Raw genomic sequence first — 50,979 nt, 5'->3', positions numbered from 1 at the left:
GCCGCCAGCGTTCGTCCTGAGCCAGGATCAAACTCTCCATAAAAGAATTTGATTGCTCAAATTTCATTGACTTGGGTCTATCTTTCGCTCTTCAGTTTTCAAGGAACAATTTCTCTTTATCCCCGCCATCCGGCGGTTTGTCTTGTCCACTCTTTCGTGGCGACAAGATCTATAATACCATGCTGTGATATTCTCGTCAACAGGTTTTTTCGTTTTTTGTTGTTTCCTCTTTCCCACATCGCCATTCTCTTGTGGGAACAAGAAATATACTAGCATGACCCAGTTTTTTTGTCAACGTCTTATGTAATTATGTAAAACCGTGAGCAATCGATTTCCTTTACACTTGTTACGGACACCGCATATTCAGCTTCCTCTTGCCGTTATATCCACGTATACAAGGCGTTAGCCCATAAAAAGCACCTTCACCACTACCAGATAGATAAGGCCAGGCAATCCTAAGACCCCGGTTACAAAGGAGGTGACTGGATTAATAGGGATTTGAAACTGAATCCACTTACCAGCCAAGTTCAACAGGAACAAGACGACAGCTCCCACGACAGAATACAATAGCCCCCACCACATCCATTTTAGTGGTTGCATGACAGAACGGCTAATCAACATAAAAAGAATGACACTCCCTATTCCCACAACAATCCACCAACTAATTTGCATCGGACATTGCCCCTTCCTCCACTATTGGTACAAGCATATGCACGCCTTATTAAAATAGACCATCGGAAAACGAAACCCGTCATTCTATACAAAAAAGAAGCCACGTTTCTTCAACTGGGAAGACGCAGCTTCTTAGCTTGACAACGGTCGAACAGCTACCGATTAAGATAATCGTCCTTCTTACTTTACGTTAAATCTCTTCTTCCTTCCATCGCTTTAGACAGCGTTACTTCATCCGCATACTCTAGATCGCCTCCTACCGGCAAACCATGAGCAATCCGCGTGACACGGATACCAAAGGGACGAACCAATTTGGAAAGGTAAATCGCTGTAGCTTCCCCCTCGATATTAGGGTTGGTCGCTAGAATGAGTTCTTTCACCGTATCATCTTCTAATCTTCGTAATAAATGAGGAATATCTAGCTCATCAGGTCCAATCCCCTCCATTGGCGATATAACTCCATGTAAGACATGATAGAGGCCGTTGTACTCCTTCATTCGTTCCATCGCAATGACATCCCGGGGGTCTTGAACCACACAGATCACCGATCGATCTCTATTTCTGTTGCTACAAACCGAGCATACTTTGTGATCCGTTATATTTTTGCAGATCTCACAAGGGGTTAGATCTCGCTTTGCATGTACGAGGGCTTTGGCCAGATCAATGACATCCTCTTCTTTCATTCCTAATACAAAAAAAGCCAGGCGTTGAGCCGTTTTCGGTCCAATGCCCGGTAGCCGCATGAACCCCTCCATCAAGCGTGTAATCGGTTCCGGCGTATACACTCGTTCGACACTCCCATTTTTTCTTTTTTACTAAAACATGCCCGGGAGATTCATACCACCCGTAAACTTACCCATATCTTTTTGTACAAGCTCATCCACATTTTTTAAGGCTTCATTAAATGCAGCTGTAATCATATCTTGTAGCATTTCCACATCATCAGGGTCTACCGCTTCCGGTGCAATGACAAGATCAATCAGTTCTTTCTGCCCATTCATGACTACCTTCACCACGCCACCACCAGCAGTGCCTTCAATTTGCTTTTCTGCTAGTTCTTCCTGCGCTTTAGCCATCTGTGCCTGCATCTTTTTTACTTGCTTCATCATCTGATTCATATTTTTCATTTTGTTTTTCCTCCCTTATTTAGCGAAACAACATTAGTCTGTCACTTCTACCATATCCTCACCAAACACTTTTACAGCATGTTGAATAGGATCATGTGATTCCTCATCCTCTACTGTAGTCGAAGAGAAACTCTCTTCATCTGCAGAGGAAGAGGGACTTTCAATCGTGTCCCAGTCACTTTTCATCACGGTGATCAGTCGCGGAATCCCCACCAACTCTTGCAGGAAACGCTCAATAAGTGATTTGTTTCCCTCTTTTTCCGTAGTATCCCGGTGTATTTGATTTTTGAAGGCAACCACGACCGCATCTTTCGTCGCCACCACGGGTTCTCCATTCATCAACCATGCATGAACGGTTATCTTTTCTCTCTTAATTTGATTAAGCAATTCAGGCCAGCTCTGATTCACCCTATTTATTAAATCTGGTTGAGCTTCTTTTTGTAAGGAAAGCAGGTGCCTATCACTGGGCTTTTTCTTCGCCGGATTGGATGCCACTCTCTTACTTTCGTTTGCTGACGATCGATTCCATTCTTCAGGTGCCTGAGCCTTCACCGGATCTCTCTCTGCGAGATTTCTCACATTCTCTTCAAGATCGTGTACCCGTTTCTCTAACTTTTCTACGTATCCTGCAGGTTTTGCTGCAGGTTCACACAAACGCATAAGTGCTAGTTCCAGTACCATGCGATCGTGATGAAACCGTTTAATACTCTCTTGGAACAGAATCATCTGCTCCATTTTATCCATCCACTCAGCCGCGGATAATGTGGATCCACTTTCAATCAATGGTTCTCTATCAGAAGAAACGCCATCACGCTTCCCCGATAGTGCGAAAAGCAAGTCCCGGCAAGCATAGATAAGATCTTGCAACAGCTTCTCTGCTTCCACACCTTCCATGAGGAGTGAATCCATATGATCTAGCGCTTGCTTCGCGTCTTGTTTAGCGATCGCTTTTAGAAGGTGATTGATCGCATTCTGAGAAACCGCTCCCGTCACCATACGAACCGACTCTTCATTAATTTGATCTCCGCTAAATGACCGTACTTGATCCAGTAAACTGAGAGCATCGCGCATGCCTCCATCGGAAGTACGGGCCACCTCGAGCAAAGCTGGTTCATCGCATTCTATTCCCTGGTCTTCACAAATAGCACGTAAATGTACCAACATATGCTCTAACGCAATTCGACGAAAAACAAAATGCTGACATCGCGAGAGAATGGTCGCCGGTAGCTTGTGTGGTTCAGTGGTAGCTAGAATAAAAATCACATGAGAAGGCGGTTCTTCCAAGGTTTTTAATAGGGCGTTAAATGCCTCTGTGGTCAACATATGCACTTCATCCACAATAAACACTTTATAGCGGACTTCCGACGGTGCATAGCGTACGTTCTCCCTTAAATCGCGGATTTCATCCACCCCACGATTGGAGGCAGCATCGATTTCCACCACATCCATAAGAGATCCTTCTGTAATCCGCCGGCAGGCATCACATTCGTTACACGGTTCCGGGCGTGGGCCATATTCACAGTTTACAGCCTTGGCCATAATTTTAGCCGCGCTTGTCTTGCCCGTTCCACGTGGACCACTAAACAAATAGGCATGAGAAAATTGCCTAGAAGCTAGCGCATTTTGCAAAGTTCGTGTCACTTGCTCTTGTCCGATAAGATCAGCAAACGTCTGCGATCGATAAACGCGATATAAAGCCCGATAAGCCACAACAATTACCAACTTTCTCTCCTGCTTACCTAACTTGTCCGTAAAAATATCATACTATAGAACACTCCGTTTTTCCAAAGAAAACGTTCTTCGTTTTACCACTATACGCACAGCGACTTACCCTGATTCTACGACGGGCAATAATACGCGAAAAACAGTCCCTCGCTCCGTCGTCCTCGCTTCAATACTTCCATCCACATCGTCAATGATGCGCTTGCACACAGCCAGTCCTAGACCTGTGCCATTTTCCTTGGTCGTGAAAAAAGGCTCAAAGATTTGATCCATCACCGTCTCCGGAATACCAGCTCCGGTATCATACACTTCAATTTCAACGCGCTTGCTCTGCCCCTCCCCCGAACAATGGACCTCGATGGATAAAGTACCTCCATCATCCATAGCATCGATACTATTTTTACAGAGGTTTAGAAGCACCTGCTTTAATCCCTTCTCATCTGCTAAAACTTTCGGTAAACACCTTCCAGGTTCTTGGTAACGAAGATAAATATGATGAAGGTTGGCCTCACTTCGAATGACGGGAATCATACTTTGAATCATACTTTCCACGCATACAAGCTTCTTTGTAGTCGATTCCGGACGACTAAGGTGCAAAAATTCTCCCACCAGATGATTAATGCGGTCAATCTCACGTAGCATAATCTCAGTGTAACTATACTCTTTAATATGTAAATTCTCATTAAATGTATGTTTCAACACTTGCAGGAATCCTCGGATCGAAGTAAGTGGATTTCTTATTTCGTGAGCCGTACCAGCCGCTATTTCACCAATCAAGGTAAGGCGGTTTTGTCCTTCCAGCTCACTTTCCATTGCACGTAATTGGGTCATGTCCAGGAGAGTGACACAATAACCATCTACCTGTGACTCTTCATCATATAGTGGACACACATCAAGTAGAACGACTACTTCATGCTGATTTATGGGCCAAGTAACCTCGATCGGCTTTACACTTTCTCCTGCTAGAGAGCGCTCTACTAGGGACAACCCCTCTTCCGATAAGGAAGTGAATAGCTCTTCACAAGGTTGGTCAAGTAGTTGGTCACCATCTCTTCCCGTCAATGCACTCGCCTTTTGATTGATGGTAACAACCCTTCCCTCTTTGTTAAGAAAGACAGCTCCTATATCCAGATCATGAACCCATTGATGTGCATACCGATTAACTACTTGCGATGATTTCATATCAAAAGGGGTACAGAAGAGAAGGTGGAAATATTGTTCTTCCATTTGCCCACTCACCATATGAGCCGTCATTGGAAGTAGCTCTCCTGATAGCAAAAGAAATGACCCTTCAACCCAACGGGAGCTCTGTTGATGTTGATGAGGACGGTAAATTTCATGCTGGACCTCATTGGACAACGAGAGGAAATGAGCAAAATCCTCTCCTTCAACCTGTTGCCATTTCAACTGCAACATAGTCAGAAAGGGTTCATTCGCGGAGGTTATGCGCCCATTCCCATCCATCATAATGGCTGCATACTCTGCCTGCTGAACCCAATCCAAAAGCTGTCCAAACTTTACATTAAAGGCGATCGTCATGTTGTCACCCCCCTCTTCCCCTTCCATTTTTGTTTCGCTTTTGAAACTATATCCTCCTGCTTATGTATGGAAATTCCTTTGATCATAAAGTTATGAAGGAAAAGCAAAAAAGAGGCGCTTCACTAGTTAGACAGCAAAGCGACCTCTTGGTTTTTATCCATAGAAATACCGCGCACCTGCCCTCGAACAATATCGCTATAAGTGGCACCTGTATACTCAGCTCAGATCAGGCATCCCTGCGGCACATAGGGGAGCTCCCTTAGTGCTGCTTCCGTCAGGACCTGACACAGTTCGAAAGTCCCTATTGCGCAGGACCCGATCCTCAACACCTCGTATACAGACCTAGCCTTACAGAGACAAGCCTCGGGTAGGAATTCAGCCCCGGTAAGGCGGATTCCGGGTTACAGGGCACCGCCAGCTCCCCACCTAGCACGGTCTATTTATTATAGCATATTCGTATGTTACTGACAAATAACGATAAAAGCCGCCTTTATGACACACAATGTTCATAGAGAGGCGATGCACTAAACATTTTTAGAAGAGCTTTTCATAGAAAACCACATGGTCGATTTTTTCAATTAGTAAAAAAACCTTAAGCAAGTGGAGACTTTCATAGAAACAAGTTCACTCGCCCATCAACCACTTAGGCGAGTGAACCCAATGCCTTCAAGCTACTGTACACTCACTCAGAGTGTGCTATCCGTTCCATTACTTCATCCCTGCTTCTGCTCCTACACTTAATGCGTTGGCGACTCGACCAAACTCTGAAGCATGCGGACGATCATCATCATCAGCGTATCCATAATCAACCATTCGATTCCTATTCAAGCACAACTTTGTAAAAGAAGGTCTGAGTAAATCGAACAATTGATACCGTTCCTGTCTCTCTGGAAAGCGTGATTGATAGGCGAGGATACCCGCTCGCACTTGCGCCCAGAAAGTTTCTTCCGCTAAACCATGATGTACCTCTAAAAGATCAGACAGGTAGCGGAAGTGGCAAATGAAGAGACCCGTAAAGATGAATTGGCACAATCCTTCTGGGGGTTCACTCCGCAAGACCTCTTTCAATTCTTGCGACAATCCGGCTAACTCCGGTAGTGGCTCTTGACTCACATTCACATCGTCAACAAAATCTTTTACTGCTAACCGGTGCGGAACACCATCTTTCAGCACGAGAATGGTATTTTGTCCATGCGGAGAGAAAACGACACCGTATTTGTACAGATAGTGGAGAAGCGGAGGCAGGATCACGCCAACCAATTGATCCACCCATTCCTCTACACTTAATCCCGACTGCTCGATGAGTCGTGAAACAAAGGGTACTCCTTCTCCATCCACATATAAGAGAGAAGCTAGAGTAATCGGATGCTCTCCCTCATCCAAGTAATTATAGATACTCTCACGCCAAATACAGCCGAGCATTTCCAAGTACTGATAAGGCGCGCCTTCCAACTTGCTATAGTAAGGATGATCATAGTTAAGACTGGCAATCTCTCCTGGGAGAATGGTACGGCACTCCTTTTTTAAGAAGTCGTCTTGTTCCCAAATACCCTTGATATACTCGGTAATCTGAGGTGCGATTACCGTGCGCTCCCCCGGAAGCCCGCGATACACCAGCGTATTTAATATACTCATCGGTAGCTTCACATGATGACGTTCTTTTTTACTACGGTTGACGAAAGTACGAATGGATTGTTGAGGTAGATAACGATCGACTCCATCTCCTAGCGGAATAATACGGAGGTTAGCAAGCTCCTCTGGAAAGAAAGGAATAATGTAATTGTCCCATTGCCACTCGTGTACAGGGATAAAGAAATAGTCCTCAGCATTGACGCCTCGTTCTACCAGCTGGGAGATAAAAGATTCGTATCGCTCATCGCCAATTTCACTACGGATAAGCGCTTCATGTTCCACTTTCTCCACCGCATGAAAGGTAGCCATTTTCCGATGAACGGCTAGCCAAGAAAGAACCACTTCTTTTTGTTGCTCTGGTGCGTAATCTAAGTAGTCTTGGTAGCCAAAACCGATTCGACCTTTGTTATACGTAATCCAAGGGTGCCCCTCCATTTCCCCTTCCAAATCCGCATAATCGAGTGCCGTCAGATCCTTATTCGACTTTTTCTTTTTCTCATGGATATGAGCATCAGCAATCAGGGTTTGATTGTATTCACGAATCAAATGACCTGCTGTCAGCGAAGTCATACCCACCGTTGTTTGAATATCTAAAAGGAACTGAATCGGATTCGTCGCTTGCGTAGACTCCCCATCAGCATGCCGTTCGATCGATTCCGCATCGATACGGTAGCTATCGAATACCCGTTTTTTAGCAGAGAAGGTATAGAGGACTCCACTTTTCAACTCTAGCCGATAGGAACCCTTTCCTTCATTCTCTTCCAGCAAAGTCGGTTGCAACATATCTTCGTATAAGAGTTCGGCAAACATCTTCGTCAAAAGTTGTTTTGATACATGTTGCCACGTCTCTGGATTTAAATTTTTTTTTACGGTTTCCATCGCTTCCATGTCGGTTCACTCCCCGTTCTATTTTGTGGTGGTGGTTGTACTGGTATTTACACCAAACTGCTGGAATACGTTTCGCTCATTGAGCGGATACACTTCCCGCCCGGTCAAAGCGCGGATAATAACAGAGTTACGATGAGCACCCAGTCCCAAATCAGGAGCACCTATGCCATGTGTATGCATCTCACCGTTTTGTACATAGACGTGATTATCTTCTCTCGTAAGTGCAACCTGATAATCTTCGTTGATGATAAAGCGGCCATGATCATCCCAACGAACCTCATCTTTGATGCCCTCAATACAAGCTGGTAAGCGATGCTGGTAACCAGTAGCCAAAATGACAATATCACTAGCGTGTGTAAAGCGCTCTTCTTGTTCGCGTTGCATACAATGAAGCGTATAGTTGGCGGAATCCGCCTTCGCATTGGCTGTGATCTCTTGTAGTTCTGTCATTGCCAGCATGCGTACAGGAGGAGTGGCTCCTCCCACCGTCCGTTCATAAAGGAGGTCATAGATTTCGGCAATCGTACTCGCACTAATGCCTTTATATAGCAGATCCTGCCCCGCCAAGCGCTCATCTCGTTTTGTTTGTGGGAGCGAGTGGAAATAGCGTGTATAATCGGGAGAGAAATGCTCCAATCCAAGCTTGGAATACTCCATCGGGAAGAAACCATCCGAGCGTGTGAACCAATCCAATTGGTATCCATGCTCATCTTGTTCCTGAAGCAGCGTTTGAAACACCTCAGCCGCACTTTGCCCTGAACCCACCACTGTAACGGAACGCGCACTGCGGCAACGGTCCAATCGTTTTAAAAACTGTGCGGAGTGAAATACATCCTCTTCTGAGAGCTCTTTAAAGCGTCCCGGTATACCCGGAACACTGCCTACTCCGAGAACCAGATCTTTCGTCAAATAGTGGTGGGTACGTCCTGTCTCTACCTCCAATACTTCTACACGATAGTAAGAACGACCCTCCTGTTTCACCTTCTCTACTTGGGTCACGCGTTGCCCAAAACGACAGCTTTCCAACTCCTGCGAAACCCACTGGCAATAGTGATTATACTCCCGTCGCGGAATAAGAAAACGTTCGTAAAAGTAAAAATGATACAGCCTTTTCTGTTCCTTAAGGTAATTTAAGTAGGAGTAAGGGCTCGTCGGATCAGCCATGGTAACCAAATCAGCAAAGAAAGGAACTTGCAAGGTCGTCCCTTCGATCAAGAGACCTGGATGCCAATCAAATTGTGGCTTTTGCTCTAAAAAGAGCGCATTCACTTCCGACAGCGGGGATAATAGCGCCGCCAATCCTAAATTAAAGGGCCCTATTCCTATCCCGATGACATCATAGATCGGAGCTGTACCCATTTGTTTGTCAATCATCCCTTCACTCTCCTCTCAAATTCCTCTCGTGTACAGAAAAGGAGGGCAGCCCGCTTATCCGGTAAATCGATTTCCTTTTGCAAGAGATAACCACACTTATTAAAGATATGGATCATCTTTTCATTACGAATATCGGGCTCGGCCACCACTTTCTCTGTGCCAGGGTGTTCAAACATCTTTGCGGTAATCGCCCGCAGTAAGGCGAAAGCATATCCTTGGCCGAGGTAGGAAGGAGGACCGAGCAGGAGATGAACACCTTGATCCTCTGGGTGTGCATCATAGCGCGTTCCTACCACATCATCTTCGGCCCAATAGGTCTCCCAGTAGCTCATGGGCTCCCCATCCAGCATGCCAATATGCAAGGTTTGGTGAGGATCTGCCAAAAATGTAGTCAAATGCTCCCGATAAGCCTCACGGGAAATATCCAACTGCCAAAAAGGAATCACATGTGGCTGATGTTGCCATTGATGGAGTCGCTCAAAATCAGCTTCCATCTGGACCGGCCGAAAGGAAATTTCTTTATTGAGCGACTCATCTTTTATGCGATAAGGAACCCCATCATGGTAAAAAGAGGGACGATCTTGCTTCATACGTTCGTCTTCACTCCTTTTCGTAGCGGGTTCGCTACTTTGACATAGACGGATTGACTCTCCATCGGCCCCACCAATTCATCCATATCATAGAGACGTGTCAACAGATTGGCTTTACAAGGAATCTCCTCTCGTTCCAAAAGGCTCTCCAGTAGCGAAGAAGGTTGGCGATTCTTCGGAAGCCATCCTCGCAACACATCAGCCAACATTTCTAGTAATCCTTGCTCTCCTACTAAGTGTGCCACACCAAATGCATTGATCAGCCCCATCAAATGGTTTAGAAAAAGGTAGTAGCGCAACCGCTCATCCGCTACCTCATCTTTACACATCGTCTGACTCTTCTCGTTAATACCAGGGAGTGCAGCTTTCAGTTGATCGAAGGTAGATTCACAATAGTAGTAGCCTTGGTTGTCCCGATAGTAAAACTGACTGGGATACCCACCTTCCAAGCGAACCACACTATTTTGTTGGTGTGCTTCCAAGGCAACACCATACGTCATATACAGCCACAACATCGGTTCGAGAGAGATCTCTAAGTATTTTTTGAACCAGTCCAAGCTGACTTCCTCCGTCGTACGCCCTTCACTTGTTGCCAGTTCACTTACGATCGTTTGTAGGCGAGAACCTTCTCCAGTCAACGAATCTTGACACAAACCGGCAATAAGGGAAACAGACTGGTCATGGCTACCCACAAAAGGATTTTCTCGCAGCACCATCTCAAAGCCTGACTCTTCTCTACCAGGAATATCAATGGTTATGTAAGCAGGGTCTTGAATGATGTGGAACGCCGGATGATGCTTCTTCAGTTGCTGTCCGATCTCACTTTGCATCATGCGTGTTACTTCCACCCCGCGTTCCAACTCTTTCATCTTGTTGAGACGGATCGAGTTGGTAATCTTGATTGGCACGGAACCCTTCATCATAAAACGTGCTTGTGGATGGTACACCGTACGCAAGGAAGAAGTAGGAGCGTAGGCTCGCCCTCGTTGTCCTAAGTCCTCTAGTAGCCCTTCTTTGAGCAAACCTTTTACATCGGGATCTTGTAAAAGATGCTTTGCTTGCAATGGATGAACCGGCAGAAGAGAATAACCATCTTGTGTCAGATATTTCTCTTTCCACTCCTCTGATAAAGTAGGATCAAAACGCAGTTCCTCTTTAATCGCTTCCGTCGCTGTTTGCTCAAAAGTAGAGTCTTCTTTTACGATGGAATGATGGGCACGGAAATAGTGCATGGGATGCTCCCCTTTGAGTTCAGGAGCATAATCACGCTGCTCCACTTCCGAAATCCCTTGTCGGCTTTTCGGGGTCGGATGTAACAAATGACCAAAGATAAGGGACTGTTCCGCATCCAAATAGGTGAAAGAAGACTGCATTAATTTTTTTGCGTCACCCTTCCGTGCTTCAACAAAATCGGCAATATGTTGGGCACTTTGTAAACTGCGATAGACCAATTCATCCGCACTGGTTTCGCGGCCACGCGCCAATTCCAATTCCTTCGTTACCATCGTAATCATGGTCACATAATCAAGGGAATACGCCTGTTTTCTCTCTCCAGCAAAATAATAGAGTGGAAAGGCGAATACGTGGCGATCCGTCAAGGACCAGTATTTAACCGGTGCAACAATCTCCATCCCATGATGGGGTAGGTCACACCGCACAAAGCGGGTACACTCTATCTGAGAGCCGATCTCTTCATAAACCGGATCGCGGAGGAGTTCCTCACGACTGAGTAATTCGTAACCTCCTACTTCCCTCAAATAACAATTAAAGAAGCTTTGCATGCTTGCTTGTTCTGCTATGGACGTAGACATGCTTTCATCCTCTCCCCCCATTTTATTTCCATTTCGCGTCCTACTCTCTTCACACTCGTCAATATTTCTTTCATGTCAGCGGTGGTCGTGCGTGGATTGAGCAGAGTCAATTTGAGATGAACCCTACCTGCCACCCGCGTCTGTGCCAATACGACGTCTCCTTGTTCAAGTAACGTTTGCTTAATGAGGAGATTGATCTCATCGGATCCCTCCGCAAGCTCAGCATCCGGTCGGTAACGGAAAACCACTGCATTAATCTGCGGCTTCTCCCCTACTCCTTCTAGTTGTGGATCATCTGCAATCAGCTGGGCTGCTCCATTTGCTTGCTCCATCGTACGTTCAATGAGATGGGCAAATCCGGCTTGCCCGAGCATTTGCATGCTGATCCACAACTTTAGAGCATCGAAGCGACGTGACGTCTGCACCGATTTCCCCACTAGGTTGGGAATCCCCGCTTCTTCCTGTTCCACAGGGTTGAGATAGTCAGCATGACGCGACAACCAACGGAAGTTGGAACCATCACGCAAAAGAAAAGCCCCACAGCTAATCGGTTGATAGAAAAGCTTATGAAAATCAACCGTCAGGGAATCCGCTCGTTCGATTCCAGCTAACTTGTGACAATGCTGTTCGCTCATCATTAACGCACCACCATAAGCAGCATCCACGTGGAGCCACATACCCCAATCTTGGCAACGGTCGGCCAAGGTCGTTAGTGGGTCAATGCTACCGAAATCAGTGGTACCGGCAGTGGCCACCACCGCCATTGGTTTTGCTCCTTCTTGTTGTAATCGATTCCATTTGCGCTCCAAGTCCTGTACACTCATCCGTTGTTGTTCATCCGTCGCGATGGTCACAACCGCTTGCTCACCCAGACCCAGTAGCGCCGCGGATTGTTTGACCGTAAAGTGTGCAGCTTCCGAACAAAGGATGCGTAATTGATGCGCCTCCGGTGGTAATCCCTTCGCCTGGACATTCCACTGCCACTCCTCTTGGATAAAGCGATCTCGCGCTAAGAGAAGTCCCTGGAAATTGGATTGAGTGCCTCCACTAGTAAAAATCCCGTCCGCACGCACATCTTGGTAATAGAGTTGACACAACCACTGCACGACTTTTTCTTCTACGAGCGTCGCTGCGGGGCTCTGATCCCACGAGTCCATCGATTGATTGGTCGCACTGATCAAACTCTCCGCTGCCAAAGAGGCTATAAGCGGGGGACAATGCAGATGGGCTGCACAGCGCGGATGATGTACCGCTACCGAATGGGCCAGTACCTCTTCTCCCACCTCTGCCAATACTTCACTCAAATTACGCCCCTCAGGCGGTAAGTGCGATTGACTTTCCCAGGTTTGACGCAAAGCATCTACTCCCTTGCCACTGTAGGGTCCATCAAGGGTAGCATAATGGTCAAACAGGAGTTTCTCTACCTGTGCCATCACCTTCTGGTAAGCGTTCTTAGCGGAGGAAGTCTCATTTAGGAACAAAGAATCTATATCAACCTTTTGCTGTTTCCTTCTTAACTCATTCATGTCGTTTATCCTTTCACACCAATGCACGCTCTGCTTCCAATACGGCTTCAGCAAAAATATCGGCAATCGCATCGATTTGCTCTTCTGTTACAATCAATGGGGGTAAGAAACGCACCACACTTCCATGACGTCCTCCCAATTCCAAGATCAAGCCACGACGGAAACATTCCTGTTGAATCCGTTTTGCCAATGCAGGATGCGCTGGATGACTGCCGATCACATCCGCCGCTTGATCTTTATCCACGATCTCAGCACCAATCATGAGTCCACGGCCACGCACATCCCCGATTGCATTCGCCATTTGTTTGACGGCTTCGAGATGGTTCATCAAACGCTCTCCCATGCGGGCTGCATGTTCTTCCAGTTTGTTTTCCCGCACATAGCGAATGGTCGCCATTCCGGTTGCCATCGCCATCTGGTTGCCACGGAATGTTCCGGAATGGGCTCCTGGTTGCCACTCGTCCAGTGATTCATCATATACAACCACCGATAATGGCAGGGAACCACCAATCGCCTTAGAGAGGATAACAACATCGGGAGTAATGCCAGCATGTTCAAAGGCAAACAACTTCCCTGTCCGTCCCAATCCCGTCTGCACTTCATCCACAATCATCGGGATTCCATGCTTACGTGTCGCTTCCCGTACACGCCTCGTCCATTCATCCGGTGCTGGAATCGCCCCACCTTCTCCCTGTACGATTTCCATAATCAACCCTGCTGGTAGTGGGATACCATTTTCCGGATCAGCCATCGTCCGCTCCACATAGTTGGCTGCGATCTCCGTACCAATCGCACCACCTTGTCCAAAGGGACAACGATAATCATAAGGATAAGGCAAAAAGTGAACATCGGGCATTAGGCTGTTCACCGCATTTTTCGGTCCAATATTACCGGATAAACTTAGCGCTCCGTGCGTCATACCATGAAATCCCCCATGAAAGGAGTACATGCCCCGACGTCCAGTTGCTGTTTTGATCATTTTCATCGCCGCTTCCACCGCATCCGCTCCAGACGGTCCGCAAAATTGAATTTTTGCCCGGTTACTAAAGGATGCTGGCAGACTGGAGAATAACTCTTCTACAAACGCATCTTTCACTGGTGTTGTAATATCTAATGTATGTAATGGTAGATTGGAAGAGAGCACTTCCTGAATGGCTTCATGTTGAACCGGGTGATTGTGTCCCAAAGCGAGTGTACCTGCACCGGCCAAACAATCCAGATAAACTTTGCCCTCCACATCCGTAACATGAATGCCTTTTGCTTCTTTCATCGCAATGGGGATGCGTCGAGGATAGGAACGGGCGTTGGATTCCCTCTTCTCCTGCCGTTGTAAAAAGTGCTCGTTCCCTAATACTTGTGTCTCATTCATACGGATCACTCCTTCAATAATTTTGTAGCTAAGCTATATATCGATAATGAGAATCATTTTCAACAGTCTCTTTTCGTCCCAATATATCACGCTATTTAAGGGATGTAAATGTATATATATTACTGGCTTATAATACTAGTTTAATATCCTGCAAAAAATAAATTGCTAATGAGAATCATTTTCATTATAATAGGGGATGTAAAGATTGGGAAGGGGGAAATCGCAAGATGGAGAAAAAAATGATGGAGTCGATGACGACACTCTTCACCTATAAAGATCCTGAGTTGGGACAGACATTTTCCGTCCGACCGGTATCCTTTACGGAGGATTTACATCTTTTGCATCAATGGATGCATCAACGTCACATCGCTCCTTTTTGGAAATTGGATGTTCCTCTAGAGGAGTTTAAAGAGTACTTTACGAAGTCGTTTCACAACCCTCACCGCCAACATTATATGGTTCTACTCGATGAAGAGCCATTATCGTATATTATGATCTACGAAGTGAAACACGATCACATCAAAGATTACTATGATTACACTGAGACAGACCTAGGGACACATACGGTTATTGGTATGCGCAAACATGTTCATGAAAAATACTTGGTCTCCATTCAAGACATCATGTTGACTTACCTTTTTCATACTCACCCAACTAACCGTATCGTAGGAGAACCCGATGTCGGCAATCGCATCATCGTCCCTGCAGCTAAAAAAAGTGGATTCCGTATCCACAGTCAAATCGAGATGCCCCATAAGAATGCATTCCTAATGATCTGTGAGCGGGACACCTTCTCTAATTGGAAAGAATTAAAAGGTTTGGAGCTATCCAAATGAACTTCTTTCATTCATGATTAACGCACTTTCTGTTCTTCTAAAAAAGAAGAGGCAAATTCCCTTTTCCTACATGAAATAGAGAAAGCCTCTTTCTTTCTGCTTTTTAAGTCCGGTCCGGCAAGGCGGATCAAACACCATTATTCCTTTTATTCGTCTCTTATCCTTCTTGATCAATCGAGTTGGAGAGAAAACAGAAAGGACAGTATTGAAGGAAGGGGATTGAAAAAGATGGAGACAGCATTCCGTCTACTTGAGCAGGAATTTCATGTATACTCGTCCGCTCCAGCCAACCTCGGATACGCCATCGACGCGGACGATTTCGTATCGGGCCAGGCGTTGGATTCCATACTTACCCTACTTGTCAAACAACTCAACCTAACTACACCATCCGTGGTAAATGCCTCTCTGCTAAGTAAGTATTATGCCCGCACCATCTGTGCAGGCTTCTTTTTGATGAGCTATTGCAATCAAGGGATTTCGTTTGCTGCTTCCAATCTCCAAATAGGGGCAACCACAGATGGCAACTTAGCCATAGTGATCAAGAATGCCACTCCTACACCCGCCCCAACAGAAGATCGGCCTGTTTGGCGCTCTCACTGGACAAAGGAGATTTTCGCCAATAACCTCTCTATTTTGTTTCAAGAGATGAAAGAGCGTTACCGTGTCCCCTTATCCACACTATGGGAGAATACATTTGTTTACATAGACTATGGCTATCGCAAGTGGATAGAAGAAGCATCTACGAGCGAAGAAAAAGAAAAACTCGCCTCCGACTTCCGCTTCCTCCTACAAGAAGCAAGTCCTGAACACTTCGGCTATAGCGACAAAAATCCACTTAATCTACATGGGGACTGTCCGCCTGAGCGAACCGAAGAAGGGCTCCCTATGCGGAAAACTTGCTGCCTCTATTACAAAATAACAGAGGATCAATGTTGTCGTAATTGCCCACGTACGATCAGTACGGAGGATGCCTGCTCCACAATGTTTAGCTGAGCAGATAACAACTTGCAAGACACTCTCAGACGAGACAGCCGACTCTTAATTATCTTGACCCGCTGTCAATTCACGTGCCCGTTCGTTGGTTGCCTCAATTGCTTCACGCATAATGTTCCGTAACCCACTTCTCTCTAATACTTCCATCCCAGCAGCTGTCGAACCACCCGGTGAGGTAACTTGATCTCGTAAGTACGCTGGGTCTCCTCCTTCAGTCAGCATCTTTCCCGCACCATAGATCATTTGGGCAACCATCTGATGCGCTACTTCTGCTGACACCCCTACATCCCGCGCCGACTCTTCCAACAACTCTGCCATTCGGTAGATAAAAGCAGAAGCACTTCCCGTAATTGCAGTAAGATCGTGTACTTCTTGTTCACTACAGGACACGCCTTTTCCGATCCCTTCCACGATCATTTCCACCATTTCTTTTTGTTCGGCCGATACGTCCTTATTCCATGTATAAAGCGAGATCGATTCACCCAGATGGGCTGCGGTATTGGGCATCAGCCATGCTACGGCGGCATTGGTCGGTAGATGTTTTTCTAACCGCTGTAGACCGATCCCACCAGCGACGGTGGCAATCAACTGATCCTTAATATGAGGAGCCAAAGCAGTTAAAACCTCAGGATGATGATGAGGGGGCATCGCTAATAGAACCACATCGGCATCAGAAACATGCTCCTGCCAATCGTCCGCTACCACTACCCCATAACGGTCTTCCATCTCTTGAAGACGCTCTTGATTGGAACGATTGGTTACGACAATCTGGCCAACTTTCTCCCTTTGTCGGTTCATCAGTCCGGCGATAATCGCTTCTGCCATGCGGCCCGCACCGATGAAAAGAATGTTTACGCTTTTCATTTTCCATTCCTCCTCTTTTTTCATTCATCTCGATAAACTATCAACCGTATTTAATTACACGCTAAGCATACCGAAGGAGCGAGCGAGAAAGCAACTTGACTACTCCATCCTCCTCCGATCGCTGACTCTACTCGTTTATTTCCTCCTGTTACAATATAATAGAAAGTAAAAGGTATAAGCCATGACGCTTTGTCATGAAGATAAGATGGAGGAGATCCGCATGCAGCCATCAGAAATCCGCAACATCTACTGCGTGGGTCGAAACTACGATGCCCACACAAAAGAGCTAAATAACGAAAGACCTTCTGAACCCCTCTTGTTCACGAAACCTACTCATGCATTAACCTATACAGACGGAGGAACCATCCCCTTTCCCCATGCACAAGGGAGTGTTCATTATGAAGCGGAAGTCGTCGTACATATCGCTCGTCCCTATGAAAAAGGCATGAGAGTAGATGATTGTGTTGATTATCTTTCTCTCGGATTAGATATGACACTTCGTGATCTCCAAACCCAATTGAAAAAGAAAGGGTATCCCTGGCTACCTGCCAAAGGATTTCGCCATTCGGCCATTTTGACTCCCTTCATTCCTTTCCCAGGAGAAAAGAAAAGCCAACAAACTCCTTTCACTTTACATAAAAATAAGCAACTTGTACAAACCGGAAAAATGAGCGAAATGACCTTCTCACTTTCCACTCTGTTAGAGTATAGTGCCACCACCTTTGGTCTGGATCGTGGCGACATTCTTTTTACTGGTACCCCTGCGGGAGTGGGAGAGGTTCACGATGGAGATCAATTTCAATTGTATTGGGGAGAAAAGCTCATGGGAGAGTGCACCATGCGGGGTTCTTCCACTTAACTAGTATCTAAATTGCCAAACGACTATCCAACATGGCGAGGGGATAATAAATGATCATTCGAAGAGCCCTCACTACCGAAGCAAAGCGATTAAGCCACTTAGCACTGGAGTCCAAGTCTTACTGGAACTATAGCGAAACATTTATTCAAGAATGCAAAGAAAATCTTACTATTACTCCAACATATATCGAAAACTATCCTGTCTATGTACTCCAAAACCAAGAGGGAATCATTGGCTTCTTTTCATTCCTCACTAGTTATACGGAAGAAGCAATGCTCGACTTCCTCTACATTCAACCACGATACATTGGCAAAGGATATGGGAAAACTTTGTGGGAAGCACTCATTCAAAAGGCAGGAGAGAAACAAATCCCTTCCTTTACCATAGCAAGTGACCCACATGCCCAAAGATTCTACGAGCGAATGGGTGCGATCAACATTGGAGAAGTCCCTTCAGAAGTATTTCCGGACCGCTCCCTTCCTCTATTGCGAATGATTGTTAGTGAATGAGCCCAAGCCATTCACTAACAACCACCCTCTCTCTACTTTTTTCATGTCTACAAACATCCCTTTCTTATCTTGAAGAAGCATGCTTTAACCCCGGTTTCTCCTCCTCCGCAAAGAACATACTAAGCCCAATCCAGACCACTGCTACGATCAATAATAGAATGGCGATTGTAAAAAAGATAAACTCGTGTCTTACCAACCCAACGGAATATCCTACTATTGCCAGTGATGCGGGTAATCCCGCCTGTTCGATAACACCAAATACACCGAAAACCCTGCCGCGGTACTCATCTCTCACATTTGTTTGCACGTAGGTCATGTTGCTAATGCTAACAAGTGATGAGCCTACACCAAATAGTCCTGCACATATATAGAGAACGAAAGCATGTTGTCCAATTGCAGTCCCAACAATCGTAACGGACATCAGGAGAAGTCCCACTGCTGTATAAAATGATGTATTGAGATTCTTTCCAAACTTGGCTACATACGCGCTAATTATTAGTGATCCCACTGTAATTGCCGAAAAGAAGATCCCGTATTCTTTAGGACCCGCCCCAATCTCCTCCATTCGAAGTGGCATCAGAACTTCCAAGGGGCTGTAGCTAATCATCATCAAACCAAAGATGAAGGGTATGATGAACAACATCTTGGATGAGATTAAATAGCGAAATCCAGCTTTCATCTGCTCTAGTATCCCATCGCTTGTCCTCTCCTCTTTGGACTTTTTCTCAGGAAAGACCATAGCAACAAAACAAAGCGACATCATATAAAAAGATACCCCATTCAGAAAAATAGCGGTGAGCGATCCCATTTCCGCAACCACCCAACCTCCTACAGCAAAGCCCAATAGCGTTGTGATTTGCGCATTCATACTATTGAATGCATTGGCTCGTCCCACTTCCGCTGACGGAACAAGGCGAGGAAGAAGTGAACCAAAGGCAGGGCGATAGAAAACGCCGATTACCCCCATAAGAAAGGCAACAACCAGAATAACATTTACAGAAAGTTGATCCATCCAACCAAAAAAGCAGAGGATGATCATCCCCGTACCACGCAAGATATCTCCCACAACGAGAAGCCTTTTCATCTTCTCGATTCGGTCGATGATCACACCTGCTATAGGGCTAAACAAGTATGGAATCGCAGCCACAGCCATAGTGATAGCTGTATACTTTGCTGTTCCTGTTAATTCCAGTACCAAGTAGGATAAAGCGACAATGTATAACGCTGTTCCCATAAAGGATTGAGCACTACCGACCCAAAACAAAAAGAAATTTCTATTCCATAATTTTTCAACTTCCAATACGAACTCCTCCGGTTGCTTGTAATGACTATTAAAACCATATCAATATGTAATTTAGACCATATTTTATATCTTAACATCTTTTATAACAATACTTTCTATATTCTTTTCTCATATAAAAACGCACAAATCGCCCGATAGGCCATAAGTGCGTCTACATTTCCAACAAAGGTAGGCGTTATCGTTATTGAAGTGTGCTTACTTCCACTTAATATTGCAACCCATACTCGGTTTTTGCTTTTCCGTTACCTCTTTACCGGTCATCACTTGATCAAGCGCAGAACGAAGGGACTCTCCAGTCACGGGTATGCCATTGGAAGGGCGAGAATCATCTAATTGGCCTCGATAAGCACACTTCATGTTCTTGTCAAAGAGATAAAAATCAGGGGTGCATGCTGCTTGATATGCTTTCGCCACTTCCTGTGTCTCATCGAAGAGATAAGAAAAGGGGTAAGCCAACTCCTCAGCTACCTCTTTCATCTTTTCCGGGGAATCATCCGGATACTTATCCACATCATTGGCGTTAATTGCGATAAAAGTAACCCCTTTTGCCTGGTACTCGTTCGCCAAAAGAACCAATTGCTCCTGAACATGCACGACGAATGGACAGTGATTACAGATAAACATGATGACGGTTGCCTTCTCTGATTTAAGCTCAGCGAGGTGCTCGGTTTTCCCTGTTATGGGATTGTACAAGGAAAAAGAGGGAGCCTCTTTCCCCAATGGAAACATATTGGACTCAACTCGCGCCATTACTTTCCTCTCCTTTCTTAAACCGAAAGCTAATTCTTCGGTCCAATCACTCATATAGATTCCCAGATTAAATACAGCTCAATCCTAACACATACCACCTTTAAAAGGTACCGAAAAAAAGCGCCCTTACCGCTTTCCCAGCGATAAGAGCGCTTTTCCTTCATTGGCGGAGAGGGTGGGATTTGAACCCACGGTACGAGGAATACCCGCACAACGGTTTTCGAGACCGCCTCCTTAAGCCACTCGGACACCTCTCCACAAAAGATTATTTAGCCTGACAATACAATATACTACAGGATTACTGACCAAATGTCAAGGATGCGATCCACTTACCTCTTACTTTCCCCGTAACCGTCGAAAAAAGGAAGTGAGTAATTCTGCACACTCCGCTTGCATCACATCAGGAATCACTTCCGTCCGGTGATTAAAACGCGGCTCATCTAACAAGTTCATCAAGGTTCCTGCACATCCCGCCTTGGGATCGGTCGTCCCATAAATCACACGTTCCACCCGTGACTGTACGATCGCCCCCGCGCACATCGGACACGGCTCCAACGTGACATACAAATCACATCCCATTAGTCGCCATCCCCCTAAGCGACTCGCAGCATCACGTATGGCCACCATCTCCGCATGCGCCGTAGGATCGTTCGTCGTTTCACGCAAATTATGACCACGTCCTACGATTTCCCCAGCTCGCACAATCACCGCTCCAATAGGCACCTCTCTGATTGCCTCTGCTCTGCGCGCTTCTACGATCGCTTCTTCCATAAAGACGCGATCATCCACCCTCTCTTGCGCCAAACTCGTCTGATTCTCTTTCTGTAATTCCTTCTTCTTTTCTTCCAACTTCTTGTCGCTCCTCATCTAGGCTTCACATTGATAACAGATTCCGTATATCTCAAACTTGTGACCCGTTATAGCAAATCCTTCCGGCTCTCCTAGCAAGGCATCCATCGGGCACGCATGAATGCGACGGGTCCGTCCACATTCCGTACAGATCAAATGATGGTGATGCCGCTTCTCTCCACAGTTTAAACGATAACGACGTTCACCAATCCACTCCGTTACCTCTAGGATTCCTAGCTTTTCAAATAGGCTCAAGTTGCGATAAACCGTATCCAAGCTAATGCGATCATACTCCTCCTGCATGAGCTCCAGCAATTCCTTAGCCGATACATAACGATCCTGTTCGGCAAAAATTCGCACCATCGATTCTCGTTTTCCTGTATACTTGTACCCTTTTTCTTTTAAAAGGAGAAGTGCCTGTTCCATTCTCATCGTATCGACCCTCTCTTGTTCAAACCCAGCCCCTTTTTTAGCCCGATCACTAGCAGTAATAGGAGAACACCCGTCAACACAATCGTCCCCCCAGATGCCCACTCCAAATAATAAGCTGCCGTCAGTCCACATAGCACCGCCACTTGCGCAAACACCACCGACCACCCTAACAACTGCCGAAAGCTTTGTGCCACCTGGAGCCCTGTTGCAACCGGTAAGGTCATCAGGCCAGACACCAATAAGATACCGACAACACGAATGGAAGCCGTAATGACCAGCGCCACTGCCACCATAAACAATCCATTGATCCATGACTGTGGAATCCCGGACAAGCGCGCATTCTCTTCATCGAAAGAGAGCGCGAATAACTCTTTATAGAAGAGTATCACGACAGCAAGCACAATTCCAGTAGCGACAAGGATTCCCTTCATCTCGCTCGCATCGATCATGAGTATACTTCCGAAGAGGTAGCCAGCCACATCCACATTAAAGCCATCAGCCGCACTGATAAGAACAACGCCTAAGCCAATCCCTGCAGATAATACAATGGGAATCGCTAACTCTTGATAATAATGAAACCAACGGCGTAAGCGCTCCACAAAAAAAGAAGCTGCTACCGAAAAGCCAAGCCCCATATAGAGAGGGCTAAAAACCCAGCCAGGAAAAGACGCTTGCAGATAAAGACCTGCCGCTACTCCCGACAACGTCACATGAGCCAATGCATCAGCAATTAACGAGAGGCGACGTACCATCAAGAAAACCCCGATCAAAGGAGCAATGAGTCCAATCAATATCCCCGCGATGATGGCATGTTGCATAAATTGAAATTCAAATATAGCGTTGATCATTGCATTCTAACCCGCTTTCGTCGTTACTTCCTCACGAATATAGCGGAATCCCATACGCTTTCGCCATGATGGACTCCTTCTTCTCTATAAAATCTTCTACCCTTCCATCATACAGAACCTGCTTGTTTAGGCATACCACACGTTCAGCATAATGAGCGACATCCATCATATCATGCGTAACCAATAAAATCGTCAGCCCCTCACTGTCATGAAGATACTGTAGGCGTTCGTACAATTGCCAGACGGATTCCTGATCCATCCCCACCGTCGGTTCATCCAAGACCAGCCATTCCGGTCCGCTTACCAATGACCGCGCAATCAACACACGCTGTTGTTGTCCACCAGAGAGTTGACCCATGTTCCGTTTCTGATACTCCTGCATGCCTACCTGTTCTAATGCTCGCTCCACTTCCCTCCAATCGCGCTTCTGCAAGCGCCTGAATAGCCCTTTCTTTCCATATAGCCCGGAGGCCACCACTTCGCTGACGGTCGCAGGAAATCCTGCATTAAAACGATTCGCCTTCTGCGAAACATAACCGATACGTGCTCGATCGGTAAATGTTGCGATCGGTTCGCCAAAAACCTTTACCTGGCCCTGACTTGCCTTCATCGCACCGACAGCCAATTGAATCAGGGTAGATTTACCAGATCCATTAGGACCCACAAGGGCAACAAACTCTCCTTGCTCCAAACGCCAATCCACTTGTTCAAGCACGGCTCTTTGCTGATAAGCATGCGAGACACCATTTAACTGACAGATTGTGGTCATCATGACGAAGCCCCCAATGCTTTTCTTAACTGCATAGCATTCTCTTTCATAATCGAGAAATAATCCTCACCTTGCGCTTCTTCTTCTTTCGTCAGTCCTTCTAAGGAATGAAGAGCGCGCGTCTCTACTCCGGTCTCTTGTTGCACAACCGACATCGCTTGTGGATCAGTTAAGGTTTCCACTAATAAAACCTTCACATCATGCTGCCTGATCGCTTTGATTATCTCTTGCAGATCCTGTGCAGATGGTTCGTCCGCAGGCGACAAGCCATGAACGGCAATCTGAGTCCAACCATACCGCTCTGCTAAATGGCCAAACGCCTCATGCGAGGTGACAAACACCTTTTTTTCCGCTCGTTCTGCTATCGTTTGTAGTTCTTGATCCAGCTGATCCAATTGCTTCGCTAATTTTTGATAATTGGCTTCATACTCTTCTTGGTGGTCTGGATCCGCTTGAATAAATGCTTCACAAATCGCCTGCGCCTGTTTCTTTGCCAACAGGGGATCCAACCACACATGGGGATCTTGTGCTCCATGATCATGACCTGCTTCCTCCTGACCTATCGCTGACTCTTCTGAGTGCGCAGAGGAGGACGGCTCATCTTCTCCATGTTCCATTTCTTCTGTTTCATGACCTTCTGTAAACAGAGCGTCAGATGTATTGACGATGACCGTCTCTTTTTCATCAAACAAGGAAGTTGCTTGCTTGGACCAGGATTCAAACCCTCTCCCATTATAGAGAAAAACATCCGCCTGACTCAGACCAGCCATCTCTTTTGCACTCGGTTCATAGTCATGAGGATCTACCCCAGCTGGTACGAGGTTGATCACTTCAACATGCTCTCCTCCCAACTTCGAAGCGAAATCGGCTAATGGATAAAAGCTTGCATACACACGAACCTTACCCTGATCGGCTACCTTATCTTCAGCACATCCACTTAACCCCATAAGCCCGATGATACTAATGCTAAGATAAATAGCGATCAGGGGAACTCGTCTCTTCAATTTTCATTTCCTCCTCAAGCAGATCCGTTCTGTTTTCTATACCATATTACTTATTATAAGTGGGTTGCCCACAAAAGTAAATCGTAATGATTACGTTTTAATCTTTTATTTTTTAGAAAACCCGCTGGTCTATCTCCACACGCCTCGGATGAAAGCTTCCCGTATGGGAGCTTCAGGTTTTCTCGATGCTTGGTTGATGGGCGAGCTTTCACCCTCATCTCATAAAAAAATGCTGCCTGCTAGATCACTCTAGCAAACAGCACTTTCTGTCCACTACTTAAATAAACCAAGGAGTGTCTGACGAATACCCAGGTTACCCGTACCCGGTGCTTTCGCAATGCGTCCTAACGACATCAAGAACATCGCTCCGATGAGGTAGCCCGTAAGAACCCATGCGCTTTTCATCACCATATCCACATCTCCGATAGAAATTGCTGCCCTCAATCCTTCTATTGAGTACGTCATCGGTACGAGTGGATGCACCCACTGAAGGAGGGTTGGCAATAGTTCCGTAGGGTAGGTCCCTCCGCTAGCAGTTAGCTGCAACATCAAAATGAAGATGGCAATAAATCGGCCAAAATCATTAAAGAACAAGACCAATGTCTGATTGATGGCGATAAAGGTGAAGGCCATCAAGATCGTCAGTCCATACAGTGAGAATAACAGCTCTGGCTCAATCCCCAAGCCAAACACGAGCGCGGTGGTCACAATTAACGCTTGACCCAATCCGATTAGAGCACCTACGCCCCATGACAGAGGATGGAAGTTGTCAATGGACGGTCGATGAATGTCTATCACAGTAAATAGCAACATCGCTCCAACCCAAAGTGATAGGGATAAGAAATATGGAGTAAATCCAGTCGCGTAGTTGGGAACAGGATGGATCGAATCCTCTTCCACATCGAGCGGATTAGACATCATATTGGCTTTGTTATCAGATCCCTCTAGGTTTTCGTTTGCTTTTTCTACCCCGCTCTTTAACCCGCTCTCCAACTCACCGCTTCCGTCCTCCAGTTTTTTCGCACCATCCACCAGTTGCTCAGAACCATGGAGCAATTGATTCAATCCTTGTTCCATCTCACCCAATTTGCTCGTTAAGAGCGTCGCGCCATCTTCTAATTCGCTCAAACCGCTCTCCAATTCTTTCACTTGATCCACTTCACCCAGTAATTTATCTACTTTATTTAGCACTTTCTTCATTTCATCCAGCTGCGTTAGAAATCCTTCAAACTCCGTTACAGCGTCTTCTATGAAGTTTCTCTTTTCATGCCAATCTGAGCGCAACTGTTCAAGACTCTTGGTTTCATCCCCTATGCCTACCTCCAACTCCTTGAGATAAGGATCCTCCGCTAATTCGGGATGTTTGTCTAAAAAAGCATCCAGATTTTCTTGCTGTTCCTTGTTTATGTCAATCACTCGTTCCAAATCATCAATGCCTTCATTTATCTCTTTCGAGTTCTTTTCTAGAAGAGTGATGACCTCTCTCGTTTCCGCCATTTTCTTTTCTATTTCAGGGATTTTCGGTTTCAGTTCTTCCTCGATTTCCTTCTCAACATCGGCTACTCCTTGATGGGCCTGCGACAATCCATCTTGAAGTAGGACTGCTCCACTTTGTAATTGGGAAGCGCCATCATCAGCTTCCTTCAGTCCTTCATGCAAATCGATCATCCCGCCATACAATTTTGAAGAGCCCGTATGCAATTGATCGGCACCATCAGCTGCTTCCCCTAGGTCCTCAGCTGCTTTCTCCATCTCCTCAAAAAGGCCCTCTGCATACATTTTGGCTATCTCATGTTCGAGGCTGCTTTCCAACTCACTCACGACTCGTGAACCAATCTGGGTAGAAATATAGTTATACCCTTCGTTCGCATAGTACTGAATCATCGCCGCTTCTGGCTGCACTTCCGTCACACTGGCTGCATGTTGCGAAAAATTTTCGGGTATCAGAATACCTAGGTAGTAGCGATTCTGCTCAAACCCTTCTTCCATTTGTTCACGAGTAACGAATTCCCAATAAGCATCATCATTATCCTTCAGTTGTTCAACGAGTTCGTCTCCTGCGTTAAAGGTTTCCCCGTTCATGCTACTTCCAATATCCTCATTAACCACCGCAATCGGTAGGTTTTTTATATGGTCATATGGATCAAAAAAGGCCCATAAATAAATGTAGCTATACATAAGCGGGATCATCATAATCCCTAACAATCCCAAGCGTAACTTTTGACTTTGAAGCATATTTGGCAAATGCAATGCCGGGAAGTATTTTTGTTTTGTCTTTTTCAAGGAAACCCTCCTTTGCAGATAGTATTTACGAGTACAGTCTAACCATGATAAAACTGACTGGTCAGTACAGTTTATTATAGTACATATCCAAATATCTTCGCAATCACCCATTCGTCATTTTAAAGCGAAAAAAAGAAAGTATTTATCTCCTTTCCTCTTGAAGAACACCCTTTAATATGAACCGTTCTAAAGAGTCGATCAGTCGTGGAGCAGCTTCTATCCTGAGCTGTTTTTCATCTTGTTCTGGTTTTTTTAAAAGTTCCTGCAAAACTGCCACACTAACAGCACCGAAAATAGAGTAAGCCGTTTCCGTCGTCTTCACTTCAGTGAACGAGCCCGACTTCACTCCTTGTTGGAGCACCTCCTCAATTAAAGTAACATATTCACGGATATGTGTACGAAAATCATCCTGGCGCTTGGCTGAACCCCATACTTCACTTAACAACAGTCGGGCAAATTTGTTGTGTTCGACAAAATAGTGCACTTGCGATGTGATCAATTTCTTCACTTTTTCTTGTGGGTTTGTCACCGACTCCACTTGTCTACGTATCCCATCCACCAGAGATTCCATACCTTCGTCCATCATTGCCACAAATAACTCTTCTTTGCTGGTAAAGTGATAGTAAAGAGTCCCTTTAGCTACACCTGCACGCTTAGCGATATCATCCATTTTCGTTTTATCAAATCCGCTATTAGCAAAAACATCTACAGCAGCAACAAATATTTGCTCGATGGTTTCGTGTCTCATATTTCATCTCCTTCCACTGCCCCTGCACAGATAAAAAAAGGCCTCGATTCCAAGGGATCGAAGCGGTTAAAATGATGGCGCACCCGAGAGGATTCGAACCTCCGACACGCGGTTTAGGAAACCACTGCTCTATCCCCTGAGCTACGGGCGCACGTGATTCTTATTATATCATGTTCCCATCACCCATACAATGAAGGGACGGTTGTGCCTAACTTCCTCTTCACCATAATCAGTTGAGCTTTTACACAAAGCAAAGAATAGAAGAAAGGAGATAGAAGCAAGAAAGCAAAGAATTTTTTCCTCTATATTTTCAAAGCTTCTGCTCATCTCCTATCTGATCCACCACCCTTTGACGTTCGTTTTCCTCCATACTCTCTTCTTGTAGGCTCCTCCCCTCGCCAAAGGTAGATAACACATCAATCGTATGAAAAGAGAAATTCCCGTCCTTCATTTTCATACACTATAGAACTTCACTACTCTCTATGTCTTCTTTGCTTGCGCCAAGTGATTTTCTTACGCCTTCTTCGCTGGTATCGCTCCGGTAGATCCAGAAGCAACCGGAACAACGAAAGGAGAGCCACGACCAGTTGAATCCACCGTTCCATCTTCATCCCCACCTTTTGATGAACGTGCTTAGCTCTATTATAGAACGTTAGTTCTATTTAACCAAGCCATTCGACAAAATAGTAGGATTTTTTTAAGGTTATTTAATCCTTATTCCTTGGTTCCTTATCCAGCGATCCATCTGAATCAAGTAAGCAAAAAACTGTGGAACATTCATCAGCTGTCCGAACCATGGCATATGAGCCTTGGATAAATTAGAGGCGGCAAAACGGCGAATCTCTTCACTGTTTACCAAGGGTAATAGAGGCGAGTCCGTATCTTTTAAGAGTTGAACCGCTTGTTCTCGCACGGTATTTAAATATGCAGGATGATGTGTCTTCGGGAAAGGACTTTTTTTCCGTGTACGTACATCTTCAGGTAAAAGCCCCTTCACCGCACGACGCAACAATCCTTTCGCTTGCCCATCCAGTGTCTTCATTGACCAAGGTACATTCCAAACATACTCGACCAGGCGGTGATCACAAAAAGGAACCCGTACTTCCAACCCAACCGCCATACTCATTCGATCCTTGCGATCCAATAATGTGGGCATCCAACGAGTCAAGTTGAGATAAAAAAGTTGCCGCATACGTTGCTCTTGTGGGGATTCTGTCTCCATCAGAGGCACCTCATCCAATGCTTCTTGATAACGTGCCTTCACATACTCCACTGGGTGAATTCTCTTCTTTACCTCTGGAGAGAGAAAACGCAAACGCTCATCCAATAATCTCGCCCAAGGGAAGGTTGTGGCATGAACCATTTCTTCACGATGAAACCACGGATAGCCCCCAAATACTTCATCCGCACATTCTCCAGAAAGCACAACGGTTGCTTTTTTCTTGATTTCACGGCAAAAAAGCAGTAATGACCCATCAATATCTGCCATTCCAGGTAAATCACGCGCATCTGTCGCCCAGATAAGCGAGTCGGCAAGTTGCTTAGTATCCAGTAAAATTGGATGGTGATGGCTACCGAGAGCATCTACCATTCGCTTCACCCAGGGGGCATCTGAATTGGGCTGGAACTCATTCTCAGAAAAATAACGGTCATTGTCCTGATAATCAACGGAGAAGGTATGAAGCGCTCCTTTTCCTTCTTCGCTGAAGACATGTGCAGTACAGGCAGAAATCGTGCTAGAATCCAATCCTCCGGATAACATGGTGCCCACCGGAACATCCGATACCAGCTGCCGCTCAATGGCATCCTTAACGAGAAAGCGTACGCGCTCGATCGTCGTATCTAAGTCGTCTGTATGCTCCTTACTCTCCAATTTCCAATAAGCTTGCTTCTTGATCCCTTCTTGACTGACACGCATCCAATGCCCTGGGCGTAGTTCTTCCATACCACGAAAAATACCATGACTAGGTGTACGCGCAGGTCCGAGTGCCAAGATCTCCGCCAGTCCTTCTTCCTCAACAATCGGCTCAACTGTCGGGTGATCAAGTAGTGCCTTCAACTCGGACGCAAACAAGAAACGCCCTCCACTAGCGGTGAAGAAAAGGGGTTTGACACCGATACGATCTCGCGCCAAAAAGAGTTGCCGTTCCCGTTCATCCCATATAGCAAAAGCAAATATTCCATTTAAGTACTGAGGACAATCCAATCCCCACTCAGCATAAGCGGCTAAAATTAATTCGGTATCGGAACGGCTAGATAAAGGATATCGGCTTTTTAGTTGTCGTTCCAACTCCGTCATATTATAAAGTTCCCCATTATACGTAATAACCAGATTTCGCCCACCAAATGTGCGTACCATCGGCTGGGTTCCGCCTTCCGGGTCGATGACGGTGAGGCGTCGATGAGCCAAAGCAACGTGGGTTGATAACCACATGCCTTCCGCGTCCGGTCCACGATGGGCTTGTGTTCGATTCATACTCTCGATAACTGAACGTTGTTGACTGACATCATCCTGCCAGTCTAACCATCCACAAATTCCACACATCTATAAAAACCTCCCCGCCCACGGGATTTTCGCCCATGTCGATCGCTGTTCCCTTTCATATTATGAAGACAGGAACCCAGGGGTTCTTAATAATGTTTGAAAAGGCACGATATAACTCGTTCGCCCTCACTTCCATTGGATCTAATGTCATAAGATAATGCAATAAAAGAAACTAATTTCTCCCTACTTTCGTATGATGAATAGGACGATAAGTAGCGGACAAGGAGACACTAATCTTGCCTATCACAAAGAAAGAAAAAGTCCTGATCATTGGAGATCCTGGAATTGATGATGCGCTCTCTTTTATGTATGCATTTCTAAACCCTCGTATTGAGATTGTTGGGATTGTCGCAAGCTATGGAAATATCCCACTTGCAGAAGCGATCCGCAATTATAAATTTCTTCTACGGTTAACCAAGTTAAACGTTCCTTTAATCATTGGCCCGAAAAAACCCTTAAGTGGTATAGAACCCACTTTTGCTACTGATTTTCATGGACCTGCTGGCTTTGGTCCTTTCGTGATCCCTGATCTTCCCTATCCGCTATTGCCTTTCGAATTTATCTTTACCCTCATTAATAAATTTGGTAGTGAATTAAACATTGTAGCAACCGGACCACAAACCCCACTTGCACTAGCCGATATCTTAAACGGAACTAGCCTACGTAAAGTGAAGAGTATAACGATTATGGGTGGAGCTTACCTTGTACCAGGAAATATAACGGATATTGCTGAATTTAATTTCTTTATCGATCCACCTGCAGCAGATATTGTCTTGCAACAATTACCCCGCGTCACTGATATTCCGTTAAATGTAACAATGGAGCAAGCACTCATTCCTGAAAGCATCATTGAGATTCTATCTACAAAAAGGGTTAATCCTTTCTCTCCTTTTATTGGACCCCTCTTAACGTTCTTCTTGCGTGCCAATGAAAACGCTTGCCCCGGTATTGCAGGAACACCCGTGCACGATCTCGTCGCTATGGCATCCTTGGTTCGTCCCGATCTCTTTACTTTTGTGAAAAGAGAAGCGCGTGTCGTGCGAGATGAAGGTATAGCCAAAGGGGAGAGTATTGCTGATTTTCGTCTAAGTGCCAGGGTTGCCCCCATGAACCCCACCAAAACCGATCGAATCGCCATCGCCATCGATGTAAAAGGATTTCTAATAGATTTCGTACGAATTTTAACGTTACCGTTTCCCACAATAAACAAAAGAGCCCATGTTGTACCGAAGAAAAGGAATCCAAAAGCGAAAATAGCCACGTGATGCGCTTATAGCACGAGATAAGTAGGTAATGAGAAACGTGGAAACGTATTTGAAACGACGGCTTTGATATTCTTTTGGTTAGGTGTATAAGAAATAATGGGATAACCATAACAAGAGGGTGAACAATTCACTTCTATCCTGCTAGGCAAGGAAAGTACAGTATTATCGGGATTGAAAAATCAATAGAAACGAGATTAAATCAGGTAAACTTCTATTGATCACTGTACATCTGCTCTCTATATCAAAAACGCCCCTATCGCATTTCCGCGATAAGAGCGTTTTCGTCTTTCCCTATCAGTTGGCGGAGAGGGTGGGATTCGAACCCACGGAGGGCGTGAACCCTCGGCGGTTTTCAAGACCGCTGCCTTAAACCTCTCGACCACCTCTCCAGAACCTATAACCTAATTAGATATTATAAAGATAAGGAAAAGAAAAGTCAAGGAAGTTCTACATCGATAGATTGCTATATCCACTAACCTCATATACTTCCTATAGTCGCAAGAGGCATGGTAAAATAGCTCGTTTAAGCAGTATCTCTTTCTCATTATGTATAAAAGTATGCTTTCTATTTTAACTATCTTACTATACAAAAATAAGTGTAGCAGTCAATTCCAACCTATGGTATCATTTCTTCAACGTCTAAGAAGGAGTGATCCGATTATGTCGATTGCTGTTCTCTACGGGGGAACACGAAAAAATGGTAATACCGAAACTTTAACCGAATGGGCCATTTCCGAATTGGATACGGAAAAAATATATCTTACCGATTACAATATCCAACCGATTAAAGATCAGCGACATGAGCCAGCTGGTTTTACTCCGGTTGATGATGACTATGATTCGATTATTGATCGGGTGCTTCCCCATCATATTTTAATCTTCTCTACCCCTATCTATTGGTATGGGATGACTGGGATTATGAAGAACTTCGTTGATCGTTGGTCACAAACCATGCGTGATGACCGCTATCCCAATTTTCGCCAGCGTATGGGTGAAAAGAAAGCGTATGTGATTACCACCGGAGGCCCCGATTCCACCATTGTCGGACTACCCATGATCCAACAATTTCAATATATCTTTGATTTTATGGGCATCTCCTTCGAAGAATATGTCATCGGTCATGGAGGGCGACCAGGGGACATCCTCGAAGATAAGCAAGCGCAGTTTGCCGCCAAGCAGTTGCAAGCCAAACTGTCAGAGCAACTCACTCATTTTTAAAGCGAAGCCCCGTAAACCTTCACCTTCGCACTCCTTCATCTTGCCTCGCAAAAGGAGAGCTTAAATAACCCTAAACACGAAAAAAGTGACTTGATCCCATTGACGAGGATCAAGTCACTTTTTATCAACCTACCTAGCTGCTTCTTGTCTCTATCTATATCCATACTCCTTTCGGAAACACCAGCTTGCTTCCTCAATATGGATAACTAAACTATATCTCAACACCCAATTTCTTCATTATAGTCAAACCGGAGCCCTATTCCTATCATCAACAGACTGCATCATACTACCAACGAGCAGCCCACGCTTCCACTTCTACCTTCAATGACTCATCCGCTAAGGCAGATACGTATGCCATCGTTGTCGACGGTGGGTTTCCCCCGTGAAATTGACTCCACATCTGGCGAAACTTATCCCTGTCGATCGATTCCGTTAACCAGATATTCACCTTCACAATATCCTCTGCGGAGACTCCTTCTTCCTGCAATATATGAAGGATATTTTGTAGTGCATGGCTCATCTGCTCTTCCACACTGGTGGGGATATTTCCTGCTGGATCATTTCCCACCTGACCGGAGAGAACCAATAAATCGGCTCCTTTTGGAATAACAGTGAGGTGGCTATATGCTCCTACTGGTGGTGCCACAGACTGAGGGTTCTTTCTTGTTATGTTCATGCTCATTCCCCCACTTCTCTTCCTAAAAAACTTCCTATTGAAGACTCCAACAACCCTATATGCCCTCTATTTTGACTGGATACGCTCCAATCCGCCCATATACGGCCTTAACACTTCCGGGATAAGGATGCTTCCGTCTTCTTGCTGATGATTCTCCAACAGTGCAGCCATCGTACGACCAATGGCTAAGCCGGAACCATTGAGGGTATGCACAAATTCAGGGCGCGCATTGGGCTCTCGCCGGAAACGAATGCTTGCCCTCCGCGCTTGAAAGTCCTCAAAGTTACTACACGATGAAATCTCACGATAGGTCTCCGAGCTGGGAATCCAGACTTCTAGATCATACTTCATCGCCGCAGTAAAACCGAGATCAGCTGTGCACATCTTCACCACTCGATAAGGCAACTCTAGTAGTTGCAACACTTTCTCCGCATGGCCTACCAATTCTTCCAACACGGTATACGATTCTTCTGGACGAACAAAATGCACGAGTTCTACCTTGTTAAATTGGTGCTGACGAATAAGACCGCGTGTGTCCCGACCCGCTGCTCCCGCCTCTGAGCGGAAGTTGGCACTATACGCTGCATAGCGGAGAGGAAGCTCTTCGCTCGTCAATATCTCCTCGCGGTGGTAGTTGGTTACAGGTACTTCTGCTGTTGGAATCAAGTAGTAACCATTATTATCAATTTCGAAGGCATCCTCGGCAAACTTCGGCAGTTGTCCGGTTCCTAGCATGCTATCTGGATTCACCAGGTAGGGAGGAATCATCTCCGTATAACCATGTTGGCTCGTATGTAGATCCAACATAAAGGAGATCAACGCCCGTTCCAATTTTGCTCCTGCACCTTTATAGAAGACAAAACGTGATCCCGTCACTTTACTCGCTCGCTCAAAGTCGAGCATTTCTAACGCGGTGCCTGTTTCCCAGTGTGGTTTTGGTGTAAACGAAAAAGTAGGGAGGTCACCCCAATGACGAACGGGGACATTCTCTTCCTCACTTTCACCAATAGGAACACTTTCATGAGGCAAATTGGGAAGTTGCAGTAAAATGGTTTCCAACTTTTCTTCCACTGAGCGCAACTCTTCGTCGAGTTCCTTGATGGTTTCTCCCACTTGCCTCATTTCCGTAATTTTATCTTGAGCATCCTCTTTTGCTTTCTTTAGTTCGGCTATTTCCCGGGAAACAACATTGCGCTTATTCTTTAGCTGTTCGTTTTCTTGCAGAATTTGGCGGCGTCGCTGATCCAGTAACTGAAATTGATCCAATCCCTCAATCTCTTCCCCACGATTTTTCAGCTTCTCTTTCACTTCTGCAAACTGATTACGCAACAATTTGCTATCTAGCATGTTAAGCGCCTCCTTTTTTTGTCATTCGAAAGAAAAATAAGCACCACAAGCATTCCATCCAAAGGGACGGAAGGCCCGTGGTGCCACCCTTTTTAGCTCGCTTACCCTATCAGTAAACGAAACTCACTTTCTTAACAGAGATAACGGTCTGCTACCGGTATCGTTTAAACAAGAGATCCCTTGTTGTACACGTACAGCTCCGAGGGGGATTCACCAACGTGCGGGACGGTTCGCACCCTCCACCGCCTCTCTGTTTCTCCGCTCCAGTCGGTTACTCTTCCTCTTTGACGCTTTTCGCTATTCCTTCTTTTACGCTTGCACCCTGCTCATCAGCTGGCTCGTGAGGCAAGAGACTCTTTCACCATCTCGAGGAAATAGGCATGGACGCGCTTATCATCCGTCAGTTCTGGATGAAAGGAGGCTCCCAAAACATTCCCTTCTTGAACGGCGACAACCTGATCATCCACCTGTACCAATGGGGTAACATTTCCTCGGATGGCGGTAATGATGGGCGCGCGAATAAAGACGGCTGGGAAATTATCGGCCACTCCCTCAATATTTAAGAGCGTCTCAAAGCTCTCCCGCTGGCGACCAAAAGCATTTCGTTCTACTGTAATATCGAGTATCCCTAAGTGGGCTTGCTCACTTCCCTCTAAGCGTTTAGCAAGCAAGATGAGACCGGCACAAGTGCCAAATAGGGGCTTCTTTTGACGGTGCATTTGTAAGATCGGCTCGTAAAGATCGTATTTGTGTATCAGTTTACTAATGGTGGTGGATTCACCGCCAGGTATGACGAGACCATCCAGCTCTTCTAACTGATGCGGACGCTTCACCAAAAAGGCATTGGCCCCCGCTTCTTCTAGAAGACGAACATGCTCCCTGACGGCTCCCTGTAATGCGAGCACGCCGATTTTCATTTTGCTTCCGTCCTCCTACCAACCACGTTCTTGCATACGTTCATTTTCTTTCAGAGAGGAGATCTCGATCCCCTTCATTGCCGTTCCTAGTTCTTTCGATACCTTGGCAATGAGTGCATAGTCTTCGTAGTGAGTCGTCGCTTCCACAATCGCACGCGCAAATTTCTGCGGATTGTCCGATTTAAAGATTCCCGAACCAACGAATACACCATCGGAACCCAACTGCATCATCAACGCCGCGTCGGCTGGTGTGGCTACTCCACCTGCGGCAAAGTTCACAACAGGAAGCTTCCCATGTTCGTGTACATACTGCATCAGTTCAAAAGGAGCACCCAACTCCTTCGCCTCTGTCATCAATTCATCTTGTGACATCGAGCCGACTTTACGAATCTGGCTCATCATCTCACGCATATGACGAACCGCCTCTACGATATTGCCGGTGCCTGGTTCCCCTTTTGTCCGTAGCATGGAAGCCCCTTCACCAATGCGACGAAGAGCCTCTCCTAAATTGCGCGCACCACATACAAAAGGAACCGTATAAGATTTCTTATCGATGTGATACACTTCATCAGCAGGAGTAAGTACTTCACTCTCATCAATGTAATCTACGCCAAGCGCTTCTAAAACGCGCGCTTCCACGATATGCCCAATACGTGCTTTCGCCATGACTGGAATGCTTACCGCACTCATCACTTCTTCTACGATTCGTGGATCTGCCATCCGTGCAACGCCACCGGCGGCACGAATATCGGATGGTACCCGCTCCAGTGCCATAACAGCCACTGCGCCTGCTTCTTCTGCAACCTTCGCTTGTTCAGCATTGACGACGTCCATAATGACGCCGCCTTTTTGCATTTCTGCCATGCCACGCTTGACACGTTCTGTACCTGTCTGTTGTTGCAAATCTCCCATGTGTGTGCCTCCCACTCTATCCTTGAAACCTTGATCCAAGGTGGTCATCCTCAATTTATGCTTATTGTAAACGATACGGCATGAGGTTGGCAACAAGAATGGATTTTCATCCCTTGTTCGCCGGAGTTATCTTGTTATTGACTGGCTAGCGCTTATTAAGATTTGACGAAGTTCCTCTTCTGCCAAGACAAAACGTGGCTTCGGCCATCGAGGTAACCTGGAACTTTGGAGAAGTTGCCTAATGCGCTGAAAGGAAGCTATAATTTGTGGTAGTGCCCATAGCGGTAAATTTCCAGATACCATAAATGGATTCCTTCCTAATTGGATAAGGCGTGCATCAATCACAGCAGAGGTTACCAAGGGATCTCGTACAAAGCGGTAAGCTTCGGCTGTAAGGCCGAGTATCTCAATAGGCAGAATCACGTTCTGCGAAGCACCCAATCCCTCTAAGGTAGAATTGACTGTTAATATATTTCTGATCAGCGCTTTTGTATTCGATATGTTCTCAGCGATATTAGTTGGAATGGGACCTTGCACTAGTATATCTTGTGAAACTCTCATTTCGTTACCCCTTTCCTTTCACCGAGCGAATGATTTTTTTCAATGCTCTAATGTATGATACGCACTAAATATCTTATGGTTCTTTTAATTTATAAAATTGGCTTTCTATCTCTTTCGAATGTCCTATTGATTAACTCTAAAAAAAAGCATGTGGCTTAAGCCACATGCTCATCTATATCTATGGGTAGAGTCTTATAAATCTTGACCGGTTATTCTCAAAGGTTTTTCTCTTAAAAGAGATAGGAGATAGCACATCTGCCATGCAATTTTCTACGATTACATATGGTAATTGGGAGCTTCTTTCGTAATTTGAATGTCATGAGGATGACTTTCCTTTAGAGATGCATTGGTAATCTGAACAAACTGCGCATCGTTTTTCAAGGTTAACAAGTCAGGTGTCCCGCAGTAACCCATCCCCGCACGAATGCCTCCCACCAATTGATGCACCGTATCCGCCAGCGGACCTTTATAAGCGACACGTCCTTCAATGCCCTCTGGAACTAATTTTTGCTGATTCTCTTGAAAGTAGCGATCTTTACTGCCGGCCTGCATCGCTCCCATGGAACCCATCCCACGATACACTTTAAAGCGTCTGCCTTGATAAATCTCCGATTCACCAGGTGACTCCTCTGTCCCAGCAAACAAACTGCCTAGCATGACCGCATCCGCACCCGCAGCCAATGCTTTCACCACATCTCCAGAGAAACGAATGCCTCCATCAGCAATAATGGGAATGCCATATTTCTTTGCTACTTGAGCACAATCATGAATCGCTGTTACCTGAGGAACGCCAATCCCCGCTACAACACGTGTCGTACAGATGGAGCCAGGACCAATTCCCACTTTAACCACACTTGCTCCCGCTTCGATCAAATCCTTTGTTCCTGCTCCAGTGGCGACGTTTCCTGCTACAATCGTCAGATCAGGATATTGACTACGCAAATGCGAAACGGTATCCAGAACTCCTTGAGAGTGCCCATGAGCCGTATCGACGACGATCATATCTACCTCTGCTTCTACTAAGGCAGCTACTCGCTCAAAAGTATCTTTGCTCACACCGACGGCAGCCCCTACTAGTAGTCGGCCACGCTCATCTTTGGCAGATTGCGGGAATAGGGTCGCCTTCTCAATATCTTTAATTGTAATAAGCCCTTTTAACATCCCACTCTCATCCACCAATGGCAGCTTTTCAATCTTCTTTTCTTGCAAGATCTCCTTTGCTTCTTCTAGCGTCGTTCCAACTGATGCGGTTACTAAGTTTTCTCTTGTCATCACACCCGCAATGGGGGTTTGGAAGTCACGAATAAAACGCAAATCACGGTTTGTAATAATCCCAACCAACTTTTGTGATCCATCCACAATCGGTACGCCCGAAATTCGATATTTAGCCATTAATGCTTCTGCTTCCACCACTTCTTGCTCGGGATGAAGGAAGAATGGATTGGTAATCACGCCACTTTCCGAACGCTTTACACGATCCACTTCCTCTGCTTGTGCACCAATGCTCATGTTCTTATGAATGATGCCGATCCCACCCTGGCGCGCAATCGAGATCGCCATAGGTGCTTCCGTCACCGTATCCATCCCGGCACTAAGCAATGGTGTCTTCAGAAGCACCTTGTCTGAAAGACGGGTCGATACATCGACATCTTTTGGTAACACTTCGGATTTTGCCGGTACTAAGAGCACATCATCAAACGTCAGACCTTGTTTTGAAAACTTATCCTCCCGCATAATTGGTTTACCCCTTCTCTGGTTTTAGTTTTACTTTAAGCAAAGGTTTGTTCATCATAACGCATTGTCGGTTTGTACAAAATAAAGGTTGTACTTTCATTGTAACAAACCATGCAGAAAATGTTTTATGAAAAACAGTCTTGGAATAATAATCTCCCAATCTTTTTGGGATCTGTTACAAGGAGGTTGCCTACGGTATGTCCACCAATCGATCACAGAAACCCATTCGCAAAATACCCGGCGAACCCTCTCTGAAAACAATATGGGAACAATACCTACTCCTCGAGTGTGAACCGCACGTGATTCGGTTATTACAATCCAAGTATGCCCCCTATGGAGAAGGAGAAGCAAAGAAACTAGCTTATCAGACTGCCGAGGCGTTTATTTTTTATATCAAGCAAGCACGCGAAACCTATCATGCCAGTGCTGTAGCCGATGTGATGGTCAAACCACTACTCAGTTACTATGGAATGAGTTATTTATGTAAAGCATTTATCCTTCTTCATGATCCTTTTTATCCACAAAACACCGTGATGCTTCAGCATGGACTAACCGCACGAAAGCGAAAAAAGAAAAATTATCGCTTTCATCACGATGACGTTCGTGGACAGAAAGATGGCCTCTTTTCCTTACTACTTCAAGCCAATGGTTGTCCATCAATGGCGGGAGAGAGCATCTCCATACAAGATTGCTTCGGTCTCATTCCAGAAATGCAGACGAGTTATCAACAGGTCTTTGGGGATAAAACATTGTTCCCACTCATTCTACACACAAAATCCTCTGCTGAGGAAATACAGACGGAGAGTGGTGTCTACTTCTCTGTAGAGGAAGGTATCTTGGATACCCTTCATTTAACGAAAAAGGCCTTTATCCACAAGTTAAATCGACTGAGTCTAAAGAACCACCCCATTCAGATCTCTCTTGAAAATGTGGTTACTCCCCAAGAAGAACGACTGCATTTCGTCTGGAAGCACCCCTCCATCCGACATGTGGATCAATGGCCGTTTGGATTTCATCATCCTTGGTTTCGTGAAGATAGACAAGGCGGCTACTACCTCTATGCAGGTAATAGCCGCCTTCTACCCTCACTCCCGGAGGAATTGATTCACTTTATATTGCTCTATGGCCTCAGTATGCTCTGTCGCTATGAAGCGCCACGTTGGGTGGAGATGATCCACACATTTTCACAAGTGGATCGTCTTTTAGCCCATGAGTTTCTCCACTTGACAGAGCATAAGATTCCTCAATTACTTTGGAAAAAAATGATGGAGGAGAAAATCGTGTTTGGTTAATTTCTATTCCTCATCTTCTTCCACGTTCTCCGCAGCAATCACGGTTTCCCCTTCTATCTCTTCTTCCTCAGAAAATTGAACGCGTGCCACGGTGGCCACTTCTCCTTCGCCTTTGAGAGAGATCAGCTTGACGCCTTGGGCGTAGCGACCGTAACTAGAGATCCCGGAAATGTTCATACGGATGACAACACCTTCAGTAGAGACAATCATCAAGTCCTCTTCCGGTGTGACCACCTTCAGACCCACGATGGGTCCATTTTTCTCTGTCACGCTTAAGGTTTTGATGCCTTTGCCTCCACGGGATTGAACGCGGTATTCGGTCAATGGCGTACGCTTCCCGTATCCCTTGGTGGTGACGATCATGACCGCTTTTTCGGGATCTGCAATATCCATTCCGATCACTTGATCTCCCTCAGCCAAGGTCATCCCTTTGACACCCGTGGCTGTCCGGCCCATCTTGCGTACATCCTCTTCCGAAAAACGAATCGACATGCCGTAGCTGGTACCCAGGATAATTTCCTCATTGCCGTTGGTTTTATAGACACCGACAAGCTCATCCCCGTCACGCAATTTAATCGCAAAAAGCCCGTTGCGGCGAATGTTTTCGTAATCTTCCAGGCCTGTCCGCTTCACAATACCGTGTTTGGTGGCAAAGAAGAGGTAACAATCAGGCGTAAATTCTTTTACGGGGATAATCGCTTGAATATACTCACCAGGCTCAATTTGAATGATGTTGATCACAGGCGTTCCTCGCGCACTCCGCCCAAGCTCCGGTACATCGTATGCCTTTAGTCGATAGACACGACCGGTATTGGTGAAGAACAAGAGGTAGTGATGGGAGTTGGTGACAAACAGATGCTGGACAAAGTCATCTTCACGCGTTCCCATGCCCGCTACACCACGGCCACCTCGCTTCTGCGCACGATAAGTGGAAAGGGGCATCCGTTTGATGTAACCACGATGGGTCATCAAGATAACCACTTCATCTTCTGGGATCAAGTCTTCATCTTGAATGCCATCTTCCCCTAATTTGATACGCGTCCGCCGTTCATCTGCATATTGCTGACGTACTACCGTTAATTCATCACGCACAACGCCACGGATTCTTCCTTCATCAGCCAAAATGGCGCGAAGTTCTGCAATCAGCTTCTGTAATTCCTCGTACTCATTCTCGATTTTTTCCCGCTCAAGACCGGTCAAGCGTTGCAAGCGCATGTCGAGAATGGCTTGAGCTTGTTTCTCGGAGAGTTCAAACTTCTCCATCAAGCCAGACTGAGCCTCTTGCGTCGTTTTGGAACCACGAATAAGTGCAATCACTTCATCGATATGATCCAAGGCAATGCGAAGACCTTCCAAGATATGAGCGCGCTCTTCCGCTTTGTTCAAGTCAAATTGTGTGCGGCGACGAACCACTTCGATCTGATGGTTGATGTAATGGTAGAGTACTTCTTTTAGGTTAAGTACTTTGGGTTGTCCATCCACCAGTGCCAGCATATTTACGCCAAAGCTCGTTTGAAGAGCCGTCTGCTTATAGAGATTATTGAGGGTAACTTTGGGATTAACATCCCGTCGCAATTCAATGACGACACGCATTCCATTACGGTCAGATTCATCTCGTAAATCCGTGATACCGTCAATCTTCTTATCACGAACCAAGTCAGCAATCTTCTCTACCAGGCGTGCTTTATTGACCTGATAAGGAAGTTCATCAACGATAATCCGCATCTTCCCACTGCCTGCTTCTTCAATGCGGGTTTTCGCCCGCATCGGGATGGAGCCACGGCCGGTACGATACGCTTTCTTGATTCCTTCTCGTCCTAAAATGCTTGCCCCCGTTGGAAAGTCAGGCCCTTTGATAATTTGCATTAGATCATCAATGGAGACCTCTGGATCCTCCAACATCTTAAGCAACCCGTCAATCACTTCACCCAGGTTATGTGGAGGAATATTGGTTGCCATTCCGACGGCAATCCCAGCTGCACCATTGACGAGCAGATTGGGAAAACGTGCTGGCATGACAACAGGTTCTAGTTGTTGTCCATCATAGTTAGGAACAAAGTCAATGGTCTCTTTGTGAATATCTCTTAGCAACTCAGCTGTTATCGCAGACATACGTGCTTCAGTATAACGCATCGCTGCCGGGGAATCCCCGTCCACCGAGCCAAAGTTCCCGTGACCGTCCACCAACATATTGCGATAGGAGAAATCCTGTGCCATCCTCACCATCGCTTCGTAAACAGCAACATCACTATGTGGATGATATTGTGCTGTCACATTACCGACCACACGCGCTGACTTCTTATATGGTTTATCTGCTGTCATTCCAAGCCCGTGCATGGTGTACAAAATCCGTCGGTGAACCGGCTTTAATCCATCACGCACATCAGGCAGTGCCCGGCTGACAATAACACTCATCGCATAGTCAAGAAATGCGGTTCGCATCTCTTGACTAATATTTACTTCCTGAATCCGATCGGTCCCTTCCGACATGCTTACCCCCCGCTTTACACATCCAGATTCTGAACTTGCTTCGCATACTCCTGAATAAACTCCCTGCGTGGTGCTACCTTGTCTCCCATCAACGTTTCAAAAACTTGATCAGCATCGATTGCATCTTGAAGAGAGACTTGGAGCAAGGTCCGACTTTCTGGGTCCATGGTGGTTTCCCATAACTGGGTTGCATTCATTTCCCCTAGACCTTTATACCGCTGAATGTCTACTTTTTTGCCATTCATTTCACTAATCACTTTCGCTTTTTGCCGATCGTTATAGGCATAACGGATTGTTTTCCCTTGTACGATCTTGTAGAGGGGTGGCTGAGCAATATAGACATACCCTTCTTCAATCAAAGAGCGCATGTAACGGAAAAAGAAGGTGAGCAAGAGCGTGCGAATATGAGCACCGTCCACATCGGCATCCGTCATAATGATGATCTTGTGATAACGGGCCTTATCGATTTGAAAATCCTCGCCCACACCCGTTCCCAATGCAGTAATAATCGTCCGCACTTCCTCGTTGGAAAGGGCTTTATCTAAGCGGGATTTTTCCACGTTGATAATTTTCCCACGCAGTGGCAAAATCGCCTGGAACATGCGATCCCGGCCTTGCTTAGCCGTACCACCAGCGGAATCCCCCTCTACCAGGTACAATTCACTGGAACTTGCATTGCGCGAAGTACAGTCTGCTAGCTTTCCTGGGAGTGAGCTTACTTCCAATGCATTTTTTCTACGGGTTAATTCGCGTGCACGTCGGGCTGCTTCACGTGCTCGGGCTGCTGTCAGTGCCTTTTGGATCACTTTCTTGGCTTCTTGGGGATGTTCCTCAAGAAAAATGTGAAAGTGTTCGCTAAAGAGCGATTCCGTGACGGTACGCGCTTCACTGTTGCCCAATTTGGTTTTGGTCTGCCCTTCAAACTGGGGATCAGCGATTTTTACACTGATAATTGACGTTAAGCCCTCACGCACATCATCACCGGTCAAATTGCTGTCTTGTCCCTTGAGAAGGTTATTGCGACGCGCATAATCGTTAATGACGCGTGTCAATGCGGATTTAAATCCTGCTTCGTGTGTTCCACCCTCATGGGTATGGATATTGTTAGCATAAGAGTAAATATGACTTGAAAAGCTATCGTTGTATTGCATGGCAATCTCTACATTCAGTCCATCTTTGGTACCCTGGATGTAGACAGGTTCTTTATGCATGACCTCGCGGTTGCGGTTGAGGTGCTCCACATAAGAGCGAATACCCCCATCGAATTTATAGTGATCCGACTTATCACCCCGCTCGTCAGTGATGGTGATAGCCAGTCCACTGTTTAAGAACGAAAGCTCCCGGAGTCTTGTTTGTAAGGTGTTATAGTCGTATTCCGTCGTTTCTGTAAACACGTCTGGATCAGGCTTAAAGTGTATTTCAGTCCCAGTCTCATCTGTCTCACCAATCACTTTAAGATCAGCTTGGGGAACACCTCGTTCATATCGTTGGAAGTGAATCTTTCCATCCCGTCTTACTTTCACTTCTAACCATTCCGAGAGGGCATTTACAACAGAGACACCCACACCGTGGAGACCTCCGGAAAACGTGTATCCCTCACCACCAAACTTCCCACCAGCATGCAAAACGGTCATGACCACCTCGACGGCAGGTCGTCCAAGTTTGGAGTGAATTCCTACCGGAATTCCGCTCCCATTATCGACCACAGTGACCGAATTATCTTCATGTACGTTGACTGTAATCGAGTCACAACGCCCAGCTAATGCTTCGTCAATACTGTTGTCGACGACTTCCCATACCAAGTGATGAAGCCCACGACTGCTCGTTGAACCAATGTACATCCCTGGTCGTTTACGAACGGCCTCTAGCCCCTCTAGTACCTGAATTTGCGACTCATCGTATAGATGATTGTTCTGTTCCGACACGGTTGTGCTCACCAACTTTCGCGTTGTTCTTGCTCGCTTATAGAAGAAGAAGTGACTTCTCCTTGCTTCACTCGATAAATGTTTGCATGATGCAAGGTTTCTGTATCGATTCCTTCTGTGGAAGTGCTGGTGACAAAGGTTTGCACCTTTCCACGGATAGCCTCCAACAGATGGGTTTTTCGAAAATCATCCAACTCGGATAACACATCATCCAATAACAAGATCGGGTAGGAACCGGTTTGTTCATGAATCAATTCAAGCTCCGCCAATTTGAGTGAAAGTGCCGCTGTTCGCTGTTGTCCCTGCGATCCATACAAATGCAAATTGGTCCCATTGGCGAACAAACGAATGTCATCACGATGAGGTCCAAAGGAAGTAGTCCCCTTCTGTATCTCCCGTTCACGTCCTTCTTCCAATGCTTTCATCACTTCATCATACCACGAAGCGTCTTCCATTGCTTGAACTTCGAGTGAAGGGAGTGTTTCAATGCTTAATTCTTCCTTCCCCTGCGTGATGACGTGATGAATCTCTTGTGCCCAATGCGATAACTTATCCACAAACAACAGCCTCTTTTTCCACAATCGAACCGCAAGCTCTGCCATTTGGTGATCCAAAACGTCCAATAGAGTACGGTCTTTCTTCCGACCATGAGAAAGGTCTTTTAAGAGGCTGTTTCGTTGCACAATCACTTTGTTGTAGCGATTTAAATCATAGATATAGCTCGGACTGATCTGCCCAATCTCCATATCGAGAAAGCGTCGTCTTATCTGTGGACTTCCCTTCACAATGGCGAGGTCTTCAGGTGCAAACATAACCGCCGTCAAGGAGCCAATGTAGTCGCTCATGCGTCGTTGTTCGATCCCATTGCGGCTTACTTTTTTTCCTTTGCTGGTTAAGAGAACCTGGAGCTGATGAAGAGAGCCGTGGGTTTCAACTTGAGCCTCAATCTTGGCAAAATCCCGTTCCCAATGAATCAGCTCTTTATGAGAGCGGGTGCGGTGAGACTTTCCTATTGCTAACAGATAAAGAGATTCCAAGATATTCGTCTTTCCCTGCGCATTATCGCCAATAAATAGATGGAGATCCGAAAACTCCTCCAATTCTAGATGGAGGATGTTGCGATAACCCACAAGCTTTAGTTTTCTAACACGCAAACGATCCTCCCCCTTATCAGTCTCAGTCGGTTTGGACCACTTTGAACATGCCCATCTCTTCTACTTCGACTGTATCTTCGGGTAGGATTTTGCGCCCTCGCCTTTGTTCACGTACTCCATTAACCAAGACGATGCTGTCCGCCAAGAACAACTTGGCTTCACCGCCAGAGCTAATCACATCCACCTTCTTTAACAACTGTCCTAGCGGAATATAGGGAGTGTCGATAGAGACTGTTTGCACGGTTTCCCTCCTGACGGTTTTCAAGTGTATCCTTCACTTTAGAATATGCTAGCGAGTCCGAATGGGAACGATCAAATGAAGCGCATCATCACGATCCGCTGGCTGAATTAAGAAAGGAGTCATCATCCCTGTACATAATATGCGGATAGAGTCACTCTCAATGGCGCGCAAAGATTCCATCATGTAGTGAGCATTGAAGGCGATCGTCATTTCTTCCCCATTGACCGTCGCGCTGACTTCTTCTGTTACGCTCCCAATCTCCTTATCGTCGGATTGGACCTGAATGGCTCCGCTCTCTTTTACAGTCCATTTTATCACATTATCGCGTCCATCCCGACTGATTAATGCTGCCCGCTCTACTGAATGGAGTAATTCTTTTGTGGGAGCAGTTACTTCTGTTTTTCCTCCACTGGGGATCACCCGATTGGTATCAGGATAGTTCCCTTCTAACAGACGCGAAAAAAATAAGATGGACCCTGCTTTTACCAAAATTTGGTTCTCAGAGACGATAACATCAACCATACCATCTTGATCCGCTAAGATTTTTGCCAATTCGGTCATGCTTTTTCCTGGTACGACAACATTAGAGAGAGTGAGTTCTGAAGGGGATTCCACTTCTGCCTTTCGTTTAGACAATCGATGACTATCCGTACCGATAAAGGTGAGTTGACCCTCAGCCAGCTCCCACAAAACCCCGGTTAAAATACCTCTTGCCTCCATCGTTGCAGCAGCAAATCCTGTTTGGCGAATCATCGTCTTCAGTAGATCTGCTGGAAAGCTGAACATTTGATCATCATGCAACTCAGGTAACTGTGGATACTCATCTGCATCCAACCCTTTTAGTTGAAACTGGGAATGCTCCGAACGAATCGAAGTGAGGAAGCGATCTCCTACCTCCACTTCCACCTCATTACCTGGTAACTTACGCACAATGTCTCCAAAAATCTTTCCAGGCAGGACAACAGTACCTATTTTATCCACAAAAACTTGGTCTTTATCATCTTTTCGTTTTTTAATAAATACTTGAATGGTAAGATCCGAGTTGCTTCCTGTTAACGTTAGACCGCTTTCATCTGCGGTTACTTTTATACCAGTTAAGATCGGAATCGTCGTTTTTTGTGAAACCGCTTTGGAAACTTGCGAAACGGCCTCCATGAAGGTTGACCTTGCAATACGAAATTTCATAGTGATCCTCCTTGTAGGCGAATGCTAATTCTACCACTTACGCTTGGAAAGAAAAAGTCTTTTGCAAATGAACATATTCGCAGGGGTACTTGCATATATTATTATTTTATCTTTTTCGTCGTCTTAGTAATAGGGGTTGTGGATATGTGTATAAACCTGTCGAATCCTTAGAATAAAAGAGGAAACCGGTGTGGACAAGGTTGTGTATAAGTAGGTTCACTTTATCCACAGCATCCACACCGGTTGGGGATTACTCTGTAAGTTGTTTTTTGATGTCTTGAATAATTTGTTGTAGATCGCGATCTTCTTTTTGTCGTTTGGTGATTTTTTCATGAGCGTGGATAACCGTGGTATGATCTCGTCCCCCAAATTCATGTCCGATTTTGGGAAGTGAATGAGCGGTCATCTCGCGTGACAGGTACATGGCGATCTGTCTTGGATAAGCAACGCTTTTGGTTCGCTTCTTCGACTTTAAGTCTTCAATCCGTAACTTAAAGGTATGACACACCACACGTTGGATGTCGAGGATGCCAATTTCTTTCGGTCCGGCATCGGAGACAATATCTTTGAGGGCTTCCCGTGCCAAATCAGTAGAAATCGGTTGATTCATGAGTGCAGAATAGGCCACGACACGGATTAAAGCTCCTTCTAACTCACGGATATTGGTGTCGATGCGGGTGGCGATATAAGCCATGACATCACTTGGTGTATCCAAATTGTCAGCGATGGCTTTCTTTCGCAGAATCGCGATGCGGGTTTCCAGATCAGGTGGCTGTATATCCGTAATTAGCCCCCATTCAAACCGCGAGCGCAGTCGATCCTCCAAGGTGGGAATCTCTTTGGGAGGACGATCACTAGAGATGACGATTTGCTTTCTTTCTTCATGAAGAGCATTAAAGGTGTGGAAAAATTCTTCTTGTGTTTGTTCTTTCCCCGCCAAGAATTGAATATCATCAATAAGTAAGATATCCACATTGCGATATTTGTTGCGAAAATCAACGGTTTTATTGTCACGAATCGAGTTAATAAATTCATTCGTAAACTTTTCGGATGAAAGGTAAACCACACGGGAGCGAGGCGTATGTTGTTCTACATAATGCCCGATGGCATGCATTAAGTGGGTTTTTCCCAGCCCCACACCCCCATAGATAAAGAAAGGGTTGTAAGCTTTTGCAGGCGATTCAGCGACTGCTAAGGATGCCGCATGGGCAAAGCGATTTCCAGATCCAATAACAAAGGTATCAAAAGTGTAGCGTTCATTAAGCATACTGACTACTTGATCTGTTGTTTTCGGTTCCTCTGGGGGTTTGGTTTCTTTTTTTTCCGTAGCGTTTTCGCTGTTCTCTTCCTCTTCTTCCGCCTGAGTCATCGTAATAAAATGGACTCCGATCATGGATCCTGTTACCTCTTGTAAGGTTTCGCGGAAGAGATCCGCGTAATTGGTACTTAACCAATTGCGTACAAAATCGTTGGGGGCGGCTATGGTGAGCGTTTGCTCACGGTAATCGACTGCTTCTGTTGCTTTTACCCAGGTTTCATAACTGGGTTTGCTTAATTTTTTTTGAATCTGTTTGAGTACTTTGGACCACAATTCTTGGTAGTGCATGTCCATTTCTTACCCCCCTTCTTTCTTCTCGATGCATTTATCCTCACACTCATCCACAGCTTATAAGGAGAAAAACAGTGAATGTAAGATCTAAGAAGAAGTTATCCACAGTATCCACAAATTGATGACGGAAAACCCATCCACAACTGTGTATAAGCGAGGTTAGACTTATCCACAGCGTGTGGATAAGTCTAACTTTAACCGGATCGATTCACATAAAGAAAACATCAATAGAATACCAGATTATTAGGGGAATGACAATGGGAACGCATCGACTTATCCACAATCCACAAGGGTGTGAATGAAAGAATCCACAAGCGCAGGATATGTGGATAACCGGTGGAAAGATGTGTGGAAGGAGATTGAAGTGCAGGTTTTCCACATGTGGATAAGTTGGAAACAGACGTTTCTTGACAACCTCTTTTTCCACTCGATATAATGATCTGTAGTCTAAAGTTATAACGGCGCATAGTTTGTCGGAATAGAAAGGAGGAATCCTGGCGATTTCCTTATCCGCAAGAAGAGGGAAAGGAAAGCTAGGTACCACAAAATGAAACGCACATTTCAACCGAGTAATCGTAAGCGGAAAAATGTACACGGTTTCCGTCAACGGATGAGCACCAAAAATGGTCGCAAAGTACTCAGTAACCGTCGTCGTAAAGGAAGAAAAGTATTGTCCGCATAAGCGAAGGCCACACTGTTTCAGGTGGCCTTTTTTTCCTATTTAAAGATCAGAAGTAGGGTTTAAAAAAAGATGCTTTGGTCCCATACTGGAGAGGGTAAGGGAGGCGAGAAGGAGGGATTGGTGTGCAAACCGAATATCGACTAAAGAGACGGAATGATTTCCGGCGCGTTTTTCGCAAAGGGTCATCTGTCGCCAATCGACAATTTGTTGTGTACCAGTCAAAGCGAAGAGAAGAAGGGCAGATTCGCGTGGGGATCTCGGTAAGTAGAAAAGTGGGAAATGCCGTGACACGCAACCGTATCAAACGTCGCGTCAAAGAGATCGTCCGTGAATGGGTTTCTGTTCTTCCTGATGAGACAGACATCATTATTATCGCGAGAAACCCTGCGGCAACGATGGATTATCATCAGATCCAATCTAGCTTACGCCATGTTTTTCGGAAAGCAGGCTTGTTGCAGCGAGGGGGGCAGAAGTCATGATGAAATGGCTTGCCATCTTGCTCATTCGCTTTTATCGTCGCTGGATCTCACCCTTATTCCCTCCTACCTGTCGCTTTTACCCTACATGTTCTCAGTATGGTTTGGATGCCATCACCCGTTATGGACTGATACGAGGGGGATGGTTGACAATAAAACGCGTGGTGAAATGCCATCCGTTTCATCCTGGTGGACACGACCCTGTACCTTAATAGAATAGAAATAGATATTTTTATGTTTGGGATAAAAGGAGGCGTCTTCTTGTGAATCGTCGACGCTTAAGTCTACTCCTCCTCTTGGTAGTAGGCATGATGGTGGCTACAGGATGTAGCCCGACACAGATGGATCAAATAGATCCTGAGAATAGCTTTTGGGACAAGTTCTTCGTTTCTCCTCTCTCGGATGCTTTGGACTGGTTTAATGGTGTATTAGGCAATTATGGTTTTGCGATTATTGTATTAACGATTATCATCCGTTTCTTTCTCTTGCCACTCACCCTGAAGCAGATGAAAAGCTCGAAGGCGATGCAAAAGTTGCAGCCAGAGATGAAGAAGCTACGGGAGAAGTACAAGAACGATCAACAAAAGATGCAACAAGAGACGATGAAATTGTTCCAGAAGCATAATGTAAACCCGATGGCAGGGTGCTTTCCCATTCTGGTGCAAATGCCGATCTTGATTGCTTTTTATCAAGCGATCATTCGTAACACCCATATCGCAGAATCTGATTTCTTGTGGTTAGAGCTAGGAAAGGCCGACCCATTTTACATTTTTCCTTTGCTCGCAGCGGTTACGACTTTCTTGCAATCGATCGTGATGGGTATGGGGGATAATCCACAAACACGTCTTTTCTTGTGGATAATGCCGATTATGATTTTCGTGCTCGCCTTTAACTTCCCATCGGCTCTCTCCGTCTACTGGGTGATTAGTAACCTGTTTACGATGATTCAGTATGCTATTTTAGGAGACAAGTTTAAAAAGAAAAAAGAAGTCGCTTCTTAAACTGTGCGGTAAACAAAAAAACTCTCCTTTGGGGAGTTTTTTGTTTACGTATCGCTTTATGATAAAATAAAGCGTCGAAGAGGTAGATTGTATCGGTAGTGGAGGTGAGGACGGTATGGAACAAGATACGATTGTGGCGGTTGCTACCGCGGTCGGAGAAGCAGGAATCGCTGTGATACGAGTGAGCGGACCGGAAGCGATTTCGCTAGCGGACCGGGTATTTCGCGGGAGAAATAGACTCGCGGAGGTAGACACGCATACCGTTCATTATGGATATATTCATCACCCGGAGCACGGGGAGCGTATTGATGAAGTTTTGGTAACGGTGATGCGAACACCACGTACCTTTACCCGTGAAGATGTGGTAGAAGTAAGCTGTCATGGAGGGACCATCCCGGTGCAAAAAACGGTAGAAGCTCTCTTGACGGCGGGGGTACGCTTAGCAGAACCGG

Annotated in this window: 48 protein-coding genes, 3 tRNA genes, 1 other RNA gene and 1 other annotated feature (1 of these 53 running past the window's edge); of the genes, 12 read left to right on the top strand and 40 right to left on the bottom strand. The window is 45.7% G+C overall.

What is annotated here, in order from left to right:
• Positions 1 to 402: 402 nt before the first annotated feature.
• The 12 genes from AC6RGY_RS09855 to AC6RGY_RS09800 all read right to left on the bottom strand — a co-directional run bounded on the left by AC6RGY_RS09855 (position 403) and on the right by AC6RGY_RS09800 (position 14,250).
• Positions 403 to 672 carry a pro-sigmaK processing inhibitor BofA family protein gene (locus tag AC6RGY_RS09855; RefSeq protein WP_499862437.1) on the bottom strand — a complete coding sequence of 90 codons (270 nt, stop codon included), beginning with the start codon at positions 670 to 672 and terminating at the stop codon, positions 403 to 405.
• Between the two features lie 185 nt (positions 673 to 857).
• On the bottom strand, positions 858 to 1,457 hold the full coding sequence (gene recR / locus AC6RGY_RS09850) for a recombination mediator RecR (protein WP_499862435.1): 600 nt from the start codon (positions 1,455 to 1,457) through the stop codon (positions 858 to 860).
• Between the two features lie 30 nt (positions 1,458 to 1,487).
• Positions 1,488 to 1,799 (bottom strand): YbaB/EbfC family nucleoid-associated protein, encoded by a 312-nt coding sequence (locus AC6RGY_RS09845; RefSeq protein WP_499862433.1) that lies wholly within the window; start codon positions 1,797 to 1,799, stop codon positions 1,488 to 1,490.
• Between the two features lie 33 nt (positions 1,800 to 1,832).
• Positions 1,833 to 3,521, bottom strand: a complete 1,689-nt coding sequence (gene dnaX, locus AC6RGY_RS09840) for a DNA polymerase III subunit gamma/tau (RefSeq protein ID WP_499862431.1) — start codon at positions 3,519 to 3,521, stop codon at positions 1,833 to 1,835.
• A 105-nt stretch (positions 3,522 to 3,626) separates the two neighbouring features.
• Positions 3,627 to 5,060 (bottom strand): two-component system sensor histidine kinase NtrB, encoded by a 1,434-nt coding sequence (locus AC6RGY_RS09835; RefSeq protein ID WP_499862429.1) that lies wholly within the window; start codon positions 5,058 to 5,060, stop codon positions 3,627 to 3,629.
• 168 nt (positions 5,061 to 5,228) lie between these two features.
• Positions 5,229 to 5,495: signal recognition particle sRNA large type (gene ffs / locus AC6RGY_RS09830), an RNA gene on the bottom strand.
• Between the two features lie 273 nt (positions 5,496 to 5,768).
• A complete protein-coding gene (locus AC6RGY_RS09825; protein WP_499862427.1) occupies positions 5,769 to 7,580 on the bottom strand; it encodes an IucA/IucC family protein in 1,812 nt (603 codons plus the stop codon).
• Positions 7,581 to 7,598: 18 nt separating this feature from the next.
• Positions 7,599 to 8,954: a lysine N(6)-hydroxylase/L-ornithine N(5)-oxygenase family protein gene (locus AC6RGY_RS09820; protein ID WP_499862425.1), complete on the bottom strand. Its 1,356-nt coding sequence runs from the start codon at positions 8,952 to 8,954 to the stop codon at positions 7,599 to 7,601.
• Positions 8,951 to 9,544 (bottom strand): GNAT family N-acetyltransferase, encoded by a 594-nt coding sequence (locus AC6RGY_RS09815; RefSeq protein WP_499862423.1) that lies wholly within the window; start codon positions 9,542 to 9,544, stop codon positions 8,951 to 8,953. The genes AC6RGY_RS09820 and AC6RGY_RS09815 overlap by 4 nt, the downstream gene beginning before the upstream one ends.
• Positions 9,541 to 11,355 (bottom strand): IucA/IucC family protein, encoded by a 1,815-nt coding sequence (locus tag AC6RGY_RS09810; RefSeq protein ID WP_499862421.1) that lies wholly within the window; start codon positions 11,353 to 11,355, stop codon positions 9,541 to 9,543. Before AC6RGY_RS09810 ends, AC6RGY_RS09815 begins: the two co-directional genes overlap by 4 nt.
• Positions 11,340 to 12,881 carry a pyridoxal phosphate-dependent decarboxylase family protein gene (locus AC6RGY_RS09805; RefSeq protein ID WP_499862419.1) on the bottom strand — a complete coding sequence of 514 codons (1,542 nt, stop codon included), beginning with the start codon at positions 12,879 to 12,881 and terminating at the stop codon, positions 11,340 to 11,342. The genes AC6RGY_RS09810 and AC6RGY_RS09805 overlap by 16 nt, the downstream gene beginning before the upstream one ends.
• Before the next feature lie 13 nt (positions 12,882 to 12,894).
• On the bottom strand, positions 12,895 to 14,250 hold the full coding sequence (locus tag AC6RGY_RS09800; protein ID WP_499862417.1) for an aspartate aminotransferase family protein: 1,356 nt from the start codon (positions 14,248 to 14,250) through the stop codon (positions 12,895 to 12,897).
• Positions 14,251 to 14,477: 227 nt separating this feature from the next.
• On the opposite strand from AC6RGY_RS09800, the gene AC6RGY_RS09795 reads away from it, so the two are divergent.
• Entirely contained in the window at positions 14,478 to 15,086 is a 609-nt protein-coding gene (locus AC6RGY_RS09795) for a GNAT family N-acetyltransferase (RefSeq protein ID WP_499862415.1), read from the top strand.
• 228 nt (positions 15,087 to 15,314) lie between these two features.
• The gene (locus AC6RGY_RS09790) at positions 15,315 to 16,079 is read left to right on the top strand and encodes a hypothetical protein (RefSeq protein WP_499862413.1); all 765 of its coding nucleotides are present in this window, start codon (positions 15,315 to 15,317) and stop codon (positions 16,077 to 16,079) included.
• Between the two features lie 45 nt (positions 16,080 to 16,124).
• Here AC6RGY_RS09790 and proC read toward each other — a convergent pair whose 3' ends face one another.
• A complete protein-coding gene (gene proC, locus AC6RGY_RS09785; RefSeq protein WP_499862411.1) occupies positions 16,125 to 16,943 on the bottom strand; it encodes a pyrroline-5-carboxylate reductase in 819 nt (272 codons plus the stop codon).
• 220 nt (positions 16,944 to 17,163) lie between these two features.
• On the opposite strand from proC, the gene AC6RGY_RS09780 reads away from it, so the two are divergent.
• Together AC6RGY_RS09780 and AC6RGY_RS09775 are read left to right on the top strand one after the other, a co-directional pair.
• Positions 17,164 to 17,802, top strand: coding sequence for a fumarylacetoacetate hydrolase family protein (locus AC6RGY_RS09780; protein ID WP_499862410.1), 639 nt, complete (start codon positions 17,164 to 17,166; stop codon positions 17,800 to 17,802).
• A 50-nt stretch (positions 17,803 to 17,852) separates the two neighbouring features.
• Entirely contained in the window at positions 17,853 to 18,311 is a 459-nt protein-coding gene (locus AC6RGY_RS09775) for a GNAT family N-acetyltransferase (protein WP_499862408.1), read from the top strand.
• A gap of 64 nt (positions 18,312 to 18,375) precedes the next feature.
• Here the strand turns inward: AC6RGY_RS09775 and AC6RGY_RS09770 are convergent, their stop codons facing one another.
• The 14 genes from AC6RGY_RS09770 to asnB all read right to left on the bottom strand — a co-directional run bounded on the left by AC6RGY_RS09770 (position 18,376) and on the right by asnB (position 29,842).
• Positions 18,376 to 19,611 (bottom strand): MFS transporter, encoded by a 1,236-nt coding sequence (locus tag AC6RGY_RS09770; protein ID WP_499862406.1) that lies wholly within the window; start codon positions 19,609 to 19,611, stop codon positions 18,376 to 18,378.
• 198 nt (positions 19,612 to 19,809) lie between these two features.
• A complete protein-coding gene (locus AC6RGY_RS09765; protein ID WP_499862404.1) occupies positions 19,810 to 20,364 on the bottom strand; it encodes a thioredoxin family protein in 555 nt (184 codons plus the stop codon).
• A gap of 164 nt (positions 20,365 to 20,528) precedes the next feature.
• A tRNA-Ser gene (locus tag AC6RGY_RS09760) sits at positions 20,529 to 20,621 on the bottom strand.
• Positions 20,622 to 20,700: 79 nt separating this feature from the next.
• On the bottom strand, positions 20,701 to 21,168 hold the full coding sequence (gene tadA, locus AC6RGY_RS09755; protein WP_499862485.1) for a tRNA adenosine(34) deaminase TadA: 468 nt from the start codon (positions 21,166 to 21,168) through the stop codon (positions 20,701 to 20,703).
• Positions 21,169 to 21,231: 63 nt separating this feature from the next.
• Positions 21,232 to 21,645 carry a Fur family transcriptional regulator gene (locus AC6RGY_RS09750; protein WP_499862401.1) on the bottom strand — a complete coding sequence of 138 codons (414 nt, stop codon included), beginning with the start codon at positions 21,643 to 21,645 and terminating at the stop codon, positions 21,232 to 21,234.
• The gene (locus AC6RGY_RS09745; RefSeq protein ID WP_499862399.1) at positions 21,642 to 22,493 is read right to left on the bottom strand and encodes a metal ABC transporter permease; all 852 of its coding nucleotides are present in this window, start codon (positions 22,491 to 22,493) and stop codon (positions 21,642 to 21,644) included. The genes AC6RGY_RS09750 and AC6RGY_RS09745 overlap by 4 nt, the downstream gene beginning before the upstream one ends.
• Positions 22,494 to 22,524: 31 nt before the next feature.
• Positions 22,525 to 23,262 (bottom strand): metal ABC transporter ATP-binding protein, encoded by a 738-nt coding sequence (locus tag AC6RGY_RS09740; RefSeq protein WP_499862482.1) that lies wholly within the window; start codon positions 23,260 to 23,262, stop codon positions 22,525 to 22,527.
• Positions 23,262 to 24,266 (bottom strand): metal ABC transporter substrate-binding protein, encoded by a 1,005-nt coding sequence (locus AC6RGY_RS09735; RefSeq protein WP_499862397.1) that lies wholly within the window; start codon positions 24,264 to 24,266, stop codon positions 23,262 to 23,264. Before AC6RGY_RS09735 ends, AC6RGY_RS09740 begins: the two co-directional genes overlap by 1 nt.
• A 273-nt stretch (positions 24,267 to 24,539) precedes the next feature.
• Complete coding sequence (locus AC6RGY_RS09730; RefSeq protein ID WP_499862395.1) at positions 24,540 to 26,549, bottom strand: YhgE/Pip family protein; 2,010 nt, start codon at positions 26,547 to 26,549, stop codon at positions 24,540 to 24,542.
• Between the two features lie 142 nt (positions 26,550 to 26,691).
• A complete protein-coding gene (locus AC6RGY_RS09725; RefSeq protein WP_499862393.1) occupies positions 26,692 to 27,297 on the bottom strand; it encodes a TetR/AcrR family transcriptional regulator in 606 nt (201 codons plus the stop codon).
• Positions 27,298 to 27,372: 75 nt separating this feature from the next.
• Positions 27,373 to 27,448 (bottom strand) — tRNA-Arg (locus AC6RGY_RS09720).
• 159 nt (positions 27,449 to 27,607) lie between these two features.
• On the bottom strand, positions 27,608 to 27,754 hold the full coding sequence (locus tag AC6RGY_RS09715; protein WP_499862391.1) for a hypothetical protein: 147 nt from the start codon (positions 27,752 to 27,754) through the stop codon (positions 27,608 to 27,610).
• Positions 27,755 to 27,770: 16 nt separating this feature from the next.
• Complete coding sequence (locus AC6RGY_RS09710) at positions 27,771 to 27,902, bottom strand: hypothetical protein (RefSeq protein ID WP_499862389.1); 132 nt, start codon at positions 27,900 to 27,902, stop codon at positions 27,771 to 27,773.
• Positions 27,903 to 28,000: 98 nt separating this feature from the next.
• Positions 28,001 to 29,842 carry an asparagine synthase (glutamine-hydrolyzing) gene (gene asnB, locus AC6RGY_RS09705; protein WP_499862387.1) on the bottom strand — a complete coding sequence of 614 codons (1,842 nt, stop codon included), beginning with the start codon at positions 29,840 to 29,842 and terminating at the stop codon, positions 28,001 to 28,003.
• 236 nt (positions 29,843 to 30,078) lie between these two features.
• On the opposite strand from asnB, the gene AC6RGY_RS09700 reads away from it, so the two are divergent.
• Complete coding sequence (locus AC6RGY_RS09700; protein WP_499862385.1) at positions 30,079 to 31,107, top strand: nucleoside hydrolase; 1,029 nt, start codon at positions 30,079 to 30,081, stop codon at positions 31,105 to 31,107.
• Between the two features lie 299 nt (positions 31,108 to 31,406).
• Here the strand turns inward: AC6RGY_RS09700 and AC6RGY_RS09695 are convergent.
• A tRNA-Ser gene (locus AC6RGY_RS09695) sits at positions 31,407 to 31,496 on the bottom strand.
• Positions 31,497 to 31,767: 271 nt separating this feature from the next.
• Here AC6RGY_RS09695 and AC6RGY_RS09690 point away from each other — a divergent pair.
• Positions 31,768 to 32,325 carry a flavodoxin family protein gene (locus AC6RGY_RS09690; protein ID WP_499862383.1) on the top strand — a complete coding sequence of 186 codons (558 nt, stop codon included), beginning with the start codon at positions 31,768 to 31,770 and terminating at the stop codon, positions 32,323 to 32,325.
• 286 nt (positions 32,326 to 32,611) lie between these two features.
• Here the strand turns inward: AC6RGY_RS09690 and AC6RGY_RS09685 are convergent, their stop codons facing one another.
• The 6 genes from AC6RGY_RS09685 to guaB form a co-directional block, all read right to left on the bottom strand.
• Positions 32,612 to 33,001 (bottom strand): RidA family protein, encoded by a 390-nt coding sequence (locus AC6RGY_RS09685; RefSeq protein WP_499862381.1) that lies wholly within the window; start codon positions 32,999 to 33,001, stop codon positions 32,612 to 32,614.
• Between the two features lie 66 nt (positions 33,002 to 33,067).
• Positions 33,068 to 34,348 (bottom strand): serine--tRNA ligase, encoded by a 1,281-nt coding sequence (gene serS, locus AC6RGY_RS09680; RefSeq protein ID WP_499862378.1) that lies wholly within the window; start codon positions 34,346 to 34,348, stop codon positions 33,068 to 33,070.
• 59 nt (positions 34,349 to 34,407) lie between these two features.
• Positions 34,408 to 34,645: a binding site (T-box leader), on the bottom strand.
• A 32-nt stretch (positions 34,646 to 34,677) separates the two neighbouring features.
• Positions 34,678 to 35,265 (bottom strand): pyridoxal 5'-phosphate synthase glutaminase subunit PdxT, encoded by a 588-nt coding sequence (gene pdxT / locus AC6RGY_RS09675; protein WP_499862376.1) that lies wholly within the window; start codon positions 35,263 to 35,265, stop codon positions 34,678 to 34,680.
• Between the two features lie 15 nt (positions 35,266 to 35,280).
• Positions 35,281 to 36,177 (bottom strand): pyridoxal 5'-phosphate synthase lyase subunit PdxS, encoded by an 897-nt coding sequence (pdxS, locus tag AC6RGY_RS09670; RefSeq protein WP_499862374.1) that lies wholly within the window; start codon positions 36,175 to 36,177, stop codon positions 35,281 to 35,283.
• A 126-nt stretch (positions 36,178 to 36,303) separates the two neighbouring features.
• Positions 36,304 to 36,738: a hypothetical protein gene (locus AC6RGY_RS09665; RefSeq protein ID WP_499862373.1), complete on the bottom strand. Its 435-nt coding sequence runs from the start codon at positions 36,736 to 36,738 to the stop codon at positions 36,304 to 36,306.
• Between the two features lie 276 nt (positions 36,739 to 37,014).
• Entirely contained in the window at positions 37,015 to 38,472 is a 1,458-nt protein-coding gene (gene guaB, locus AC6RGY_RS09660; protein WP_499862369.1) for an IMP dehydrogenase, read from the bottom strand.
• A gap of 197 nt (positions 38,473 to 38,669) precedes the next feature.
• Here guaB and AC6RGY_RS09655 point away from each other — a divergent pair, with 197 nt between their 5' ends.
• Positions 38,670 to 39,764 (top strand): YaaC family protein, encoded by a 1,095-nt coding sequence (locus AC6RGY_RS09655; RefSeq protein ID WP_499862366.1) that lies wholly within the window; start codon positions 38,670 to 38,672, stop codon positions 39,762 to 39,764.
• 3 nt (positions 39,765 to 39,767) lie between these two features.
• Here AC6RGY_RS09655 and gyrA read toward each other — a convergent pair whose 3' ends face one another.
• From gyrA to dnaA, 6 genes are all read right to left on the bottom strand, one after another.
• Complete coding sequence (gyrA, locus tag AC6RGY_RS09650; protein WP_499862364.1) at positions 39,768 to 42,254, bottom strand: DNA gyrase subunit A; 2,487 nt, start codon at positions 42,252 to 42,254, stop codon at positions 39,768 to 39,770.
• A 14-nt stretch (positions 42,255 to 42,268) separates the two neighbouring features.
• On the bottom strand, positions 42,269 to 44,179 hold the full coding sequence (gyrB, locus tag AC6RGY_RS09645; protein ID WP_499862362.1) for a DNA topoisomerase (ATP-hydrolyzing) subunit B: 1,911 nt from the start codon (positions 44,177 to 44,179) through the stop codon (positions 42,269 to 42,271).
• 8 nt (positions 44,180 to 44,187) lie between these two features.
• Positions 44,188 to 45,333: a DNA replication/repair protein RecF gene (gene recF, locus AC6RGY_RS09640; RefSeq protein WP_499862360.1), complete on the bottom strand. Its 1,146-nt coding sequence runs from the start codon at positions 45,331 to 45,333 to the stop codon at positions 44,188 to 44,190.
• A gap of 22 nt (positions 45,334 to 45,355) precedes the next feature.
• Entirely contained in the window at positions 45,356 to 45,574 is a 219-nt protein-coding gene (gene yaaA, locus AC6RGY_RS09635) for a S4 domain-containing protein YaaA (protein WP_499862358.1), read from the bottom strand.
• A 48-nt stretch (positions 45,575 to 45,622) separates the two neighbouring features.
• Complete coding sequence (dnaN, locus tag AC6RGY_RS09630; protein ID WP_499862356.1) at positions 45,623 to 46,759, bottom strand: DNA polymerase III subunit beta; 1,137 nt, start codon at positions 46,757 to 46,759, stop codon at positions 45,623 to 45,625.
• Between the two features lie 250 nt (positions 46,760 to 47,009).
• Positions 47,010 to 48,371, bottom strand: a complete 1,362-nt coding sequence (gene dnaA, locus AC6RGY_RS09625) for a chromosomal replication initiator protein DnaA (RefSeq protein ID WP_499862354.1) — start codon at positions 48,369 to 48,371, stop codon at positions 47,010 to 47,012.
• Between the two features lie 544 nt (positions 48,372 to 48,915).
• On the opposite strand from dnaA, the gene rpmH reads away from it, so the two are divergent.
• The 5 genes from rpmH to mnmE all read left to right on the top strand — a co-directional run.
• Positions 48,916 to 49,050 carry a 50S ribosomal protein L34 gene (gene rpmH, locus AC6RGY_RS09620; protein WP_499862352.1) on the top strand — a complete coding sequence of 45 codons (135 nt, stop codon included), beginning with the start codon at positions 48,916 to 48,918 and terminating at the stop codon, positions 49,048 to 49,050.
• Positions 49,051 to 49,172: 122 nt separating this feature from the next.
• Entirely contained in the window at positions 49,173 to 49,529 is a 357-nt protein-coding gene (gene rnpA / locus AC6RGY_RS09615; RefSeq protein WP_499862350.1) for a ribonuclease P protein component, read from the top strand.
• Complete coding sequence (gene yidD, locus AC6RGY_RS09610; protein WP_499862480.1) at positions 49,529 to 49,738, top strand: membrane protein insertion efficiency factor YidD; 210 nt, start codon at positions 49,529 to 49,531, stop codon at positions 49,736 to 49,738. The genes rnpA and yidD overlap by 1 nt, the downstream gene beginning before the upstream one ends.
• Positions 49,739 to 49,789: 51 nt before the next feature.
• On the top strand, positions 49,790 to 50,527 hold the full coding sequence (yidC, locus tag AC6RGY_RS09605) for a membrane protein insertase YidC (RefSeq protein ID WP_499862348.1): 738 nt from the start codon (positions 49,790 to 49,792) through the stop codon (positions 50,525 to 50,527).
• Between the two features lie 115 nt (positions 50,528 to 50,642).
• Positions 50,643 to 50,979 carry the 5' portion of a tRNA uridine-5-carboxymethylaminomethyl(34) synthesis GTPase MnmE gene (gene mnmE, locus AC6RGY_RS09600; RefSeq protein ID WP_499862346.1) on the top strand. 1,040 nt of this gene lie beyond the right edge of the window, so only the first 337 of its 1,377 coding nucleotides appear in the window; its start codon is at positions 50,643 to 50,645; its stop codon lies off the right edge, out of view.

Source organism: Mechercharimyces mesophilus, assembly GCF_059818345.1.
Note: the sequence above shows the minus strand (reverse complement) of the source record. Positions and strands in the feature narration are given on the sequence as shown.

Excerpts from the sequence above, each read along its gene's own strand:
- AC6RGY_RS09855 (WP_499862437.1), bottom strand. The coding sequence starts at position 672 with ATGCAAATTAGTTGGTGGATTGTTGTGGGAATAGGGAGTGTCATTCTT.
- AC6RGY_RS09845 (WP_499862433.1), bottom strand. The coding sequence starts at position 1,799 with ATGAAAAATATGAATCAGATGATGAAGCAAGTAAAAAAGATGCAGGCA.
- AC6RGY_RS09835 (WP_499862429.1), bottom strand. The coding sequence starts at position 5,060 with ATGACGATCGCCTTTAATGTAAAGTTTGGACAGCTTTTGGATTGGGTT.
- AC6RGY_RS09825 (WP_499862427.1), bottom strand. The coding sequence starts at position 7,580 with ATGGAAGCGATGGAAACCGTAAAAAAAAATTTAAATCCAGAGACGTGG.
- AC6RGY_RS09820 (WP_499862425.1), bottom strand. The coding sequence starts at position 8,954 with ATGATTGACAAACAAATGGGTACAGCTCCGATCTATGATGTCATCGGG.
- AC6RGY_RS09815 (WP_499862423.1), bottom strand. The coding sequence starts at position 9,544 with ATGAAGCAAGATCGTCCCTCTTTTTACCATGATGGGGTTCCTTATCGC.
- AC6RGY_RS09810 (WP_499862421.1), bottom strand. The coding sequence starts at position 11,355 with ATGTCTACGTCCATAGCAGAACAAGCAAGCATGCAAAGCTTCTTTAAT.
- AC6RGY_RS09805 (WP_499862419.1), bottom strand. The coding sequence starts at position 12,881 with ATGAATGAGTTAAGAAGGAAACAGCAAAAGGTTGATATAGATTCTTTG.
- AC6RGY_RS09800 (WP_499862417.1), bottom strand. The coding sequence starts at position 14,250 with ATGAATGAGACACAAGTATTAGGGAACGAGCACTTTTTACAACGGCAG.
- AC6RGY_RS09795 (WP_499862415.1), top strand. The coding sequence starts at position 14,478 with ATGGAGAAAAAAATGATGGAGTCGATGACGACACTCTTCACCTATAAA.
- AC6RGY_RS09790 (WP_499862413.1), top strand. The coding sequence starts at position 15,315 with ATGGAGACAGCATTCCGTCTACTTGAGCAGGAATTTCATGTATACTCG.
- proC (WP_499862411.1), bottom strand. The coding sequence starts at position 16,943 with ATGAAAAGCGTAAACATTCTTTTCATCGGTGCGGGCCGCATGGCAGAA.
- AC6RGY_RS09780 (WP_499862410.1), top strand. The coding sequence starts at position 17,164 with ATGCAGCCATCAGAAATCCGCAACATCTACTGCGTGGGTCGAAACTAC.
- AC6RGY_RS09775 (WP_499862408.1), top strand. The coding sequence starts at position 17,853 with ATGATCATTCGAAGAGCCCTCACTACCGAAGCAAAGCGATTAAGCCAC.
- AC6RGY_RS09765 (WP_499862404.1), bottom strand. The coding sequence starts at position 20,364 with ATGGCGCGAGTTGAGTCCAATATGTTTCCATTGGGGAAAGAGGCTCCC.
- AC6RGY_RS09750 (WP_499862401.1), bottom strand. The coding sequence starts at position 21,645 with ATGAGAATGGAACAGGCACTTCTCCTTTTAAAAGAAAAAGGGTACAAG.
- AC6RGY_RS09745 (WP_499862399.1), bottom strand. The coding sequence starts at position 22,493 with ATGATCAACGCTATATTTGAATTTCAATTTATGCAACATGCCATCATC.
- AC6RGY_RS09740 (WP_499862482.1), bottom strand. The coding sequence starts at position 23,262 with ATGACCACAATCTGTCAGTTAAATGGTGTCTCGCATGCTTATCAGCAA.
- AC6RGY_RS09725 (WP_499862393.1), bottom strand. The coding sequence starts at position 27,297 with ATGAGACACGAAACCATCGAGCAAATATTTGTTGCTGCTGTAGATGTT.
- AC6RGY_RS09715 (WP_499862391.1), bottom strand. The coding sequence starts at position 27,754 with ATGAAAATGAAGGACGGGAATTTCTCTTTTCATACGATTGATGTGTTA.
- AC6RGY_RS09710 (WP_499862389.1), bottom strand. The coding sequence starts at position 27,902 with ATGGAACGGTGGATTCAACTGGTCGTGGCTCTCCTTTCGTTGTTCCGG.
- asnB (WP_499862387.1), bottom strand. The coding sequence starts at position 29,842 with ATGTGTGGAATTTGTGGATGGTTAGACTGGCAGGATGATGTCAGTCAA.
- AC6RGY_RS09690 (WP_499862383.1), top strand. The coding sequence starts at position 31,768 with ATGTCGATTGCTGTTCTCTACGGGGGAACACGAAAAAATGGTAATACC.
- AC6RGY_RS09685 (WP_499862381.1), bottom strand. The coding sequence starts at position 33,001 with ATGAACATAACAAGAAAGAACCCTCAGTCTGTGGCACCACCAGTAGGA.
- serS (WP_499862378.1), bottom strand. The coding sequence starts at position 34,348 with ATGCTAGATAGCAAATTGTTGCGTAATCAGTTTGCAGAAGTGAAAGAG.
- pdxT (WP_499862376.1), bottom strand. The coding sequence starts at position 35,265 with ATGAAAATCGGCGTGCTCGCATTACAGGGAGCCGTCAGGGAGCATGTT.
- pdxS (WP_499862374.1), bottom strand. The coding sequence starts at position 36,177 with ATGGGAGATTTGCAACAACAGACAGGTACAGAACGTGTCAAGCGTGGC.
- AC6RGY_RS09665 (WP_499862373.1), bottom strand. The coding sequence starts at position 36,738 with ATGAGAGTTTCACAAGATATACTAGTGCAAGGTCCCATTCCAACTAAT.
- guaB (WP_499862369.1), bottom strand. The coding sequence starts at position 38,472 with ATGCGGGAGGATAAGTTTTCAAAACAAGGTCTGACGTTTGATGATGTG.
- AC6RGY_RS09655 (WP_499862366.1), top strand. The coding sequence starts at position 38,670 with ATGTCCACCAATCGATCACAGAAACCCATTCGCAAAATACCCGGCGAA.
- gyrA (WP_499862364.1), bottom strand. The coding sequence starts at position 42,254 with ATGTCGGAAGGGACCGATCGGATTCAGGAAGTAAATATTAGTCAAGAG.
- dnaN (WP_499862356.1), bottom strand. The coding sequence starts at position 46,759 with ATGAAATTTCGTATTGCAAGGTCAACCTTCATGGAGGCCGTTTCGCAA.
- dnaA (WP_499862354.1), bottom strand. The coding sequence starts at position 48,371 with ATGGACATGCACTACCAAGAATTGTGGTCCAAAGTACTCAAACAGATT.
- rpmH (WP_499862352.1), top strand. The coding sequence starts at position 48,916 with ATGAAACGCACATTTCAACCGAGTAATCGTAAGCGGAAAAATGTACAC.
- yidD (WP_499862480.1), top strand. The coding sequence starts at position 49,529 with ATGAAATGGCTTGCCATCTTGCTCATTCGCTTTTATCGTCGCTGGATC.